This is a genomic window from Pseudomonas sp. FYR_2 (assembly GCF_043106425.1).
Classification (GTDB): Bacteria; Pseudomonadota; Gammaproteobacteria; order Pseudomonadales; family Pseudomonadaceae; genus Aquipseudomonas; species Aquipseudomonas monteilii.
Genome location: NZ_JBICMM010000026.1, coordinates 1 through 53,988 on the forward strand (window position 1 = coordinate 1; position 53,988 = coordinate 53,988).

The 53,988-nt window shown below is 62.8% G+C and carries 59 protein-coding genes, 1 tRNA gene and 2 pseudogenes (1 of these 62 only partly in view); 40 read left to right on the top strand and 22 right to left on the bottom strand.

What is annotated here, in order from left to right; genetic code table 11:
- The 5 genes from ACF8R4_RS12880 to ACF8R4_RS12900 form a co-directional block, all read left to right on the top strand.
- Positions 1–199 (top strand): hypothetical protein (locus ACF8R4_RS12880; protein ID WP_392492597.1); only part of this gene is annotated, 199 nt, incomplete at its 5' end.
- A 587-nt stretch (positions 200–786) separates the two neighbouring features.
- Positions 787–1,230, top strand: a complete 444-nt coding sequence (locus tag ACF8R4_RS12885) for a hypothetical protein (protein ID WP_392492598.1) — start codon at positions 787–789, stop codon at positions 1,228–1,230.
- A 21-nt stretch (positions 1,231–1,251) separates the two neighbouring features.
- Complete coding sequence (locus ACF8R4_RS12890) at positions 1,252–1,668, top strand: hypothetical protein (RefSeq protein WP_392492600.1); 417 nt, start codon at positions 1,252–1,254, stop codon at positions 1,666–1,668.
- Positions 1,665–1,856 (top strand): hypothetical protein, encoded by a 192-nt coding sequence (locus ACF8R4_RS12895; protein WP_282489500.1) that lies wholly within the window; start codon positions 1,665–1,667, stop codon positions 1,854–1,856. The genes ACF8R4_RS12890 and ACF8R4_RS12895 overlap by 4 nt, the downstream gene beginning before the upstream one ends.
- Complete coding sequence (locus ACF8R4_RS12900; RefSeq protein ID WP_392492602.1) at positions 1,853–2,068, top strand: hypothetical protein; 216 nt, start codon at positions 1,853–1,855, stop codon at positions 2,066–2,068. Before ACF8R4_RS12895 ends, ACF8R4_RS12900 begins: the two co-directional genes overlap by 4 nt.
- Before the next feature lie 177 nt (positions 2,069–2,245).
- Here the strand turns inward: ACF8R4_RS12900 and ACF8R4_RS12905 are convergent, their stop codons facing one another.
- Positions 2,246–2,584 (bottom strand): hypothetical protein, encoded by a 339-nt coding sequence (locus ACF8R4_RS12905; protein ID WP_392492604.1) that lies wholly within the window; start codon positions 2,582–2,584, stop codon positions 2,246–2,248.
- A 95-nt stretch (positions 2,585–2,679) separates the two neighbouring features.
- Here ACF8R4_RS12905 and ACF8R4_RS12910 point away from each other — a divergent pair, with 95 nt between their 5' ends.
- From ACF8R4_RS12910 to ACF8R4_RS12930, 5 genes are all read left to right on the top strand, one after another.
- Positions 2,680–3,798, top strand: coding sequence for a hypothetical protein (locus tag ACF8R4_RS12910; protein ID WP_392492606.1), 1,119 nt, complete (start codon positions 2,680–2,682; stop codon positions 3,796–3,798).
- Positions 3,799–3,808: 10 nt separating this feature from the next.
- Complete coding sequence (locus ACF8R4_RS12915; protein ID WP_392492608.1) at positions 3,809–4,570, top strand: ERF family protein; 762 nt, start codon at positions 3,809–3,811, stop codon at positions 4,568–4,570.
- Positions 4,567–5,334, top strand: a complete 768-nt coding sequence (locus tag ACF8R4_RS12920; RefSeq protein ID WP_392492609.1) for a lambda exonuclease family protein — start codon at positions 4,567–4,569, stop codon at positions 5,332–5,334. The genes ACF8R4_RS12915 and ACF8R4_RS12920 overlap by 4 nt, the downstream gene beginning before the upstream one ends.
- Positions 5,331–5,747 carry a hypothetical protein gene (locus ACF8R4_RS12925; RefSeq protein ID WP_392492611.1) on the top strand — a complete coding sequence of 139 codons (417 nt, stop codon included), beginning with the start codon at positions 5,331–5,333 and terminating at the stop codon, positions 5,745–5,747. The genes ACF8R4_RS12920 and ACF8R4_RS12925 overlap by 4 nt, the downstream gene beginning before the upstream one ends.
- A gap of 345 nt (positions 5,748–6,092) precedes the next feature.
- Complete coding sequence (locus ACF8R4_RS12930) at positions 6,093–6,611, top strand: hypothetical protein (RefSeq protein ID WP_392492613.1); 519 nt, start codon at positions 6,093–6,095, stop codon at positions 6,609–6,611.
- Here ACF8R4_RS12930 and ACF8R4_RS12935 read toward each other — a convergent pair.
- Complete coding sequence (locus ACF8R4_RS12935; RefSeq protein WP_392492615.1) at positions 6,593–6,970, bottom strand: hypothetical protein; 378 nt, start codon at positions 6,968–6,970, stop codon at positions 6,593–6,595. The two genes, ACF8R4_RS12930 and ACF8R4_RS12935, sit on opposite strands and share 19 nt — an antisense overlap.
- Before the next feature lie 105 nt (positions 6,971–7,075).
- On the opposite strand from ACF8R4_RS12935, the gene ACF8R4_RS12940 reads away from it, so the two are divergent.
- Both ACF8R4_RS12940 and ACF8R4_RS12945 read left to right on the top strand, forming a co-directional pair.
- Complete coding sequence (locus ACF8R4_RS12940) at positions 7,076–7,795, top strand: hypothetical protein (protein WP_392492616.1); 720 nt, start codon at positions 7,076–7,078, stop codon at positions 7,793–7,795.
- Positions 7,792–7,920 (top strand): hypothetical protein, encoded by a 129-nt coding sequence (locus ACF8R4_RS12945; protein WP_392492618.1) that lies wholly within the window; start codon positions 7,792–7,794, stop codon positions 7,918–7,920. Before ACF8R4_RS12940 ends, ACF8R4_RS12945 begins: the two co-directional genes overlap by 4 nt.
- 3 nt (positions 7,921–7,923) lie before the next feature.
- Here ACF8R4_RS12945 and ACF8R4_RS12950 read toward each other — a convergent pair whose 3' ends face one another.
- Positions 7,924–8,823: an FRG domain-containing protein gene (locus ACF8R4_RS12950; protein ID WP_392492620.1), complete on the bottom strand. Its 900-nt coding sequence runs from the start codon at positions 8,821–8,823 to the stop codon at positions 7,924–7,926.
- Positions 8,824–8,926: 103 nt separating this feature from the next.
- Positions 8,927–9,142: a hypothetical protein gene (locus ACF8R4_RS12955; protein WP_392492621.1), complete on the bottom strand. Its 216-nt coding sequence runs from the start codon at positions 9,140–9,142 to the stop codon at positions 8,927–8,929.
- Positions 9,143–9,224: 82 nt separating this feature from the next.
- Between ACF8R4_RS12955 and ACF8R4_RS12960 the strand changes: the two genes are divergently transcribed.
- Positions 9,225–11,285, top strand: a complete 2,061-nt coding sequence (locus tag ACF8R4_RS12960) for a DNA cytosine methyltransferase (RefSeq protein WP_392492623.1) — start codon at positions 9,225–9,227, stop codon at positions 11,283–11,285.
- A 51-nt stretch (positions 11,286–11,336) separates the two neighbouring features.
- Here the strand turns inward: ACF8R4_RS12960 and ACF8R4_RS12965 are convergent.
- A tRNA-Ile gene (locus tag ACF8R4_RS12965) sits at positions 11,337–11,421 on the bottom strand.
- Positions 11,422–12,024: 603 nt separating this feature from the next.
- On the opposite strand from ACF8R4_RS12965, the gene ACF8R4_RS12970 reads away from it, so the two are divergent.
- Positions 12,025–12,528, top strand: coding sequence for a hypothetical protein (locus ACF8R4_RS12970; protein ID WP_392492624.1), 504 nt, complete (start codon positions 12,025–12,027; stop codon positions 12,526–12,528).
- Between the two features lie 45 nt (positions 12,529–12,573).
- Here ACF8R4_RS12970 and ACF8R4_RS12975 read toward each other — a convergent pair whose 3' ends face one another.
- On the bottom strand, positions 12,574–12,873 hold the full coding sequence (locus ACF8R4_RS12975; protein WP_182363113.1) for a hypothetical protein: 300 nt from the start codon (positions 12,871–12,873) through the stop codon (positions 12,574–12,576).
- Positions 12,874–13,037: 164 nt separating this feature from the next.
- Between ACF8R4_RS12975 and ACF8R4_RS12980 the strand changes: the two genes are divergently transcribed.
- The 9 genes and pseudogenes from ACF8R4_RS12980 (at position 13,038) to pbpG (ending at position 17,981) form a co-directional block, all read left to right on the top strand.
- A complete protein-coding gene (locus ACF8R4_RS12980; protein ID WP_392492626.1) occupies positions 13,038–13,448 on the top strand; it encodes a hypothetical protein in 411 nt (136 codons plus the stop codon).
- Positions 13,445–13,696, top strand: coding sequence for a hypothetical protein (locus ACF8R4_RS12985; protein ID WP_392492628.1), 252 nt, complete (start codon positions 13,445–13,447; stop codon positions 13,694–13,696). Before ACF8R4_RS12980 ends, ACF8R4_RS12985 begins: the two co-directional genes overlap by 4 nt.
- On the top strand, positions 13,693–14,001 hold the full coding sequence (locus ACF8R4_RS12990) for a hypothetical protein (RefSeq protein ID WP_392492630.1): 309 nt from the start codon (positions 13,693–13,695) through the stop codon (positions 13,999–14,001). The genes ACF8R4_RS12985 and ACF8R4_RS12990 overlap by 4 nt, the downstream gene beginning before the upstream one ends.
- Positions 13,998–14,396, top strand: coding sequence for a phage protein NinX family protein (locus ACF8R4_RS12995; RefSeq protein ID WP_392492632.1), 399 nt, complete (start codon positions 13,998–14,000; stop codon positions 14,394–14,396). Before ACF8R4_RS12990 ends, ACF8R4_RS12995 begins: the two co-directional genes overlap by 4 nt.
- A gap of 43 nt (positions 14,397–14,439) precedes the next feature.
- Positions 14,440–14,901: a hypothetical protein gene (locus ACF8R4_RS13000; RefSeq protein ID WP_392492634.1), complete on the top strand. Its 462-nt coding sequence runs from the start codon at positions 14,440–14,442 to the stop codon at positions 14,899–14,901.
- Positions 14,902–14,957: 56 nt separating this feature from the next.
- On the top strand, positions 14,958–15,509 hold the full coding sequence (locus tag ACF8R4_RS13005) for a hypothetical protein (protein ID WP_392492636.1): 552 nt from the start codon (positions 14,958–14,960) through the stop codon (positions 15,507–15,509).
- Positions 15,510–15,731: 222 nt separating this feature from the next.
- Positions 15,732–15,896 (top strand): annotated as a pseudogene (locus ACF8R4_RS13010) (Arm DNA-binding domain-containing protein); the annotation flags it as partial.
- A gap of 84 nt (positions 15,897–15,980) precedes the next feature.
- Complete coding sequence (locus ACF8R4_RS13015) at positions 15,981–16,925, top strand: tyrosine-type recombinase/integrase (protein WP_392492675.1); 945 nt, start codon at positions 15,981–15,983, stop codon at positions 16,923–16,925.
- A 129-nt stretch (positions 16,926–17,054) separates the two neighbouring features.
- A complete protein-coding gene (gene pbpG / locus ACF8R4_RS13020) occupies positions 17,055–17,981 on the top strand; it encodes a D-alanyl-D-alanine endopeptidase (RefSeq protein WP_223624865.1) in 927 nt (308 codons plus the stop codon).
- A gap of 42 nt (positions 17,982–18,023) precedes the next feature.
- Here the strand turns inward: pbpG and ACF8R4_RS13025 are convergent, their stop codons facing one another.
- Complete coding sequence (locus tag ACF8R4_RS13025) at positions 18,024–18,458, bottom strand: hypothetical protein (protein ID WP_060501633.1); 435 nt, start codon at positions 18,456–18,458, stop codon at positions 18,024–18,026.
- Positions 18,459–18,659: 201 nt separating this feature from the next.
- Between ACF8R4_RS13025 and ACF8R4_RS13030 the strand changes: the two genes are divergently transcribed.
- The 9 genes from ACF8R4_RS13030 (at position 18,660) to ACF8R4_RS13070 (ending at position 26,207) form a co-directional block, all read left to right on the top strand.
- Complete coding sequence (locus ACF8R4_RS13030; RefSeq protein WP_392492637.1) at positions 18,660–19,994, top strand: lysine N(6)-hydroxylase/L-ornithine N(5)-oxygenase family protein; 1,335 nt, start codon at positions 18,660–18,662, stop codon at positions 19,992–19,994.
- A 177-nt stretch (positions 19,995–20,171) separates the two neighbouring features.
- On the top strand, positions 20,172–21,365 hold the full coding sequence (locus tag ACF8R4_RS13035; RefSeq protein ID WP_060501637.1) for a PepSY domain-containing protein: 1,194 nt from the start codon (positions 20,172–20,174) through the stop codon (positions 21,363–21,365).
- On the top strand, positions 21,362–21,901 hold the full coding sequence (locus tag ACF8R4_RS13040) for a hypothetical protein (protein WP_060501639.1): 540 nt from the start codon (positions 21,362–21,364) through the stop codon (positions 21,899–21,901). The genes ACF8R4_RS13035 and ACF8R4_RS13040 overlap by 4 nt, the downstream gene beginning before the upstream one ends.
- Positions 21,898–22,218, top strand: a complete 321-nt coding sequence (locus ACF8R4_RS13045; protein ID WP_060501641.1) for a hypothetical protein — start codon at positions 21,898–21,900, stop codon at positions 22,216–22,218. The genes ACF8R4_RS13040 and ACF8R4_RS13045 overlap by 4 nt, the downstream gene beginning before the upstream one ends.
- On the top strand, positions 22,215–22,784 hold the full coding sequence (locus ACF8R4_RS13050; protein WP_392492640.1) for a DUF6162 family protein: 570 nt from the start codon (positions 22,215–22,217) through the stop codon (positions 22,782–22,784). The genes ACF8R4_RS13045 and ACF8R4_RS13050 overlap by 4 nt, the downstream gene beginning before the upstream one ends.
- Positions 22,785–22,802: 18 nt before the next feature.
- Positions 22,803–23,705 carry a metal ABC transporter substrate-binding protein gene (locus ACF8R4_RS13055; protein WP_060501645.1) on the top strand — a complete coding sequence of 301 codons (903 nt, stop codon included), beginning with the start codon at positions 22,803–22,805 and terminating at the stop codon, positions 23,703–23,705.
- Entirely contained in the window at positions 23,702–24,451 is a 750-nt protein-coding gene (locus ACF8R4_RS13060) for a metal ABC transporter ATP-binding protein (RefSeq protein WP_104835085.1), read from the top strand. Before ACF8R4_RS13055 ends, ACF8R4_RS13060 begins: the two co-directional genes overlap by 4 nt.
- Positions 24,448–25,347: a metal ABC transporter permease gene (locus ACF8R4_RS13065; protein ID WP_060501650.1), complete on the top strand. Its 900-nt coding sequence runs from the start codon at positions 24,448–24,450 to the stop codon at positions 25,345–25,347. The genes ACF8R4_RS13060 and ACF8R4_RS13065 overlap by 4 nt, the downstream gene beginning before the upstream one ends.
- The gene (locus ACF8R4_RS13070; protein ID WP_392492643.1) at positions 25,344–26,207 is read left to right on the top strand and encodes a metal ABC transporter substrate-binding protein; all 864 of its coding nucleotides are present in this window, start codon (positions 25,344–25,346) and stop codon (positions 26,205–26,207) included. The genes ACF8R4_RS13065 and ACF8R4_RS13070 overlap by 4 nt, the downstream gene beginning before the upstream one ends.
- A gap of 63 nt (positions 26,208–26,270) precedes the next feature.
- Here the strand turns inward: ACF8R4_RS13070 and ACF8R4_RS13075 are convergent, their stop codons facing one another.
- The 3 genes from ACF8R4_RS13075 to ACF8R4_RS13085 all read right to left on the bottom strand — a co-directional run bounded on the left by ACF8R4_RS13075 (position 26,271) and on the right by ACF8R4_RS13085 (position 28,395).
- Complete coding sequence (locus ACF8R4_RS13075; RefSeq protein ID WP_392492645.1) at positions 26,271–27,323, bottom strand: DUF1615 domain-containing protein; 1,053 nt, start codon at positions 27,321–27,323, stop codon at positions 26,271–26,273.
- A gap of 134 nt (positions 27,324–27,457) precedes the next feature.
- Complete coding sequence (locus ACF8R4_RS13080) at positions 27,458–28,177, bottom strand: thioesterase II family protein (protein WP_060501570.1); 720 nt, start codon at positions 28,175–28,177, stop codon at positions 27,458–27,460.
- Entirely contained in the window at positions 28,174–28,395 is a 222-nt protein-coding gene (locus tag ACF8R4_RS13085) for an MbtH family protein (protein ID WP_060501572.1), read from the bottom strand. Before ACF8R4_RS13085 ends, ACF8R4_RS13080 begins: the two co-directional genes overlap by 4 nt.
- Positions 28,396–28,632: 237 nt before the next feature.
- On the opposite strand from ACF8R4_RS13085, the gene ACF8R4_RS13090 reads away from it, so the two are divergent.
- Positions 28,633–31,404 carry an amino acid adenylation domain-containing protein gene (locus ACF8R4_RS13090; RefSeq protein WP_164524390.1) on the top strand — a complete coding sequence of 924 codons (2,772 nt, stop codon included), beginning with the start codon at positions 28,633–28,635 and terminating at the stop codon, positions 31,402–31,404.
- A gap of 47 nt (positions 31,405–31,451) precedes the next feature.
- Here ACF8R4_RS13090 and ACF8R4_RS13095 read toward each other — a convergent pair whose 3' ends face one another.
- The 4 genes from ACF8R4_RS13095 to ACF8R4_RS13110 form a co-directional block, all read right to left on the bottom strand.
- Entirely contained in the window at positions 31,452–33,302 is a 1,851-nt protein-coding gene (locus tag ACF8R4_RS13095) for a DUF3857 domain-containing transglutaminase family protein (RefSeq protein WP_392492647.1), read from the bottom strand.
- A gap of 79 nt (positions 33,303–33,381) precedes the next feature.
- Positions 33,382–33,867: an isochorismatase family protein gene (locus ACF8R4_RS13100; RefSeq protein ID WP_060501577.1), complete on the bottom strand. Its 486-nt coding sequence runs from the start codon at positions 33,865–33,867 to the stop codon at positions 33,382–33,384.
- Positions 33,868–33,927: 60 nt separating this feature from the next.
- Positions 33,928–35,160 carry a type II toxin-antitoxin system HipA family toxin gene (locus tag ACF8R4_RS13105; RefSeq protein WP_164524388.1) on the bottom strand — a complete coding sequence of 411 codons (1,233 nt, stop codon included), beginning with the start codon at positions 35,158–35,160 and terminating at the stop codon, positions 33,928–33,930.
- Entirely contained in the window at positions 35,144–35,398 is a 255-nt protein-coding gene (locus ACF8R4_RS13110; RefSeq protein WP_104835098.1) for a helix-turn-helix transcriptional regulator, read from the bottom strand. Before ACF8R4_RS13110 ends, ACF8R4_RS13105 begins: the two co-directional genes overlap by 17 nt.
- A gap of 83 nt (positions 35,399–35,481) precedes the next feature.
- On the opposite strand from ACF8R4_RS13110, the pseudogene ACF8R4_RS13115 reads away from it, so the two are divergent.
- A pseudogene (locus ACF8R4_RS13115) lies at positions 35,482–35,715 on the top strand (fumarate hydratase); the annotation flags it as partial.
- 141 nt (positions 35,716–35,856) lie between these two features.
- On the opposite strand, the gene ACF8R4_RS13120 reads toward ACF8R4_RS13115, so the two are convergent.
- Positions 35,857–36,915, bottom strand: coding sequence for a sigma-54-dependent Fis family transcriptional regulator (locus tag ACF8R4_RS13120; protein WP_060501580.1), 1,059 nt, complete (start codon positions 36,913–36,915; stop codon positions 35,857–35,859).
- A gap of 294 nt (positions 36,916–37,209) precedes the next feature.
- Between ACF8R4_RS13120 and ACF8R4_RS13125 the strand changes: the two genes are divergently transcribed.
- The 5 genes from ACF8R4_RS13125 (at position 37,210) to ACF8R4_RS13145 (ending at position 44,971) form a co-directional block, all read left to right on the top strand.
- Positions 37,210–38,283, top strand: a complete 1,074-nt coding sequence (locus ACF8R4_RS13125; RefSeq protein WP_392492650.1) for an ABC transporter substrate-binding protein — start codon at positions 37,210–37,212, stop codon at positions 38,281–38,283.
- An 11-nt stretch (positions 38,284–38,294) separates the two neighbouring features.
- The gene (locus ACF8R4_RS13130; RefSeq protein WP_060501584.1) at positions 38,295–39,518 is read left to right on the top strand and encodes a lipase family protein; all 1,224 of its coding nucleotides are present in this window, start codon (positions 38,295–38,297) and stop codon (positions 39,516–39,518) included.
- 12 nt (positions 39,519–39,530) lie between these two features.
- A complete protein-coding gene (locus ACF8R4_RS13135; RefSeq protein ID WP_060501586.1) occupies positions 39,531–40,730 on the top strand; it encodes an LLM class flavin-dependent oxidoreductase in 1,200 nt (399 codons plus the stop codon).
- Positions 40,731–40,734: 4 nt separating this feature from the next.
- Positions 40,735–42,288, top strand: a complete 1,554-nt coding sequence (locus ACF8R4_RS13140; protein ID WP_060501588.1) for an ABC transporter substrate-binding protein — start codon at positions 40,735–40,737, stop codon at positions 42,286–42,288.
- 106 nt (positions 42,289–42,394) lie between these two features.
- Positions 42,395–44,971, top strand: coding sequence for a TonB-dependent receptor (locus ACF8R4_RS13145; protein WP_392492652.1), 2,577 nt, complete (start codon positions 42,395–42,397; stop codon positions 44,969–44,971).
- An 82-nt stretch (positions 44,972–45,053) separates the two neighbouring features.
- On the opposite strand, the gene ACF8R4_RS13150 is transcribed toward ACF8R4_RS13145, so the two are convergent.
- The 7 genes from ACF8R4_RS13150 to ACF8R4_RS13180 are packed head-to-tail and all read right to left on the bottom strand — an operon-like array spanning position 45,054 to position 53,356.
- Positions 45,054–46,832 carry an ABC transporter ATP-binding protein gene (locus ACF8R4_RS13150; RefSeq protein ID WP_200929322.1) on the bottom strand — a complete coding sequence of 593 codons (1,779 nt, stop codon included), beginning with the start codon at positions 46,830–46,832 and terminating at the stop codon, positions 45,054–45,056.
- Positions 46,829–47,656: an ABC transporter permease gene (locus ACF8R4_RS13155; RefSeq protein WP_060498208.1), complete on the bottom strand. Its 828-nt coding sequence runs from the start codon at positions 47,654–47,656 to the stop codon at positions 46,829–46,831. Before ACF8R4_RS13155 ends, ACF8R4_RS13150 begins: the two co-directional genes overlap by 4 nt.
- The gene (locus tag ACF8R4_RS13160; protein ID WP_060498209.1) at positions 47,649–48,725 is read right to left on the bottom strand and encodes an ABC transporter permease; all 1,077 of its coding nucleotides are present in this window, start codon (positions 48,723–48,725) and stop codon (positions 47,649–47,651) included. Before ACF8R4_RS13160 ends, ACF8R4_RS13155 begins: the two co-directional genes overlap by 8 nt.
- Positions 48,718–50,292 carry an ABC transporter substrate-binding protein gene (locus ACF8R4_RS13165; protein ID WP_164524386.1) on the bottom strand — a complete coding sequence of 525 codons (1,575 nt, stop codon included), beginning with the start codon at positions 50,290–50,292 and terminating at the stop codon, positions 48,718–48,720. The genes ACF8R4_RS13160 and ACF8R4_RS13165 overlap by 8 nt, the downstream gene beginning before the upstream one ends.
- A gap of 10 nt (positions 50,293–50,302) precedes the next feature.
- Positions 50,303–51,490: an LLM class flavin-dependent oxidoreductase gene (locus ACF8R4_RS13170; protein ID WP_060498211.1), complete on the bottom strand. Its 1,188-nt coding sequence runs from the start codon at positions 51,488–51,490 to the stop codon at positions 50,303–50,305.
- Between the two features lie 54 nt (positions 51,491–51,544).
- Positions 51,545–52,276, bottom strand: a complete 732-nt coding sequence (locus ACF8R4_RS13175) for a class II aldolase/adducin family protein (protein ID WP_060498212.1) — start codon at positions 52,274–52,276, stop codon at positions 51,545–51,547.
- An 18-nt stretch (positions 52,277–52,294) separates the two neighbouring features.
- A complete protein-coding gene (locus tag ACF8R4_RS13180) occupies positions 52,295–53,356 on the bottom strand; it encodes an ABC transporter substrate-binding protein (protein WP_392492655.1) in 1,062 nt (353 codons plus the stop codon).
- Between the two features lie 379 nt (positions 53,357–53,735).
- Between ACF8R4_RS13180 and ACF8R4_RS13185 the strand changes: the two genes are divergently transcribed.
- Positions 53,736–53,988 carry the 5' portion of an acyl-CoA dehydrogenase family protein gene (locus ACF8R4_RS13185; protein WP_060498214.1) on the top strand. The gene runs 980 nt beyond the window's last position, so the window shows 253 of its 1,233 coding nt (coding positions 1–253); it begins with the start codon at positions 53,736–53,738; the stop codon falls past the right edge of the window.

The following is a 53,988-nucleotide window of genomic DNA, read 5'->3' on the forward strand; positions in this document are numbered from 1 at the left end:
CTTCGCCGCCGGCCTGCAAGACGCCCAGGGCGATGAGGTCGGCAGCTACGAGGGATATGTGCCGGACTTCTTCCCGGGTAACCACTACGGCGACTACCTGATCCTGAACATCGACCTCGATACAGGTCAGATCAAGAACTGGAACAAGCCCACGGTGGCAGACGTCGAGAAGATGCTGAACCAGGGCGACGACGACTGAACAACCAACACCACGTCCGCCTGACGTTAACTGCCCAATGCCCTGCTCCCCATCGCAGGCTGCATCGGAGTGTGATCTGTGAGACGTGGCCGCTGAAACCCAAGCGCCGAGATGGATGCGCCGAAACGTGGATACGGGGCGCTCAACACCAGATCACACCCCGATGCATTCTCAAAGCAGCAAAAAAAATTGAATCAGCTAATTGCCTGCTCGGTCAGGAATTATGAACGCAGTAAATCTGACGAGGTAACAGCAATGACTATCCAGGCAGAGACACTCGCTCAACTGACCAAAGCTCTCCAAGAGCGCGGCATGAAACTCGTAACAGACGTTGCATTTACCAGAGCGCCATACCGGCAAAACCATCGCTGGATCTGCATCGTCGAGTAGCAATTCTATTTGCCGGCGGCTCGGGCTAAGACCCCACCGCCGGTACCACTCACTCAGCGTCAACTCCCGCAACACCTAGTTCAACACCTCTTCCCTTCACATCGACCGCATTGGCAGGCGCCAGGCCACCTTTCACGGTGGGTTTGGTCACCCGCGCCTGGCGCCTGCCAATGCGGTTGCCAATCGAGCAAACGAACATGAGCGAACTCGGATATTGCGAGGGCGATACCTGCGGCCGTGACGGCTGCGAGGGCGTCATCGAATCGCACAAGGTGGTGAATTGCAGCTGCCACATTTCACCACCTTGCGGCGCTTGCACGGCACCGCGCGGCTACTGCGAGGCCTGTGGCTGGGAAGAGTCGGAAGACCCTGCGCCAGAGCCAGAGCCGATCAGCCAGAGGGAAAAGGACTTCTGGAAAGCTCAGGCCGAAGAGTGGGAGCGACTCAGGAATGCCCCGCTGGATAACACAAAGGTCAGCTGGCGCTTCGTGCCCCACACCAACGCCTCAATGATCAAGGAAGGCGTCTATCCGGAGCACATGACCCGCGCAAAGGTTGAGCGCGAGGTTCGCGGAACCTTCGGCGGCCGCTTCGAGCAATTCGGCAACGGCCGCTTCAAGTACATCGCATACACCGACTGAACCCACCACCTGGAGGCGACCATGGGCGCACTTCGAGCAGCACAGTTTGAGTACGACAACCGCATGCCGCCGGCGGTGAGCGAAGCAGCCGACGCGGAATCCACCTGGATCGACGACGGAATCGCTGAGCTGATGGCGCGCCGCGATGTGGTGTTTCAGCGCCGAATGCGCCCGAAGCAGGGTGTCACCTACGAACGCTTCGCCCAGGCGGTGGATGAGTTCGTGATGGGCCAGCTTGGCTTGTCGGGGATCAGCAACTCGGTACTGGGCCGCCTGGTCCTAGCGGCGCGCTGCAAGGTCACCAGCGACGCAAAGGCAGCGGCTGACGAGATCATGAGCGTGGCCAACCCCGAGGCAGCGCTGGAAGAGATCGCCCGCCAGCTGCTCACGCCATTTGCGAAGGAAGGAGTTCTGGCCCTGACCGAGGAGGCGAAATGAGCCCACACGTCTTGCTCGACAACGAACTGGATGCCCTCGCCGATCCATCTACGCCGGTGAGCTGGTCCGCGATGATCCAGAAGCAGCTCACCGAAATGATGGGCGACCAGCGCATCACCATCGAAGAGTTCAACCACTACTGCGGGCGCCTCAACAAGATCGTTGATGGGCGCAAGGAGGTTGCATGACTACTCCGATTTTCCCGCCGATCATCGACGACCAGGTTGCCGAGGCTGCCCAGGCACTTCCAGATGACCGCATCCTACTGGTGTTCAAGGGCCTGACCATGGCAGACGCCATGAATCAAGCGCGCCTCGCTCACATCGAGAACCCGGCAGCCTGGTCGGGCCGGGCCTACCTCTGCGGAATGTGCACCCTCGCCTATGAGGTCCGCACGTGAGCCGCCAGCAGGCCAGACGCTGGGCTTTCTGGCGCGGCTCATTCTCCATGCTCTTCGCCTGCACCTTCTTCATGCTCGCCAGCGCACTGGCCGGCAACATCACTTCCTGATTCACGTAGCCGAGCACGGCGCCCCTTCGGGATAACCGTACCCTGAGTGGAGCGCAGGCCGGGAGAACTAATCCTGGCTCGGCTGCTGTACAGGCTTCTCCGTTTTTTTCAAGACTGCAGCTTGCTTCTTTGCATCTGCTGCTCTCTTTGCAACATCTCGAGATAGGTCAAGGATGGTATTCGAGGCGCTTTGATAGGAGTAGAAAAAACCCTTTCCTTGCGGCTCGTAAATGGTGCTTCCGCGAGCAGTATCTGCTTTGTAAATTTCTTTAATGCCTAAGACTGTCGCCAAATTCACCATTATTTCTTCGAGAGTTGCGCGCTGATCCAGACCGGTATTTTTTATTGTCCCATCATAAAAACCGCAGTCTGGCTTTGGCGCTCGAACAATCTTTGTCTTTGCCATTCCTTGACCTCACAAATTTATTTACTCAGTGAGTATCTCACACCCCCATGTTGATCTACACAGCGCCCACCACACGGATGGCACGGGAGATTCGTATGTCCGCAGAACAGAAACTGATCGCGATCGAAGAGATCAGCGAGGAGAACGCCCCGGCCATCTACGTGGCCGGCGGCCTGAAGCAATTCATCGACCTGGTGAAGGCCGAGGTCGAAGGCGAAGTGCCCGACCTGACCACCCGCAAGGGCCGCGAACGCATCGCCAGCCTGGCCGCTAAGGTCAGCAAGTCGAAGACCGCCGTCGAGAAGCCGGGCCGCGACTACCTGCGCCGGCTCAAGGAAATGCCGAAGGTGGTCGAGGCAGAGCTTCGTGAGTTCGTGACCAAGATGGACACGCTGCGGGATGAAACGCGCAGACCGCTCACCGAGTGGGAAACCGTCGAAGATGCCCGCATCGATCGCCACAACGACCGCCTGAACTGGCTAAAGACACTTGCCGACGACCTGGGCGAACTGAACTCCCTGCAACTCAAGGGCTTGATTGCTGAAGCTGAAGGCATGCAACTCGGCGCCCACTGGGAGGAATTCGAGGCCGAGGCAGCGAACACCAAGGACAAGGTCCTGATCACCTTGCGGGCTGCCCTGCTGAAGCGCGAGCAGTTCGAGGCTGAGCAGGCCGAGCTCGCCCGCCTGCGCCGCGAGGTAGAAGAGCGCGCCGAGCAAGACCGCATTCGGGCAGCACAGGAGGCCGCCGTCGGGGCGGAGCGCCAGCGCGTGGCACAGCAGCAACAAGTCGAGCGCGAAGCTGCAGCCCACCGCGAGCAGGAGCTGCTCGATCAGGCCGCTGCGCAAGAACGCGAAGCCGAGAACCAGCGCCTGCAGCTCAAGTTGCAGGCTGAACAAGCCGAGCGCGCCCGTATTCAGGCCGAGGCCGACCGCGTTGCCGCCGAGCAGCGGATGGAACAGGAGCGTCAGGCTGCAGCGTTAGAGCGCGATATTGAGCTTGCCCGCGAGGACGAGCGCCGCCGGGCTGATGCAGCCGCTGCCGAGATCGTTCGCCAGCAGCAGGCCCGTGAGCGCGATCAGGCGCACAAGATCAAGATCATGGGCGAGGCCAAAGAGGCCCTGATGTCGATGAACATCACCGAGGAGCTGGCCAAGGCCATCGTGCTCAAGATCGCCCGCCGCGAAGTCCCGAACATCACCATCAACTTCTGAGGTAGCCGCCATGAGCAGCACCATCATTGTGCCGGAGCAGCGCCGCCAGGCAGTGGCGGCAGCCGGCCCGGTCGATAACAGCATCATGGCAGTGATCAGCCGAGCCGCTGCCGACCCGACTTGCGACATCGAGAAGATGGAGCGCCTTCTGGCCATGCACGAACGAATGCAGGCCAAGACCGCCGAAGCGGCATTCAACGCCGGCATGGCTCAAATGCAGTGCGAGATCCCGACAGTGTTCGAAGCCGCGGTGAACCTGCACACGGGCAACGCCTACGCCACGCTGGACGACATCACCCGGGTGGTGAAGCCGATCATGCAGCGGCACGGGTTCGCGATCACCTTCAAGGTGGAGAACCAGGACAAGTCGATCAGCGTCACCGGCATCCTGATGCACCGCGACGGACACCGCGAGCAGACAACCATGACCCTGCCGGCCGACATCGGAAAAGGCCGGAACGATGTTCAAGCGGTTGGCTCCTCCACCACTTACGGCAAGCGCTACGTGATGTGCGCCTTGCTTAACATCACCACCGGCGACGTCAGGGACGATGATGCGCAATCGTCGGATGGCTCCGATACGGCAGAAATGCGAGCCCAGGCGCTGAACGACATCCTTGCCCAGGTCGAAGCTGCCGCCACGCCAGACGAGCTCAAGGATGTGTGGCAGGCATCCGTAAAGGTCATGCAGGCCAGCGGCGACAAAGCCGGATACGACGCGGTGAAGATCGCCGTGACCAAGCGGAAGACAGTACTGGAGGCCAACCCATGATCATCGTCAATTGCACCCAGGGCTCACCCGAGTGGCTGCAGGCCCGCGCCGGCGTTATCACCGCCAGCATGTTCAGCACTGCCCGCTCCAAAGTGAACGGGCTCACCGCCCAGCAGAAGACCTACGTCGAGGCAATTCTTGCGGGCCACAGCGGATCCAAAGCACGCGACGTGGCCGGCTACAAGGCTGCACCTAAAGCAGAGGTGGTCCAGAAGGCGCTGGACGGGGAAAAGGTCGGCGAACCGTCGAATGCCGCCCTCACCTACGCCTTTGAGCTGGCCGTCGAGCGAATAGGAGGCGCCCCGCTCGATGGTGGATTCGAAACCTGGCAAATGCGGCGCGGCCATGAATTGGAGCCTGAGGCTCGCATGGAGCACGAGATCCAGACAGGACTGATCGTTACTCAGGTCGGCCTGGTCAAGACAGACGACGGCGCGTTCGGAGCCAGCGCAGACGGCTTCATCGGCGATGACGGCGGCAGCGAGTACAAGTGCTTCCTGGCCCCGGACAAGCTCCGTGCGTTCCACATCGACAACGATGCCAGCGACGTCATTGATCAGGTGCAAGGCTGCATGTGGATCACTGGCAGGAAGTGGTGGCACATCGGGATGTACTGCCCCCTCCTGAAGCCTGTGGGCCGCCAGCTCTGGTGGCGCGAGTTCAAGCGCGATGACGACTACATCGAACAGCTTGAGCAGGACTTGTGGGAGTTCAAGCTGTTGGTTGACGGCTACGAGAAGCAGCTGAGGAGCCACGCAGCATGAACCCATCAATCGACTTGGAGGCCGCCAAAGCGGCCTTCTTCTCGTCTGGCGGCCGGATCATTGTGCTGGAGGGGTTCCAGTACGTGCGCTTCCGCCCGCGCCATCACCCTGAGCCGAAGCCGAAGCGGGCCAAGCCAGTCAAGCAGGGTCGCGGCGGCGAGCGTAAAAGCCGCGCCAAGGCACGCACAGCTCAGGTAGAAGAGCTCGCCAAGACCATGACCTGTGGCGAGGTCGCAAAGCTCTTGGGCGAAACCAAGACCGCTCTCTGGGGTGTAGCGGCGCGGGGAGGATTCAGGTTCTTCAGCCCGCCGAAGCCGGCCAGACCGGAGAAGGTAAAGGCCGAACCGAGCCAGGAGGATCGCGACCTCGGCGACAAGATCATTGCCCTGCGTGATGCCGGCAAGTCCAGGTGAGGCGCGACTTTGGAGTTGGGCATCGGTAACTGCAAGTTCGCGCGCATCCTTGCCGAGTTCGACATTGACTTCCCGCTCCAGCGGAATCGGGGTTAGGCCATGATAGCCACGATCTCCCAGCCCGTGCCCGCCGTGAAGTACGCGGCGGCCATGGCCAGGTCCACTGGTCAGCCTTGGGGCGTATACCGAGGAAACAAGCGTCTACTGGTGGTTATGCCGTCTGGCTCGACGAAGAAAACGCCCATTGAGGTGTGCCACCCATGAGACGCATCCAGAAACTCACGCAGCAGCGTCGCCGCCAGCTGCACATACACATCCCGCCCAGCGGAATCATGGAGGTGCCGTATGGCGATGTCACCCAAGGAACGCGACGAGAAACGCCGCGCCAAAGCCTCACGGTTGCAGGAAGAAGACCTGCGCTTGAAGGTTCGACCAGGGACTAAAGAGGCCCTGCTGGAGCTGATGGAGTGGGCCGGGATCGAGGAACAGGGCGAGGCGATGACGCTGATGATTCATCACGTCGAGGCGCTCGGCCATCACGCGCTGTTCAGGATCGCGCACCACGAAATCGAATCTCACCGATCTGTGGTGCGGTCCGAGCCGCTTAGGCTTTCAGCCAGGAAGCGAACCGGCCAGCACCTACGCGCGATCTGCGGCTGGGCTGAAGCCACCTACAGCCAGATGATCGAGGCGCTGATCCACGGCATCCGCGCACTCGGCAGGCTGCACGCGGCGAAGTTCCTCACCCCGCCGCGGCACGAGATCAGCATATCGCCCCGCCTGGCACTGGCCTTCGACCGGAAGAGCATGCTGATGATTCAGCAGGATCCAGGTGATGAGCTGATTCAGCCTTCTTTCGGGTAAGGAACCCACAAGGTGCAGGCTGAAGCGGATTGCGCAATGAGCCAATCATGCTTGCGGGAATCGAATGGTCTTTGCATCCCCTCGGCCACTTTCAGTGCAACCGTGTAGGCCCCAACTACTTCACCCTCGTAGGGCATTGTGCCTCCGAGAGCAGGGTTCGCCTTAAACGCTTTGAAGGCTTCCAGCAAGAGGTCAGGGTGCTTGCTGGCATCAGCATTCATTTCAACCACAGAAACTGCGAGAAAGGCCGCGTTTGAGCACCGATCAATCTTTTCCCGCTGCGCCTTGTTGCTTTCAGCCGCGCTCACTGAAGTGATAAATGACAGTGCGATCCATAAAGCGGCTATTGCGTAGCGCATTTAACAGTCCTCGAATGAAATCGAGGCGAATGAAACACCATCCCAACCCAAATTGCCACCATGCCGCATCCGGCCACGGAGGGCGGCGCATGCATGGAGAAAGCCATGAAAGACCAAGAACGCTCCGAACTCGCCGCCCGCGTCGCTGAAGACTTGGCCCAGCACCAATACACTCAGCTGGTGAATGAGAACGGCGTCGAGGTTTGGCGCTGCCAGCAGCCTGGCACCAGGGTCTACCACTTCGATATCTGCGTCACCGCCTACGGCATGTCGATGTTCGGCGATATCGACGGGCTGCTATGGCATGTCGGCGCCGACTACGGCATCAACTTCCTGCGCCACCAAAGCGACGGGTATCTGCACGAAAAACTGGAGAGCACCTGCAAGCGCGAGGTCATCGACTTCGACAGCATTCGCGATACGGTTTGCAGCTGCATCGTTGGCCGCATTGACGAGGAGTTTGACGCCGATCAGATCCCTGAGGGGATCAGCGGTATCCCGGACCAAGGGGCAACGCTCGATCAGGCAGAGCTGCTGGTCGGATGGTTGCGCGACCAGGAAGAAGCCGGTGATCTCCGACTACCGTTCAGCGACCTGGCCGAGGTCATCGAGGAGGTTGAGACCTTCGCCGAAGGCCGGGATACCGAACTGGTGCTTGCCTACGATTTCCTCCAGAGCAATGAGTCGCTGATCGGCGGCAGCGACCTCTGGGAGACGAAGATCAGCAAGCCATGCCCGAACCTGATGGCGCGTCTGTTCTACGTCCGCCACGCCGCTAACGCGATCATGGCCATCAAGGAGAAGCAGCAGGCGGAGGCAGCATGACCCAGTTCTACCTTCAGGACAGTCGCAGCCATGTCGGCGACGGCCTCATGTTCTGGGCCTTGGGCGGCGGCTACACCACCAACCTGGACAAGGCCGAACTGTTCACCCAGGGCATGCAAACATGATGATTACTGATAGCGACTGTTAAATCCGGAAAAATTCGTGAATACAAGATCGCGACACAGCCCTTCCAGATCTCCGTATACCGACTTAGCACCTATATTGAGCGAGATCAACTGAGTATGAATTTCTGCTATCGCACTCCTTTTAATATTAATCTTATACGCTCGCTCAGCCGGAAAAACATCCAAAGGACTAACGCCAACAGTGAATACCCCACTCTGATGTTTTATCCGATCATTGGTGACATCTGGGATAATGAAGCAGTAGCCACCTCTCTCTGCCGCTTCGACCTTGTCAAATACAGAAGCTGGAAGATCCTCTGTTTTTAGCCAGTCAGCGGAAAAGGCGCCATGTGAGCTAGGTATCATGTACACCGCGGCATCGTTTTCTGGCAGCCCAACATACCCATCTCGAATTGGCAACTCACGATTTAGCTCTTGTCGTTCGGGTATTGTTAGGTCCGCAATTTTCGTCTTCTTGTATCTTACTCCATCAAGAGCAAAAAACAGGGCAACCATGGGAGAAAGACTCCAATCTAAGAGTCTTGTGGGGAGCCCGAAATGTTGTGCCAAAATCAACACATCCCATGGATTTTTCGATGCGGCACTATGGTATGCGTGTCTCTCAGAATCAAATATTCGGTAGGCCTTCTCGGCCCTACTCAATGTCTCTCTATTTCCGGCCGCACTACTTCTGGCTAAGCCGGAGGAGATACCCCAACCACTATCTGACTGCCCTCGATAAACAGCCCCAGTTACTGAGTTTGTTTTATTATTAATTCTTAGAATCTCATCAAGATACTGAGACAAAGTTTCCACACTTACTTCTTCGATATACACCTGAGCTTTTCCTTGTTCTGCCTGCGTATAAAGCACCTTTATTGGTGGCAAGGCAATATTACTCACTCACACGAATCACGCCACCCCGGCGAGGGCGGCGCCTGCACGCAGGGCGTCGCGCAGATAGATGTGTTTCACGACACCAAGCCAGCAGCGTGAGAACTGGGGCTCACCCTTTTTTGGTTTTCTTCCAGGTCAAACTTCCACCACCCTCATGATCATAGGTTTCAACGATCAGGTAATGAGCGATCGTCTTTCCATTCTCATCGATCTCGTAGTAGTTCCAGGTTTCGACGCCGGCGGTGATTTCCATGACACCGTCGCCGGACCTGAATTCATGCTGGTCTGGTATTCGTAAAAACTTCTTCAGTTCCTTCGTGTTCACGTTTGCTCCGATGCGGCCCCATGCCGCTTGTCGACTAAATACCCCACATAAACGAATCACGCCACCCCTGCGAGGACCGCCCATGTCTGCGTTTCAGAAAAAGAACCCCCTCGACTTCAAAACCCAGTACGGCCTTGGCTTCGATCCGCAAGACGATGAGATCGTTGTCGACTTCTTCTGCGGTGGCGGCGGCGCCGGTACCGGGCTGGAAATGGGCCTGGGCCGGCCGGTGACCGTGGCCAAGAACCACAGCCCGGCGGCCATCAGCATGCACACCGCCAACCACCCAGCGGCGCGTCACTTCACCACAGACGTTTTCGAGGGCGACCCGGACGAGGAATGCCAGGGCCGTGCCGTGGGCTGGTTCCACATGAGCCCAGACTGCACCCACCACAGCCAGGCCGCCGGCGGCCAGCCGCGCAAGCGCGAGATCCGGAACCTGTCGTGGATCGGCTTGAAGTGGGCGGGCAAGAAGAAGCCTCGGGTCATTAGCCTGGAGAACGTGAAGCAGATTTTGCAGTGGGGCCCGCTGATCGCCAAGCGCGACAAGGCCACCGGCCGGGTAATGAAGCTCGACGGCACCGTGGCCACCGCTGGCGAGCGCGTGCCAGTGCAGCAGCAGTTCCTGGTGCCCGACCAGAAACGCCGCGGCATAACCTGGCGCCGGTTCGTGCAGCTGCTCGAAGGCATTGGCTACCAGGTGGAATGGCGGATCATCAAGGCCTGCGACTTTGGCGCACCAACCAGCCGTGAGCGCCTGTTCATGATCGCCCGCTGCGATGGCCAGCCAATCGTGTGGCCTCAGCCAACCCACGCCAAGAACCCCGCCAAGGGCCAGCAGAAGTGGCGCACCGCCGCGGACTGCATCGACTGGAGCGTGTCGAGCAAGAGCATCTTCGGGCGCAAGAAGGCGCTGGCCGACGCCACCCTGCGTCGAGTGGCCAAGGGCATGAAGAAGTTCGTGCTGGACAGCCCCCAGCCCTTCATCGTGCCGATCGCGAACTGGTCGGGCGAGTTGGCCCAGTCTGCCGACGAGCCGCTGCGCACCGTTACCTCCTGGCCGCGGGGCGGTTCGTTCGCAATGGCCAGCCCGACCCTGGTGCAGACCGGATACGGAGAGCGCCAGGGGCAGCAGCCCCGCGTGCCCGGCCTCGATCAGCCGCTGGGCACTGTAGTCGCCGGCGGAGTGAAGCATGCGCTTTCAAGTGCGGTCATCCTCCCAGCCACCCACCAGGGTGCCGACCGCGTGAACGACCCAGGCGAACCGATGCCGACGGTCACCGCAGCCAACCGCGGCGAGTTGATGATGGCCAGCCCGGTAATGGTCGGGGCCGGCGGCCCGGTGTATGCCGGCAAGCCTGTACCAGCTGACCAGCCCATGGGCACCCTGATGACCCAAAGCCACCGTGCCCTGGCATCGGCGCACCTGGTCAAGTTCAGATTCAACAGCGAGGGTGCGGCCATTACCGACCCGGTGCCGACCATCACTAGCGGCGGAAACTACAAGCGCCCGGCCGGCGCAGCTCATGCAATGGGGGTGTGCACTGCTTTCATCGAACAGGCCAATGGCGGTTTCAACACCACGCCAGCAAAAGGCGCAGACGAGCCGATGACCACTATCACCAACACTGGCAGCCAACAGCGCCTGGTTACGGCCAGCCTGGCCACACTGCGCCGCAACTGCGTGGGTCGAGCCGTTGATGAGCCGGTACCGACCATGACCGCCGGCGCCGAGCATCACGCCCTGGTTGAGTACAAACTGTCGCCAGCGCAAGAGGAAGGCGCCCTGCGCGTCGCCGCGTTCCTGATCAGCTACTACGGCACGGAGAACATCAGCGCAGCAGACGCGCCAGCGCCAACTGTGACCACCAAGGACCGCCTGGGCCTGGTCACCGTCTTCGTGAAGGGCACCCCCTACGTCATCGTCGACATCTGCCTGCGCATGCTGCAGCCGCACGAGCTGTATCGCGCCCAGGGCTTCCCGGCCAGCTACATCATCGACAAGGGCGCCGACGGCAAGCCGTTCACAAAAACCGAGCAGGTACACATGTGCGGAAACAGCGTCAGTCCACCTCCAATGGCTGCATTGGCTAGAGCGAATGATCCGTGGAAGATCACCGCGAAGCAGCCCATCGCCGCATAAATCTGTGGCCCTTAAACCAGAAAACCCCCTCCATTGCTGGAGGGGGCTTTGCGGAGAGGACGGGATTCGAACCCTTGGGCCAGTTGCCTGACCACCGACTTATCAGGTCGGCGCAATAGACCGCTCTGCCACCTCTGGAAAGCTGTTGCTTTCCACAGAAGGCTGAACGGGGGCCAATCTAACAGCCCCTTAGAAAAGTATCAATAGGCCATCAGTGCCGAGGTATCCCCATGCCCACAGAAAACCGATCTACCGACGCCGACGGCTGGATAGCCTGCGACGACGGCCTGCACCTGATCCAGATGGACAAGAACCTCAGTCATTACGGCTGGGTTTTCAGGAAAGTTGATGGAGGCCTGCCCTACTCCGTTCGTGAAGCCACACCCCACGAAATGGCACATGCCCAAGCTCGCCAACACCTACGGATTGGGGTCGCGCAGATCGCTGGACAGGCGCCAGCCCCGCAGGCCCACGCCGAGCCAGCCAGCTACCCGCCGTGCGATTACTGCGGGACAGTGCCCAGCTACCACCCTTGGCATGGCAGCGGGATGCTGATTGGCGTTGAGAACCGGCATATCCATGCTTGCGACGGATGCCGTGGGCAGTTGCCTTCGCACCCAGCCCCGCAGCCCCACCCCGAGCCAATAGCCTGGAGGTTGGTACTGCCTTCTGGTGGACCAAAGAAGAGGCAGAGAGGGATGCGGCAGAGACTGGGCTGCCAATTGTTGGCCTCGGGCCGATGATCGGCGTCGCACATCCCGAGCAGCGCAAGAGCGAGCCGGCGTCGCCCGCGTTCGTTATGCCATCGAGCGAAAACAGCTACGGCTTCGGCTATGTCGACGGAACCTGCATCCAGAGTCTTCGCGGCTACCGGGACCATCTAGAAAATATCGTTGACTCGATCCCCGAGGGCCCGCTCTACACCCACGCCGACCCTAACGTGCGCTGGAAGGCCGTAGCCGATGAGCAGGTGAAGGTTATTGACAGCCTGCGCTCGCAGCTTCGCGAGCAGGATGCGCTGCTGGATGAGGTTTATCAACTCGACATAGGAACGCCACTCAAGCGCAAGATGCGTGTTCAGCGGGCCGCCCTATCCGCCAGCGCAGAGCCGAGCCCTATGCCCGACCCGCTCGGTTGCAACGAGTGCGCACACACCGATTGCGGCAAGTTCGACGGCCCGCGCCAAGTGGAATGTCGTGCAATGGCTGACAACGCCTGCGCACGCCCCGGCGCCAGTTCATAGTACCGGGTACAAATGTACTCCACCCAGATGTAACCCCTCTCCCCTCTACTTCGAGCAGGCGAACTGGTCGAACTGAGGGATGGTATCGGTGGCGACTCGACGGGCCCGGCCCACACCCCAGGCCAAAGCCCTGGTCATCGACTCACCGGGACGCGAATCGAAAGCCTCTTCGTGAAGCGCCATGCCGGACGAAGCGTACACCCCGATGAACATCTGCGTAGTGCCTGTCCGCGACAGTCGCACCTGGACATCGATGTACGTTCCATCGCTCAGTGTCTCGTCATGAGTGCGGTGGTGAAGCGTCGGGTCAGCCCAGGCCCAGAAAACATCACCGCGTATTCTCATGAAGCTCTCCTACGACTTTAGTTGTAGTTAGGTGTTGTATTGCCACCATAGCGAACACTCAGTTTTACGCAAATCCGCCGAGCCGATCTGAAAGCTGAATCGGACAATCGGCAATCACCTCTCCCCTCTATTCACTGCCGCGATATGGCGGCCAAGGAATCCCCGTGTCCGAAAAAATTGACTTGGACCTCGACGCCATCGAGGCAGCAGCCAAGGCTGCAACGCCGCAAGACTTCGTCAGCGCCCAAGTCGGCGGGGCCGAAGAAGGCTGGATGGAATGCCCTGGGTGCGGCGGTGAAGGCTCCGTCGAGCTGACGGCCGACTACCTGAACTACGACGGGGTGGCCTTGGGCGTGCAGTTCTACGGGATCGGTGAGCCACACGTGCATGCTGAGGCTCACTACCGGGAAGCCCGGCCCGCCGTCGTGGTCGCGATGGTCGAAGAGATCCGCAACTTGCGCCGAGCCCTGGGCGGCATGCTGTTCGCCTTCGACGACGGCGTAGGCGAGGACTGGTCGCAGAGCGTGCTCGACTTCGCCCGTCAGGTCACCCCAGCAGTCGAGTTCAAGCCATGACCCGCCTCGCCCTATGCCTCCTGCTGCTGGCCACCGGCGCCAGCGCAGCCGAGAACGTCATCGACGTGCAGCACGACAGCCAGCGCGGCGTCACCTGCTACCTGCTGAATGGGGTCGGCATCAGCTGCATCCCCGACAGCCAACTGCAGGCCGACAACGAGCGCCAGCTCTCCCCGCACGAAACCCAACCCGAACCTACACCCGCTCTGGCGCCTGGGCGCTGGATTGATGAGAGGTATCAGCTGTGAGCAAGTATCGTAAAGGTCAGCTTTACACCCGTCGCATGCGCCCGTCCGACGACAGCGACAGTTGGCGCCTGGCAATGCGCCTGGCGTTCTACACAACGATGCTGCGCAGTGGCGATTACAAGAGTGCATACGTGCTCTGCCGCCACGGTGTGAAAGGGATAATGGAAGTAGGTCGGAGCCGTAAAGACCTGACCTCAACCCTGTTCATGTCCGGTTGCCGCACCTTCAAGGATATCCAGCGCAAGAGCAAGTTCGGCAACATCGAGCGCGCCAAATCGGCCAAGGCCAAGCAGGTGGCGCCATGACCGACCTGATTGAAGTGAGGGTATCGAACCTAATCGGTGCGCCGCTGGACTGGGCGGTGGCCATGGCCGAAGGCTACAAGCAAGACCCCGAAAACCACCTGACGATTATCAGTCCCCGGGGCGTATTCACCAGCGTGAGCATTCGCGGAGCATCCGAAGGCTTCGGGTTTCGACCATCCACTAACTGGGACCAAGGCGGCCCGCTGATCGACAAGCACAACGGCGGGCTGCACTACGAGGCCCACCTGGCCGATGCGAACTTCCGCTACAGCTCTGGGCCAGGCAGGACCGGTTTCTGGTGCTATGGCCCAACTGCGCTCATTGCCTTCTGCCGAGGCCTGGTCAAAGCCAAGCTCGGCGATACCGTCCAGGTGCCGAAGGAGCTGATGCCATGATCGCCCTCGCTTACATGGCCTACCTGATCTACAGGGGGCCGCGATGAGTGACGCGCCTATCGAGCCGCAAGAGTGGTCGTTCGGCGTCAAGGTTGTCCAGATCGAAGACATCAGGGTCGCACGAGGCCTCACGCGCCGACCGAGATCCTCGTGCCGACACAGGAAGATGGTGTACGACGAGAAGGAGCGGCGCGTCTGGTGCAGCGATTGCGAGACCGAGGTAGAGGCATTCGATGCGTTCATCTACCTGGTCGAGCATTACGGCGCAGCGGTAAGCAAGCTCAACCGTCGAGCCGAAGAACTGGCCCAGGCTGAGAAATTCCAGCTCCGCAGTCGCGCTGCAAAGGCGATGGACGACGCATGGCGAAGCACGACCATGGCGCCTCTCTGCCCTCACTGCAACAACGCTCTCATGCCAGAGGACGTGGTTGGCGGACTTGCCAGCATGTCCAAAAAGTTCGTCCGGGCCGAGCGCAAGCGCAAAGCCGACCTAAAGAAGAAGTAACCCCTCCCCCTACTACTCAAGCCCGCCGGCATGCGCGGGCATGGAGAGCTATTGCCATGATCATCGACGATGTGATGACCGACAAAATCACGCTCCACGGCCTGGGCTTCGTCCAGGTGCAACTGCGGGGCGAGCAGCGCCTGCACGTGTGGCATCCAGAGCTACCCCGGCGCAGCTGCTTCGAGCATTCGTCCATCCACGATCACCGTTTCAGCTTCGTCTCGCGAGTGCTCACCGGCGAACAGATCAACCACCGCTATGAGCCTCTGCGCCATGCCGAAGGCGAGTTTGTGATGTACCTGCATGAAGGCAAGCGCCAGCAGGGCGGCGGCCGACCTTGGACGCCAGATGGCCGTGCCGACATGGTTCACCAAGGAACCGACCTGATTTACGCGGGCGGCGAGTACCGGACAGGCGCGTATGACTATCACCGCACCGAGCCAGGCGGCGACGGCCGAGTCGCCACCATCATGCAGAAACGTGACGAATACCCCCGCGGCGCCAACTCCACCTGCCGATACGGCGTTCAGCCTGACACCGACTTCGACCGCTACCAATGGCCCGCCGCTCGACTATGGGAAGTCGTGCGCGACGTGCTGCTGGCCTGACCACCAACCTGCCGCCACCGGCGGCGTGGAGACAATCATGCAAGACGAAGAGCGCCAGCCGGTGACCTATGTGTCCGACAAGGTCCCTGAGGAAAAAATGGCCGAGCTGGTCGGTACGACCAAGCGGGCCCTGGAAGGCAAGCGAAGCCGCGGCGTGATCCCCGAGGGGGTCTGGAAGAAGATCGACGGCCGTATTTTTTACAGCATCAGGAGATACGAAGCGTGGCTGGAAGGAAGCTGGGGCTACCCACTGGAGTCGAATTCATCGGCAAATCAATCCGGATCCGTTTTACTTGCAACGGTGAACGTAGGACCGAAACTCTCGCATACCCCCAGACCGCCAAGGGGATCAAAGCGGCAGCCGATCTACGCGCTCAAGTAATCAGCCTGGCCAAGCACGGAGTTCTGGACGAAAAGCGGTACGCCGAACTGTTCCCGACTTCGAGCTACAACGCTCCAACCAATGAGCTCATGTTTGGCGAGTATGCGCAAAGCTGGTTGAACAGCCTAGAGGTGGTGCACGACACCCGGGTCAACTACAAGGGCTTGATGAACAACTACTGGATGCCACATCTGGCGACACTGCCGATCAAGGCGGTCACGCCGATGGTTCTGAGGGAGGTGGTCGCAAAGACCAAGTGGAAAAGTTCGACAGTCAAGCGCGCCGCGATTGCCCGGGTTAAGGCAATGTTTCGTGCGGCGGTCTACGACGAAGTAGTGGACAGGAACCCAGCGGCATCAATCCAGTTGCCGCAGAAAAACAGAAAGCAGATTGACCCCTTCACTGTTGAAGAGGCTGACGCGCTGATCCAGTGGATGTACGCGAACTTCTCCCGAAGCAACCAGGTGTTCGCGGCTTTCTACGAGTTCGCGCTGTTTACCGGCATGCGTACCGGGGAAATCATGGCGCTGCGCTGGGATGAGATCGACTTTGAGAAAAAGACGGCCCACGTCTGTCGGATCGTGGTCGAGAATCAGGTAGTTGATCGCACCAAGACCAAGTACACCCGAACCGTGATGCTTAACAGCCGAGCCCTTGGCGCCCTGGCCAGAGCGCAAGAGGTGGCGCATTACCGGTCCAAGCAAACGCGTCGGGTATCTACCGAATCGCCATTCATCGTTCAGCCTGCGGGGAAGTCACTCCACATGATGAGGCCTGAAACGCCTGCGCACCACTTCAACGAGGCGATCAAGGCCCTGAAAATTCCTGCCCGACCGCAGTACAACTGCAGGCATACCTATGCCACGATGTGCCTTATGTCGGGCATGAACCCTGCCTTCATCGCTGGCCAGCTGGGGCACTCCGTCCAGGTGCTGCTCACGACCTACGCGAAGTGGTTGAATTCAGCCAACGACTGGGCAGAACTGGCGAAGCTGGAAACGAATGTAATTGGTACAGAATTGGTACAGCATTAAATATCGTTCACCTTGCGCCCTTTAGTCATAAGGCATTCGACAGCGTTTGGGCCATACTCCACAATGCAGCGGTTTAGGGGGAAAACCCTTGCACAGCCAACGACATACCAACTTTTAGTGAGCCTCAACGTGAAAACATCCCTGTCTATCCTCAGCCTGCTGCTGTTGCTCACAGGAACCGCGACCCTTCCGTCGACCGCTGCTGCACAACCCCCGGCCCAGGTTCAACGCGACCCGTCCAAGCTGCACCTGGCTTCAGGCAGCGCCTTGTTGATCGACCTGAACACCAACCAGGAGCTGTACGCCAGCCATGCCGACCGCGTGGTGCCGATTGCCTCGGTGACCAAACTGATGACAGCGATGGTGGTGCTGGATGCCAAACTGCCCATGGATGAGATGCTCACCATGACCATTGCCAACAACCCGGAAATGAAAGGCGTGTATTCGCGCGTGCGCCTGGGCAGCCAGCTTGACCGCCGCGAAACGCTGCTGATTACCCTGATGTCGTCGGAAAACCGTGCTGCCAACTCCCTGGCCAACGCCTACCCAGGTGGCTACCCGGCGTTCATCAAGGCGATGAATGCCAAGGCTCGCAGCCTGGGCATGGCACATACCCGGTATGTCGAGCCGACCGGCCTGTCGACACAGAACGTATCCACCGCCCGTGACCTGGCCAAGCTGCTGATGGCCTCGCGCAAGTACCCGATGCTGAGCGAGCTGTCGACCACACGCGAAAAAACCGTGGCCTTCCGCAAGCCCAACTACACACTGGGCTTCCGTAACACCGACCACCTGGTGAACAAGAACAACTGGGACATCAAACTGACCAAGACCGGCTTCACCAACGAAGCCGGGCACTGCCTGGTGCTGCTGACCCGCATGGACAACCGCCCGGTGGCCATGGTCATCCTGGATGCGTTCGGCAAGTACACCCACTTCGCCGATGCCAGCCGCATGCGTCAGTGGCTGGAAACCGGTGCCGCCAAACCAGCGCCGGCAGTGGCCATGCAGTACAAGGCAGACCGGCAGAACAAGGGACGCCTGGTTTCCGAGTAAACCCAAACGGTCTCGCTGGGGCCTTTGCAGGCCCCAGTCGTATCATGCCTGCGTATTGACCATCCCCCCTGCACTGCTGCCACCTGACGTCTGCAGCGCTTCGAGCAACTGCGCAGTTGCCTGCAGGATTTCCCCATTGATGGTCGCGATGCTCGCCTGCTTGGCACTCACAGCTGCCATCTTGGCGGTTTCTTCCATCTTCTGCGCCATCAACTGGGCCAGTTGTTTCTGTTCGTCGGCCAATTGCTTCTGCAGCTTCTTGATCATCTCGCGCAATTGCTTGATGTGCGCAGGCTCCGAGCTTTCACTGCTGCCCTGGGCCCCTTGGGCCTGGCCGCCACCGTTCGCCCTGGAGGCGTCGGTCTGAGCGACTGTTCCACCCTCTTCAGCCTTTTGCGCGTCCTGGCTCTCGGCGCTCTGGGTCGTGCTCAACGCCTGTGCCGTGGTGCTGATGCTGACTGCTGCAATTCCTGTCATGTCTGTCTCCCTGCGTTGCAAAATGGGTCCTTGCAGTGTTTTGCCTATCGGCCGCAGCACGCAGGTCTTTAGCCCGTGTAGCAGTGGGGCGGCCGCCCGCCAGTAAATTCCCCATCGTTTGGCTCGTTCCACCCAATGTACACACGCAAGCGCCGGCCCCTCCCGGCGGCGTCCACATTCGACCATTATGGAACCGCAGCCATGAGCCAGTCTGCAAACCCGGAAACTATCAAGGACCTGATCGGCGTGGGCTTCGGCCCTTCCAACCTGGCCCTGGCCATCGCCCTGGAAGAACTCGCCGAGTCCCAGGGCCATGCCCTCGATGCGCAGTTCATAGACAAGCAACAAGACTACCGCTGGCACGGCGAAACCCTGGCCACCCAGAGTGAGTTGCAGATCTCGTTCCTGAAAGACCTGGTGTCGCTGCGCAACCCCACCAGCCCCTACAGTTTCGTCAACTACCTGCACCAGAAGCAGCGCCTGGCCGACTTCATCAACCTCGGCACCTTCTACCCCTGCCGCCTGGAGTACAACGACTACCTGCGCTGGGCCGCCGAACACTTCGCCACCCAAGCCGTGTATGGCCAGGAAGTGCTGCGTATCGAACCGGAACTGCAGGATGGCCGGGTAGAACACCTGCGTGTGATCGCACGCGATGCACAGGGCCGCGAATACAGCCGCCGCACCCGCTCGGTGGTAGTCGGCAGCGGCGGAACGCCGAAAATCCCGGAAAAGTTCGGCGCCTTCAAGGACGACCCACGGGTGTTCCACCACTCCCAATACCTGAGCAGCCTGAACAAGCTGCCGTGCACCGACGGCAAACCGATGCGCATCGCTGTGATCGGTTCGGGCCAGAGCGCCGCCGAGGCGTTTATCGACCTGAACGACAGCTACCCGAGCGTCAAGGTCGACATGGTACTGCGCGGTTCGGCCCTCAAACCGGCCGACGACAGCCCGTTCGTCAACGAGATTTTCTCGCCGGACTACACCGACCTGGTCTACAACGAACCCGCCGACCAGCGCAGCAAGCTGCTGGGCGAGTACCACAACACCAACTATTCAGTGGTCGACCTCAACCTGATCGAACGCATCTACGGCATCCTCTACCGGCAGAAAGTCGCCCACCAGCACCGCCACAACGTGCTGTGCCGGCGCCAGGTGGAAGCCGTGGTGGCCACGCGCGAAGGCCTGGAGCTGACCCTGCGCGACCTCGCTACCGGCCAGCAGCAAACCCACCGCTACGATGCCGTTATCCTTGCCACCGGCTACGAGCGCCGCTCGCACCGTGACCTGCTGGCACCGTTGGCCGGTTACCTGGACGACTTCAGCGTCGACCGCAACTACCGCGTGCTGGCCAGCCCCGACCTGCAGGCCTCGGTGTACTTGCAGGGCTTCTGCGAAAACAGCCACGGCCTGAGTGACACCCTGCTCTCCGTACTGCCGGCCCGTGCCGCAGAAATCGGCCGCGCCCTGTATCAGGACCTGGCGCAATTGCACGGCAAAGCGCAACCCGCTGCGGCCCTGACCCACGCCTGACCCCTGTGCTACGCACCCTCAAGGCCGGCCTGTCGCCTCGCGCGCAGGCCGGCTTTGTGCCCTCTGAAACATTTACTTGCATTTAAAACGGCAGGTTTTCAATTCTCATTCGTCCTTATCAGTACAGCCCTCTTTGGTTGGGCACACGCTCGACCACCCATTGCAGAAGACCGTCTGATGGCCAAATCACCGAAAAAATCCAAATCCAGGCTGTGGTTCCTGGTCCACAGCTGGCTCGCCTTGCCGATCTGGTTCTTTGTGCTGATCGTGTGCTTCACCGGCATGCTCGCCGTGGTCAGCCAGGAAATCGTCTGGCTGGCTAACCCGGATGTACGCGCGAGCAAGCCCGACGGTGATGCCGAGCGCCTGAGCTTCCAGCAGGTACTGGACGCCATGCGCAAAGCCGAGCCAGACATGTTCGTGGAGTCGCTCAGACAGCCCGACGGCTCGCACTTTGCCCTGCTGGCCGATGTCACGTACCCCGACGGCACCAGCCCGACGCTGTACGTCAACCCCTACACCGGCGTCATCCAGGGCAAGTCCCCTGACTTCAACTTCGAAGCCTTTACCCGTGCCCTGCACGGCTGGTGGCTGGTGCCTTTCACCAATGGCTTCAGCTGGGGCTGGTACCTGGTTTCGCTTCTCGGCCTGCCCATGCTGGCCTCTCTGGTCACCGGGCTGGTGGTGTACAAGAAGTTCTGGAAAGGCTTCTTCAAACCGGTGCGCACCGGGCACGGCTCACGTATTTTCTGGGGCGACCTGCATCGCCTGGCGGGGGTGTGGTCAATCTGGTTCATCGCGGTCATTTCCATCACCGGCACCTGGTTCCTGATCCAGGCGCTGCTTTCGGACAACCACATCACCATTTCCAGCCGGCCTATCGTGCCGGTGATCGCCCGTGAAGATGTGCCGCAAACGCCGGATGGCACCCCTGCCCCGCGCATTGACCTCGATGAGGCGGCACGTATTGCCGGCCTGGCGATTCCAGGCCTGGACATCACCTTCATTTCGTTGCCGGCGACCGCCTACAGCCACGTTTCCATGGGCGGGCGCGGCTGGTATCCGCTGATGTTCCAAAGCGCTGCGGTCAACCCTTACACACGCAACGTCGACAGCCAATTCCTGCTCAGCGACCGCTCCACGCTGGAGTTCGTCACCGAGTCCATGCGCCCCTTGCACACCGGTGACTTTGGCGGATTGCCCATCAAGCTGATCTGGTTCTTCTTCGGCCTGATACTCACCTTGATGGTGCTCAGCGGCTTGCTGATCTGGACCAAGCGTACCGCCCAGGCCACCGCAGCCGCCCTCAAGCGCAGTGACCGTGCGCCCCGTGCCGCACGCAGCCAGACCACACTGGAGACCCAACCATGAGCCACGCCCAGGCCGTTCCCGCCAGCCCGCTGAAGCAGTGGTGGCTGAAGTGGCGCTTTCATCTGAACATCCTGCTGATCCTCGTCCCGCTGGGCTTCATGCCCAAGTATTTCAGCGACGCCAAGCTGTTTCGTGGCGACGCAGGCTTGGGGGCGAACGTGATCAGTGGCATCCAGGCCGGCCCTTACACGCTGGACTTGGCTGAACTGCGTGACGAAGCACCACGCGAAGACGGGCCCGCCGGCCACTTCAAGTCCTTCAGCGCGTCCTTGTGCAAAGCCTGCATGAAAGACGTCAAGGCTGTTTACCTGCGCATCGGCAAACCGCGCAGCCTGCGCGCTGCCGGCACCCTCTTCTTTGGCGCCCCCTACCGCATGGGCACCAACCTGCCTATCCCGCCGCGTACCAAACCCGACGCACAGATCTGGATCACCCTGGAAGGTTGGGACGGCAGCATGCACCAGGCATCCGTCCCCCTGGCCCAGGCATCGCCTGCCACCGTGGCCTGGCTCGAGAAACAAGGAGGCAAGAAATGAAACACCTGATGCGCACCCTCGCCCTGCCCTTGCTGGTACTGGCCGCTGGCCCTGCTCTGGCACACAACCCGATGTGCGAATGCGAAGAACTGGCCAGCGGCCAGGTCACATGCACCGGTGGCTTCTCGGACGGCAGCGGTGCCGCCGGGGTGACCCTGGACGTGATCGGCTATGACGAGCAAGTACTGGTCGGCGGCAAGCTGGGCGACGACTCCACGCTCACCTTCAAGCGCCCGGACGGCGAATTCTACGTGCTGTTCGACGCCGGCCCCGGGCACGTGGTGGAAGTCGACTACGCCGATATCGCCCAGCCATGAGCCGCGCTCAAGTGATTCGCCCGGCCGGCGCCGGGCACGAAACCCTGTACGTGCTGCTGGCCAACCTGCTGATCGTGGTGCTCGCCGCCAGTGTGGTGCTGTTGCGTGGCGAACGCGTGGATGAGCAGGCCATCGCCAGCCACCAGATTGACGCCCGCCGCGACCTCACCGCTGCCGAGCAAGGCCTGTACACCGACCTGCGGGTGGCCTTCGACGAGATCCAGCTGCTGCGTGAGGAAAACGCCGCCGTGCCGAGCGTGCAGGCACTGGCCGAAGAAGGCCTGCCGCCATTCGTGGTGGATGCCGGCAGCCAGGGCCGTGGCAGTCATCAGTGGTCGTGGCTGGAATCCGGCGCTTACCTGGGCCGCAGTCAGGCCCCTGAAGTTGCCGGCAGCCTGCTGCTGATCCTGCCGGCGAACAGCACCGGCCAGGCCGATGTCTGGTTGCGCCGCGACAGCGCTGCCGTCATCCCGGACGATCTCGGCCAGGCGGCCTTGATCGCTGCAGGTTGGCAGCAAGTGGTCAGCCACTACGACGCCGGGGTTACCCGCGAACACCGTCACTGAACCCAAGGACTCCCACCCATGTTCCGCTCCGCCCTCGCCCTGCTCCTGGCCTTTGCCCTGCCGGCACTGGCCCTGGCCGATAACGGCAAGCCCCTGCGTATTGGCATCACCCTGCACCCCTACTACAGCTATGTGACCAACATCGTCGGCGACAAGGCCGAAGTGGTGCCGCTGATTCCGGCGGGCTTCAACCCGCACGCCTACGAGCCACGGGCCGAGGACATCAAGCGCATCGGCACGCTGGACGTGGTGGTGCTCAACGGTGTCGGCCATGACGACTTTGCCGACCGCATGATTGCCGCCAGCGAAAAACCCGGCATCGCAACTATCGAGGCCAACCAGAACGTACCGTTGCTGGCAGCCACGGGCATTGCAGCGCGCGGCGCCGGCAAGGTGGTCAACCCGCACACCTTCCTGTCCATCAGCACCACCATCGCCCAGGTCAACAACATCGCCCGCGAACTGGGCAAGCTCGACCCGGACAACGCCAAGTTGTATACGCAAAACGCCCGCGCCTATGCCAAACGCCTGCGCGCCCTGCGTGCCGAGGCGCTGGCCAAGGTAACCGAAGCGCCCAGCGCCACCTTCCGGGTTGCCACCATCCATGCCGCCTACGACTACCTGGTGCGCGACTTCGGCCTGGAGGTGACCGCCGTGGTCGAACCGGCCCACGGCATCGAGCCCAGCCCGGCCCAGCTGAAAAAGACCATCGACCAGCTCAAAGCCCTGGATGTGAAGGTGATCTTCTCGGAAATGGACTTCCCGTCCGCCTATGTCGAAACCATCCAACGTGAATCCGGCGTACGCCTGTACCCGCTGACGCACATTTCCTACGGTGAATACACCAAAGATAAGTACGAAGTGGAGATGAAGCGCAACCTCGACACCGTGGTGCGCGCCATCCAGGAGAATCGCGCATGACCGTCGCCGCCAACCTGGTGAAGGCCTGTGGGCCACGCATCGAGTTCGCCGACGTCGACCTCACCCTGGGCCGTACACGCATCCTTGAACACGTCAGCTTCGGCGTTGCTGCCGGGAGCGTGCATGCCATCGTCGGCCCCAACGGCGGCGGCAAGAGTTCACTGATCAAGACCCTGCTCGGGCAAATGCCACACCAGGGCCAACTGACCCTGCATTGGCCGGGTGAGCGCGAGGTGATCGGTTATGTGCCACAAGCGCTGGAGTTCGACCGCGGCCTGCCAATGACCGTAGATGACTTCATGGCTGCCATGTGCCAGCGGCGCCCGGCGTTTCTCGGCTTGTCGCGCCGCGTGCAGCCGGCCATCGATGCGGCCTTGGCGCGGGTCGGCATGCTCGACAAGCGCAAACGGCGCATGGGCGCCTTGTCTGGCGGCGAACGCCAGCGTGTGCTGTTGGCCCAAGGCCTGATCCCCGAGCCGCAATTGCTGGTACTGGACGAGCCCATGTCTGCCCTCGATGAAGCCGGTATCCAGGTGTTCGAGCAGTTACTGCAGGGCTGGCGCCAGGCCGGCACCACAGTGCTGTGGATAGAACACGACCTGGAGGCCGTGCTGCGCCTGGCCGACCGGGTCACTGGCCTGAGCCGCCAGGTGTTGTTCGATGCCCCGCCGGCCCAGGCCCTCACACCAGAGCGCCTGCTTGGCCTGTTCTCTGTTCACCCGCGTAGCGAGAGCCTTGCCTCATGAGTTTTGAAGCCTTTCGCCAACTGGTCCAGGACTGGGCCACGGCTGGTTACTTGCCTGAGGCTCTGGCCTACGGCTTCGTGGTCAATGCCTTGCTGGCTGGCCTGATGATTGGCCCGGTACTGGGCGGCCTGGGCACCCTGGTGGTGGTCAAGCGCTTTGCGTTCTTTTCCGAAGCCGTGGGCCATGCTGCACTGACCGGGGTAGCCATCGGCATCCTGCTTGGTGAGCCCTACACCGGTCCTTATGGCAGCCTGTTCGGCTACTGCCTGCTGTTCGGCATCCTGCTCAACTTCCTGCGCAACCGCACCGGTCTATCACCCGACACGCTGATCGGCGTGTTCCTGTCGGTGTCGCTGGCGCTGGGCGCCAGCCTGCTGCTGATGCTGGCCGGCAAGATCAACGTGCACATCCTCGAAAACGTGCTGTTCGGCTCGGTGCTGACCGTCAGCGGCCAGGACCTGGTGGTGCTGGGTATCGTCGCAGTACTGGTGCTGGCTCTGGCCGTGCCGCTGTACAACCGCATCATGCTGGCCAGTTTCAACCCGCAACTGGCGGCCGTGCGCGGGGTGCCGGTGAAAACCCTGGATTACCTGTTCGTGGTGCTGGTGACCCTGGTGACCGTGGCCGCAGTGAAGGTGATCGGGGCCATTCTGGTCGGTGCATTGCTGGTCATCCCCGCTGCGGCTGCACGCCTGGTCAGCCAGTCGCTCAAGGGGTTTTTCTTCGTCTCGGTACTGATCGCCACCTTGAGCACGCTGCTCGGCATCCTGCTGCCGATCGTCTTCGACCTGCCCGTACCGTCGGGCGCCGCGATCATCCTGGTCGCCGGCATCTGCTTTGCCCTGGCCGCCCTGGCCCGCGCCCTCGTCCCACGCCTGCAAGGAAACCCGGCATGAACCTGAAACGCCTGACCCTGGCGCTGGCCTTGTCCGGCCTGCCGTCGCTGTCTTTTGCCACGCAAGTGCTGACCACCCTGCCCATCACCCACAGCCTGGCCAGCGCCCTGCTTGACGGCACGGCGGTGCAACTCAAACGGGCGGCACCGGCCAACCTGCCGGCCAGCCGCCAGCCGTCGTATTTCAGCTCGCGCGGTGGCCCCAGCCTGGAGAAAGCCGCAAAGCAGGCCGACGCGGTGATCGGTGTACGCTCGATCTGGCGTGACGACCCGCTGTACCCGATGGCCCGACGCAGCAACATCCGCATCGTCGAAATCGATGCCGCACGCCCGGTGGATGGCGCGCTGCCCGGCATTGCGGTCACAGGTGATGATGCCTACGGCACCTACCCCTGGCTCAACCCGACCAACCTCGGGCGCATGGCCGATGTGGTAGCCAATGACCTGGAACGGCTGGCACCGGACGACAAGGCGAAGATCCAGGGCAACCTAGCAGGGCTCAAGCGCCAGTTGCTTGAGCTATCGGCCAGCAGCCAGACGCGCCTGGCCAAGGTCGACAACCTGACGGTGGTGAGCTTGTCCGAGCGGTTGGGTTACCTGGCCAGCGGCTTGAACCTGGATGTGGTGGAGCAAGCGCTGCCGACCGAATGGGGCGCTGCCGCGCTCCAGGCGCTGGGAGAGAACCTGAAAGCGCAGGATGTGGCACTGGTGCTGGACCATCGGCAACCGGACGCGGCGGTGGCCGAGGTGATCAAGGCTGCCGGGGCGAAGCTGGTGGTGGTGCAGAGTGACCCTGAGGATGCGTTTGCCGGTTTGAAGGCCAGTGTCGACCAGGTGGTTGGGGCACTGGGCGAGAGCTGATCTCGCCTGTACCGGCCTCTTCGCGGGCAAGCCCGCGAAGAGGCCGGTACAGGCAACACAATGCTACCGTTTCATGCACCGCTGGTAGCGCTCATCCACTCGCCCGGCAAACCACGCCGTGGTAAGCTTGCGGGTGATCTTCGGGCTCTTCAGCTCGATCCCAGGCAACACCGCCCGTGGCACCGGCTTGCCAGCCTTGGCATCTGCCAAGGCAAATGCCCCGCTGTACAGCTTGCTGTCCTCGAACGCCAAACGGTCGCCCTCTTCCAGCTGGCTGCGAATCTGCGGATTACGCAGCCCCAGCTTCACCCCCAGCTTGCGCGCAGCCAGTTCAGTGCTCCCCGGCATGATCGCCCCCGGCGCAATAAGGTCGCCATCCAAAGCCAGCGTCACGCCAGTCGCCTTGCTCAGTGCCGCCTGGAAGGCCGCGTTACGGCTGGCGTACCAACCGGCGTTGAAGTCGGCAAAACGGTAAAGCTGGCGCTCGTAGTTGACCGGGTAGCCCAACAGGTGGGCAATACCGAAGTACATGCCGCCACGCCGGCTGAATACCTCCTGGCGAATACTGCCATCGTGGCTGTAGGGGTAGCCCTGCGCGTGCTTTTCGGCAAAATCGATGCTGACCTGCATCGGACCACCGGTATGCACCGGGTTGAGCCCGCCCAGTAACGTCTTGCCCAACGGCACACGGGCTATCACCTCGTCGTACAGCTCGCTCAACTGCTTCTCGCTGCGCACCGCCTGCAAGCGCTGCTGGTAGCTTTGGCCGTTGCCCGAGGGTGTCTTCAGCGCACCGTCGACCAACAATTTGGGGATATGCAGGCGCGCGGCACGGCGGTCGATTTCCTCGCGCGCGATCCGCCCCAGGTTGGGTACCTGCGGGTCGGCGCTGAAAGTGGATTCCTGTTCAGTCACGGCCAGCACCGCGCACAGGTTGCTTTTGCTTGGGGTAATGCGCTGGGTTTCGAACGCCACCTGAATGTCCCTGGCCCAGCCCTCGCGGTCCTTGGTCTGGGCCGGCAGTAGCCGCAACAGTTGCGCACGGACCTTGGCCGGGTCCGCCTCGGGCGCTTCCTCACGGTGCCCGACGCAGCCTTGCAGCAGAGCCAGGGCCATCAACCCGGCACCCAGTAACCGGCCGTTCAGGGCTGTTCACCGACCAGCAGTGCGGCCTTGTGTGGATCGATCAGCATTGTCTGCCCCTTGCCTGGAAAAAGGCCTAGCCTCCCCCAGGCAAGCGGCAACGTCAATCAGGCAGACAGCCGAAGCGGCTGCAGTGCTGCGGTCAACGCGTCGAGCACGGGGTCTTCGTGCTCATGGATGAAGAAGTGGCCACCCGGGAACATCTGCAGCGAGAAGTCACCCTGGGTTTCCTTGCGCCAGGCCTGCAACTGCTCTTCGCTGGCCCGGTCGTCCGCGCCGCCCAGCACGTGCAGCGGGCACTGCAGGGCCGGCCGCTGACGGTAGGCGTAAGTACCACAAAGCAGAAAATCCGCGCGCAAGATCGGCAAGGTCAGGCTCATCAGCTCGGCGTTGGCCAGCACTTCCTCGGGCGTACCCTGAAGCTCGCGTAACTCGCTCATCAGCTCGGCGTCGCTCTTGGGCTCGCGCCAGTCCTTGCCATCGTAATCCTCGCGCCGGGTCGGCGCTGCGGTACCGCAGGCAAACAATGCCAGTGGCGACGGACAGCCCAGCGCTTGCAGTTCATGAGCCAGCTCGAAGGCCAGCAACGCCCCCAGGCTATGGCCAAGCAACGCATAGGGCCCATTGGCCGCCAGGCGCTGCTCGGCGGCCAGTTGCCGGGCCAGCGCCTGCATGTCGGTGTGCAACGGCTCGGCCAGGCGTGCGCCACGCCCGGGCAGCTCCACCGGGCGCACCTGCAGCCACGCCGGCAGCTTGCGCCGCCAGCGGCTGTAAACCATGGCGCTGGCCCCGGAATACGGCAGGCACAGCAGGTTCAGTGCGGTCACTGGGCGGCGGCTTCGGCCATTTTCTTGCGCAGGCTCAGTGGCCGCATGTCGGTCCAGACCTCATCGATGTAGGCCAGGCATTCCTTCTTCAGGCCGCTCTTGCCCACGGCACGCCAGCCGTTGGGGATGGCCTTGTAGTCGGGCCAGATCGAGTATTGCTCTTCGTGGTTGACCACTACCTGAAACTGGATATCGTCGCGGTCGAAAACGGAAGTCATTGTCTGTCTCCTTGAATGATGGATGCCGCTGTGCACGTGGTGCAGGGGGGCTTTCAAGTAGACGTAGGGCGCTGCGGGAAAATTAGTGCGTTCAATGCAGAGAAATGATCGCGCAACCTTTCAGGTTTTGTGCAGGACACGCGCCCGGCTATCGCGCGACATTGGCGCCATCAGCCACCCTGCACTAGCGTTGTGCTACCAGCCAGCCCCAACGTTCATGTGGAGCCCTTACCCATCATGCCGGACCTGCGCCCGAACCCGACGCTGTGCCTGGAGTACCGTGCCGAGCAGCCTATTCACCACGCGTTCCTCGAGCAGGCCGGTCGCTGCCCGGATGCCACCGCCATCATCGCCCAGTACACCACCTGCAGCTATGCACAACTCGCGCAGATCAGCCAGGGCGTTGCCGCCTATCTGGTAGAAAACGCTGCCAGCGGCACCGATCGTGTGGTCATCGTCGCCAGCCGCAGCGCCGCCCTGGTATACGCCATGCTCGGCTGCCTGCGGGCTGGCCTGGCCTTTACCGTGGCCGACGCCGCCTACCCGCCTGCGCGTGTTGCACAGATCGTCCGCACATTGGGGCCGGCCGTGGTCCTGCGCTGTGGCGAGGCAACCGTCGATAGCGACGGCTCTCTTGTCGTTACGGTGCCGCAAGCCCCCGCAGACGCACTGCAAGCCTTCCCCAACCTGCCTGTGGCGCTGCCCGTCGTAAACCCCGAACACCCCGCCTACATCACCTTCACCTCGGGCAGCACCGGCGAGCCCAAGGGCATCGTCACCCATCACGCGCCGCTGGTGCACTTCATCGACTGGCATGTACGCCAGCATGGCTTCACCCAGGCCGACACCTTCTCCCTGCTTTCCGGCCTGGGCCACGACCCGGTGTACCGCGACGTGTTCACGCCTCTGTCGATTGGCGCGACCATCGCCTGCCCTGCCCAGTCAACCCTGACCGACCCGTCCCGGCTGGCCAACTGGATTCACCAGCACAACGTGAGCGTGATCCACCTCACCCCGCCACTGGGCAAGCTGATCGAAACCGGCGCACACCTGAATGGCCAGGTACTCGACCGGCTACGCTTCCTGTTCTGGGGCGGCGATGCGCTCAGCCCGGCGCTGTACCAACAGATCCGCGCCATTGCGCCCAACGCCGTCAACGTGAACTTCTACGGCACCACCGAAACCCCCCAAGCAATGGCCTTCCATACGCTTGATCCGCACGCCGACAATGCGCGTGTCCCGTTGGGCAAGGGCATCGCCAATGCACAGTTGCTGGTGGTCAACCCGGCCAACCAGTTGGTCAGCGAAGGGGAAACGGGCGAAATCCTGATCCGCAGCCCGTACCTGTCCCAGGGCTACTGGGGCGACCCGGCACTGACCGAGGCCAAGTTCGTCACCAACCCGTTCACCGGCGACCCAAGCGACCGCTGCTACCGCACGGGTGACCTGGGCACCTACCTGGCCGATGGCAGCGCCCGTTTTCTGGGACGCGGCGACAGCCAGGTGAAAATCCGCGGCCATCGCATCGAGCTGGCGGAAATCGAAAACGCCATCACCCGCCACCCACACATCGGGCAATGCGTGGTCGTGGCCAATCACGACAGCGCCTCGATCCGTCTGGTTGCCTATTGCGTCAGCCGCAAGCCCACCACCGCCGATGAACTGCGCCAGGCGCTCAGCGGCCAACTGCCGGACTACATGGTGCCGGCGCTTTTCGTGTTCCTCGATGCCCTGCCGCTCACCCCAAACGGCAAGCTCGACAAACGCGCCCTGCCTGCGCCCTTTGACGACACGGCCAACGTGCTCCTGTCCCCACTGGCGGAAAAGCTGAGCACCGCCTGGGCGCGCATCCTCCAGGTGCCACGCCTGGACGCCAGGTTGAGTTTCGTCGAGCTGGGCGGCGACTCGCTGTCGTTCGTGCAGGCCTCACGTGTGCTGGAGGAGCTGATCGGTCACCTCCCGGAACGTTGGGAAACCCTGCCGGTGTGCCAGCTGGCCGAGCTGAGTGCACCGCCCAAGGGCCCTTGGCGGGTGATGGAAATGCCGGTGTTCGTGCGCATGCTCGCCATCATCCTGATCGTGGTCGGCCACCTGAGCGTGCTCGACCACTGGCTGATCGTGGGCGAAACGTCGGTGCTGTTCCTGGTTTCCGGCATCAGCCTGGCGCGGTTCCAGCTCAAGGCCATTGAGGAACGTGGCGATGCGCGCACACTGCTCAGGTCGCTGGCAGCCATCGTGGTGCCAACGGTGCTGTACACCGCGCTGATCCAGCTGGTGTTCGACCATCTGCATTGGCAATCGCTGCTGCTGGTTTCCAACTGGTTCCCGGCCAGCGAGGTCAGTGTGTTCAATTACTGGTACATCGAAGTGCTGGTACAGATGATCCTGATCATCGGCCTGGTGTTGTCGATCCGGCGTGTACGCCAGGTGGTCCTTGCCGACCCGTTCCGCTACCTGATCATTGCGACCTGTGCGCTGGTGGCAGTGGATGTGCTGGTCAGCCGCTTCGTGTTCGACGCCGGTGCGCTGTTCAACCGGGTACCCCAGCACTTCCTGGCCGTCATGGTGTTGGGCATGGCGGTGCACCATGCCGACACTACCGCGCGTAAATGGGTGGCCAGCGCGGTGGCGGTGCTGGTGGTCGGCGAGCTGGACCTGATGGCAATTGCTGGCGTGGGCTGGCAGGCGTTCTCGCGCTATATCGACATTGCCCTACCGGCGATGCTGACCCTGATCTGGGTGCGCTCGGTGCCAGTGCCTGCCCTAGTGGCGCGGGCAGGGGCGTTGATTGCCTCGTCAACCTTGTATATCTACCTGACGCATTTCCAGTTCCAGTCGCTGGCAGACCGTATTTTCAATCATCCTCTGTTCGAGGTAACCCTGGCACTGGCCGGCGGAGTGCTTGTGGCGTACTGCTGGAATACCCTGTTGCGCCTTCTACTCACCCGCAGGAACAAGCAGGACCCGGCCCGCAGAGCAGATGCGGCCGAGCGCGCCACCTCCGCTTGAGCTGACGCACCCGGGGGCTGCTGCGCAGCCCCAGTTGCTCAAACGGTTTACCCCGCCTGCACGATGATCTGGCTCTGCAGGTCGCGGACCATCGCCTCCAGCGCCGGTTTCATGGCCATGAAATCCTCAGGCGTACATACCAGGTCCGGCCGGCTGAACCTGAAACGCCGCTCCACCACCACCGCATTGCCCTCCTGGGTGTAGCGAGCGCTGTAGTCGACGTTGCCCTCCTGCAACTTCACAGGTTTGGGAATCGCCAGTACATTGACCTGGGCCGGGAACTCGAAGCGCGAAGTTTCCACCACGTCGTTGGAAATGCACACGAAGCGCTGGCTGCGTTCCTTCTCCAGCGTGAAGCTGTACACGCTCTGCGAAATACCGCCCGCCAGGCTGGTCAGGGTCGCCACGCCCACTGGCCCTGGCAGGTTGACCAGGTTTTCCGTGTGCCCGTCCACGGTGCTGACAAAGTCGCCGTTGGCAGCAGGCGGTGCAACCTTGAACGAACCACTGCCACGCTGGCCATAAGCAGCCAGTACTCTTTGCACCAGCATGTCGCGGTCTGCCGGCTTCATCAGTTTCACGCCAAAGCGGCTCATCTCGCTGGCCCATCCCTTTACCGTCGACACGTGGGTGAAGTCGGCGGCGCCATCAGCCTTTACCTTGAACAACAAGTCACTGGAAACCTGGTTCAGCTGCATGGCCGGGGTTTTGCCAAACTCGCCGGTGGCCGTCAGCAGCACACGCTTGTTCAGCACGGTCAGCGGCAGGTAACCCGCTGCTATCGACGGGTCGGTCGAGTCGAGGTACAGGTCCAGGCTCGGCACATAGGTGATCACATGGTTCAGTACACCCAAGGTCGGCACTTTGGGAAACACGTAGGCATTTCCCTGGTTCACCAGCGCAGGTGTGCTCTTGAGACCCGCCGCGCTCAACAGCGCTTCCAGTAACGCGACATGGTCCTTGCAGTCACCGTAGCGGTTGTCCAGCACGGTTTGCGCGGCATGCGGCACTACCCCGCCAGCACCGACATACACCGCCACATAGCGGATGTTCTCGCGCACCCAGTCACTGAGGACAAGCGCCTTTTCCCGCGCAGTGGGCAACCCCGCTGTCAGGCGCTTCGCCAGATCGTTGATCGGTGGGGTGACCTCGACCGTAGCCCTGGCCTGATACGCCTGGGCGAAATCCTTGAAGCCGGAGAAGGTCGACACCGCCAGGTAGTAGCCGTAGTCCAGGTACGACACCGCCCCGGTCTCGATCCGCGCCCGCGCAGCCGGCACATAGTCCCAGCGATGAACCGTGCGCCCTTGCCCGGTGGCAGGTGACGATGCCTCGAAACCGCGGGCATCGGTCTGCAGCGGCATATCCTGCGGCAAGTCATAGGTCAGCGAAAACTGCCCGACCGGGTGAAACGGCGGCGCAGTAATGTCTTCGAAGTGCCCTGGGAACAGCGGTGTCGTGCGGTTACGTTGATAACGCAGCACCAGCCGGTCGCCCACCGCCACCTCGGGGAAGATGACCACCTTGTTGACCGAGTCCTGGAACATCGGCGCCTGCGCAGAGGCGCGCTCCTGCTGCTCCTTGATGTGCGCGGCATCCACCTGCACCTTGCGGCCGTCGGGCTTTTGCGTGTACGCCTCCAGCACCTCCAGCGTTTCTAACGAACGGTTGTAGCTTAACGGCTGTTCGGCATTGGCCTTGATGGCGCGCTCTTCGTTGATCAGCATGACGCTGTCTACGTCCACACGGTAGCTACCGTCCTTCTGCACCACGAATGTCTGCGCGGTCTTTTCCAGGGTGACAGAACGGTCAATGCCATCGGTAAAGGCATGGGCAAGGCTGCCCCAGAGCATTGCAACAGGCAGCAGGACAGCTGCCAGGTAAGGCTTTTTCAGCATGGAGATCCTTCTCGATCAACGGGCAACAATCGACAATGATACTCATTGGCGCCCATTGGTGGCAAAGTGATTCCATTCGTCAGGCCTGTCCGGCCAGTTCGGCCAGTACTTCTACCGAGGTGGTGACTTGGCGGAAGTGATGCTGCCACAACGCGATGCCCAGCTTGCCCGAACGGTCCAGCGAAGAGCCTACGGTCATGTCCGTCACCAGGGTAGGCGTCAGCCCCGCATCGAACAGGGCAAAGCCAGCGGCCAGCACGCAGGTTTCGGTCTGCAGCCCGCACACCAGCACCCGCTCTACACCCAGCTGCCGAATGTACGCGATAGCTTCGGCGCTCTGCCCGTAGCCATGCTTGATAAAGACCTGGTCGGCCTCGACCAGGCTCTCGTCCTCAGCCGCCGGGTGCCAGCCGAGTTGCCGCTCGAACGGTGTGACCTGTTCGTCATGCAGCTCGACCGAGGCAATGGTAGGGATATTCGCTGACAACCGCCGCAAACCATCGACCAGCCACTCGGGCGGGCTGAAGGTGGACTGGACATCGACGATGAGCAAAACCTGGCGCATAGCGTACTCCGGCCATTGGCAAAATGGCGCGGAGTATAACGCGTGGCCAAATCGGAAACCCTAGGCCCCAATACTTCTGTTCATGCCCTGGGCCCACGCTGCGGCCATCTTCTCCCCTATGCACTCAAATGCCGGATGGCTGTTGCGATAATCTGATAGCTCCGCCATCGCACGGTTGATGCCGACTTCGACTCTGTTGAGCAACTCATCGCAGCGCAATTGCGTAAGGTTGCAGGCGGTGCGCCCGAACTGCACCAGCATCTTGCGTTCGGGCCAGGCCTTGGAGCCGCCCAGCAACAGCCCCATGATGTCATGGCTGTTGTACACCGTCGTGGTCACCAGATCGTAAGCGGGTGCAAGCCGGATGTCGGCATCTTGCGCACAGTTCTCGTACAGCAGGCCGAAGTTCTTCAAGTGAGCATCGCCGTTCTGGATGCCCGCACAAAGCGCTACCAGCGTGAAGAAGCTTTCCAGCGCGTCCGGTACCCGGCCGGGGGTGACATAAAGCTTGATCAGTTGCGCGCAGCCTTGGTAACTGCCGTCGTACTTCTTGCGCGTCCCCCACCCGGACAGCACACACATGTCTTCAAACCCGAGGTAGCCGTCGCAGCCGATATCGAAGCGCTTCACAACCAGAAATTGCCCATGCTGGCTCAGTTGAAATTCTGGTACTTCAAGGCCACAGTGCAAGGCCGCCCGCATGCAGAAAAACTCGTTGGCGGCCAACTGGGGAAACTCCGCTTCATTGAACGCTTTTACTAAGTGCGTAGCACCGCGATGCGTGAACCGGCCACCTTCGGCGCCAGGTTCGTCGATATCGCGCACCAGCACCTTGGGCTGAACACCCGATACCCCAGAGTAGATCGCGTAGGTACTCATGAGGTCATTGAACAGCTCTTTGGCACCGTCGTGTATAAGCAGATTGGCGAGGTTGATGCCAGGTAACGGCTGGTCGCTGGCTTGTTGGGCAGTACTGATGCGGCCAAGCTGGTGCGGACCGACAATCCCCAGCAGGGCAAAATCGTCAAAACCCCGCACCGACTTGCTGAAACGGCGCATCAATTCCTCTTTGAGGTGCCCTTCCGGGATATGCATTTCGAACAGTGGGTGTATGCCGTACTCCCACGTGTAGCTTTCAAGGCGCACCGGCATCGTCAGGGAAACAGCCTGTTCCTCAGTGACCGCCGCGTTGTAAACAAAGACCGAATCACGCAGGTTATCCTCGCTGCGGCCAAATGTTCCGACAGCCTCACCGCTGGCGCCAATGTACAAACGATCACGCTGGCTGGTCATGGATACCCCCGGCCTTCAACTCGTCAAGGGTCTTGCGCCGACGCCTGGGCGTTGCCGTCAACTCGTACCCCAGGCCCTCAAGGATTGCGGCGACCTTGCGGATCCCGACTTCGGGAATCGTGTTGTTCTCGATGCCCGAGATGGTCGCCCGGCTCATACCATGCCGCTGCGCAAGTTGTGCCTGTGACAGGCCAGCCTCCTTACGCAGTTTTTTTATCAGATTGCCTAGTTCATTCATTCTTTAGTGCATCGAATACAGTGCAAAAATAGAAAAACCTTAAAAATGCATCGTATTCAATTCATTGTGCGTTGTTTACGGCACTACATGCCGGCGCACGCTTCCCGCTGCTGGGTGAGATGGAAGGCATCCTCGAAAACGCCACCAAGGAAGCCACCATTCAGGGGCCGTTGCGCCACAACGCAGTGGGAACCTTCATCGAGAAGAACACCGGCACCAACACCGGTTCGAAAATCCCGTGGCTGGACTGGGAGATCATCCCTGATGCCGATCACTGCATTGTCGATGTGTACATGGCCGGTGGTGGCAGGACCTTGGCATGCCGGAGCCCCTCTGAGTGAACCGTGTGCGTGAGTTCGGGGCGGTGATCGACAAGATCAACAGCCAGGTGCGGTTCATCACGTAACCGAGATCTGTGCGGCCATTCGCTCCCACAACATTTCCATGAGGTCAGCACTCTATGCTTTTGTCAGTTCGCCTATCTTCTCCAGCCGCGCCCGCACGATATTGCGGCTGATGTTCAGCAACCGCCCCGTCTGCAACTGATTACCGTGGCAATAGCGGTACGCCGCCCTGAACACTGTCTCCTCGATATGCTCATACAGGTTTGGCACATTCTGCTCGAACAGCGCCAGCAATGCGCTTTCCAGGTCGGGCGGGGCCGCACTCGCTGCCGGCAAGTAGGCCTGTGGCACGGGCGCCGCTACCTGTGGCCGCATATCGACCAGGTGCAAGTCCGCTGGCGCCACCACCTGATACCGGCACACCAGCAACGCATGGTGAATGGCGTTCTCCAGCTCGCGAATGTTGCCCGGCCAGCTATGCGCCAGCAGTTTGCGTTCGGCATCCGGGCTGAGCGAAGCGCGCTCGTACCCCAAACGCCGGCAATGCTCTTCGATGAAAAATTCCGCCAACGGCAGGATGTCCCCCGGCCGCTCGCGCAGCGGCGGCAGCCGGATGGTCGCGACGTGCAGGCGGTAGAACAGGTCCTCGCGGAAATGCCCCGCCACCACCGCATCGGCCAGGTTGACGTTGGTTGCCGCCACCAGCCGCACGTTGATCGGGATCGGCGTGCGTGAGCCCAGGCGCACCACTTCACGCTCCTGCAGCACCCGCAGCAACTTCACCTGCATGTTCAGCGGCAGGTCACCGATTTCGTCGAGAAACAGCGTGCCGCCATTGGCCGCCTCGAACCAGCCGGCCTTGTTGCTGGTGGCACCGGTAAACGCGCCTTTCTCGTGGCCGAACAGCTCGCTCTCCACCAGGGTTTCGGCAAAAGCACCGCAGTTCACCGCCACGAATGGCTCACGCCCACGGCGGCTGAGGTGATGGATGTGGCGGGCGACCAGCTCCTTGCCGGTGCCGGTTTCGCCGATGATCAGGGTATTGGCCTCGCTGGGCGCCAGGCGCTCGATACGGCTGAGCAGTTCCTGGGAGCGCGGATCCTTGAACACAAGCACGGTGGCACGTACCGACTTCGTCAGCTCGCGGGCATTGGGGTGGGTGATCAGCGACATGGGGGCATTCCTGGCAGTTGACGCGCCAGCCAATAGTGCATGAAACAAATTAGATCAAAAAATTATTAATTAGTATTTATATATTCGAATTGGAAATATTCAATATTTCAACAGTCAACTGCTGCTACAGCAGCAACCCGCCAGCACTCCCCTGCACGCCGTTCAGCAAGCCAACCCCTGCCCGTTTCAGCAACGCCTGATCCAAAGCCCCGTCAACCTTGGCCTGCAGGCCATTTTCAAATGGCTGGCATGCATTTCGCTCCAGGCCTGTCAAACCTTTGCCTGGAGCCGCACATGAACAACCCCTGGCGTCATGCCCTTACCCTGCTGCTTGGCCTGTTCACCAGCCTGGCTGCACTGGCGGCGGAGAAACCGGCGGCAGTGCGCATTGCCATTGTCGCCTTCACCCAAGGTGGTGCGCCGGTGTTCGGCGGTATCCCCGGGCGGGTGATCGAGGAAGGCTGGCTGGAACAGCAACTGGCCGCTCGCGGCGTGAAACTGCAATGGACCGCCCTGCCCCATGCCGGCGCCGGGCCGCAGATCAACGAAGGCTTCAGCAACGACAGCCTGGACTTCGCCGTGCGCGGCGACCTGCCCTCGGTGATCGCCGGGGCCGGCCAGGTGCCGGGCAAACTGGTAGTGCCCGGTGGCAGCGGCAACAACATCTACCTGGTGGTGCCAAGCACTTCCACGGTCCGCAGCATCCAGGACCTCAAGGGCAAACGCCTGGCCCTGCACCGTGGCCGGCCTTGGGAGTTCGCCTTCAGCAACTTCCTGCAAAGCCAAGGCCTGCAACTGAGCGACTTCAAGATCGCCAACCTCAACCCGCAGGTCGGTGCCGCTGCGGTGTCCGCCGGCAAAGTGGACGCCGCCGTGCTGCTCAACGAAGCCTATGCCCTGGAAGACAAAGGCGTGGCACGCATCCTCTGGTCGACCAAGCAAGGCGCCAACGACTGGCGGCTGGTGTCGGACCTGTGGGGCACCGACCGCTTCGTTCAAGAGCACGCCGACCTGACGCAACTGGTGGCCACCGCCTGGGTGCGTGCGGCCTGGTGGATCTCCCAGGAGCAGAACCGCGACGCGTACTACGCGCTGTCATCGCGTGCGGGCGTCAGCGAAAGCGTATTGCGCCGTGACGACCAGGACGACCCGGTGGCGTGGAAAGCGCGCTGGGCACCGAAAAGCGACGCCCAGCTCAAGGCCCACTACGACGCGCTGGGCCAGTATGCCCTGGCCAATCGCCTGATCCGCGCGCCCTACGACATCACCCACGACCTGGCCACGGGCTTCACCCGCCAGGCCCTGATCGACCTGCAACTGACCCACTACTGGCCGTCATCAGACGCTCAACTTAGCCAACAACCTTGAGACCCTGACTCATGAATCTGCCTGCATCGCTCATCTTCGGCCTCAGCGCCCTGGCCTTGTCCATCGGCGCCATGGCAGCCGAAACCTACGCACCCAAGCCCGACCCGCAACAGGGCGATGGCCGCGTGTCAGCCTTCTACACCTGGACCAAGGCCATCCCCGCCACGCCCGGCAAACTGTTGCGCAGCGAGCCGCTGGAACAGGCCTTGAGCCTGCCCAACGCGGCCAGCGCCCAACGCATCCTCTACACCTCGCTGGACGGCATCGACGGCAAGACCCCAGTGGTGGTGTCCGGCGCGCTGTTCATCCCCAAAGGCAAGGCGCCAGCAGGTGGCTGGCCGGTCGCCAGCTGGGGCCATGGCACAGTCGGCGTGGCCGATATCTGCGCGCCGTCCTGGGCCGGGCGCAGCTACCGCGACGTGCAATACCTCAACCGCTGGCTCGAAGAAGGCTACGCCATCGTGGCCACCGACTACCAGGGCCTGGGCGTACCCGGTGGCCATCCGCTGCTGAACAACCGCATGGCCGCCTACGGCATTCTCGATGCAGCCAAGGCCGTTGTGGCCGGCGTACCGGGGCTGGCCGACAAAGTGCTGATCATCGGCCAGTCCCAGGGCGGTGCCGGGGCGTTTGCCGCTGGCGCTTACGCGGCCACCTATGCGCCCAAACTGGGGGTCAAGGGCAGCATCGGCACTGGCGTGATTTATACCATCGGCGCGAAAAATGTCGGTGAGCAAGACCAGGACAAAGTCGACCCGGCCTTGGCCTATGGTTTCTACACCCTGCTCGCGGCCCAGCAGTACGACCCGAGCATCGACCCACGCGACTTCTACACCGACAAAGCCCTGCCGTTGTTCGAACAGGCACGTACCAGCTGCCTGTCATCGCTGGTCAGCGACGTGGTCGGCACCGGCCTGACCCCGGCCAATGCCAAGAAAGACTACAAGGGCGACAAGCTCAAACCATGGCTGGCGCAGGTGTCGTACCCGACCCTGAAGCTGGCCCAGCCAATCTTCATCGGCACCGGCGCCGAAGACAAGACCCCCGCCGCCGCCACCCAGGTGGCGCTGATGCAGGACGCCTGCAAGGCCGGCTCCGTGGTGCAAGGCCACTTGTACAAGGGCTTGGGCCACAGCGAAACGGTGAATGCCTCGCTGAAGGACTCGATCCCCTTCGCCCGCCAGGTCATCAGCGGCCAGCCGGTCACCCCCAATTGCAGCCCAAGCGTCCAGTAAGGAGGCCACCCCATGAGTATCGAATTCTTCACCCGCCTGCCGTTGCACGGCGAAACCCAGTTCCTGCCCGGCGACCCGCGCAACCGTGGCGACTGGCATGCGGGCGGGGCTAGCACCGGGGCGGTGTCGGGGTTTGCCGTAGGTGATCACTTCACCTATATCGACTACCTCGGCCAGATCGCCCGCGCGGCGGAAATCAACGGTTTCGGCGGCGCGCTGATGGTCAATGCGCCGACCGGCGAAGAACCGTGGACGGTGTGCTCGCTACTGGCCCGGGAAACCCGCACGCTGAAGTTCGTCACCGCGTTCCAGCCCTACCATTACACCCCGTGGGTGGCCGTGCAGCAGGCCGCGACCTACCAGCGCGCCACCGGCAACCGCCTGGTGTGGAACATCATCAACGGCGGCTCGGATGCCATCCAGCGTCAGGTCGGCGACTTCGAGGGCCATGACGAACGCTACGCTCGCGCCACCGAATTCATGGACGTGGTGCGCGGCTATTGGCACAACGAGCAGTTCCACTACGAAGGCACCTATTACCGTGCCGAAGGCGGCGGCCTTCGCGGCCCACTGAAAAAGGCCGAACTGCCGCTGATCTGCACGGCCGGCTCGTCGGTGGCTGCGCGGGAATTTGCTGCCAAGCACGCCGACTTCTACCTGATGCGCGCCGAACACCCGGACGAGATCGCTGCGCTGATCGCCGACATCCGCGCCCGCGCGCTGAAGTGGGGACGCACCGATATCCGTTTTGGCCTGTCCATCGACGTCATTGCCCGCGACACTGAAGAGGCGGCGTTGGCCGAGGCCAAGCGCTTCTTCGACGAAGGCGTGGCCAACGGCACGGTCAAAGCCCGCGCGGCTCACGCTGGCCTGCGCACGGCACGCAAGCTGAGCTACGAACATGGCTACAACGACAAGGACGAGCAACAGGCCTTCGACGACTTCTTCATCCACCCCAATGTGTGGACCGGCTTCGGCTACATCGGTATACCGCCGGGCTGCGCGCTGGTAGGCAGCTACACCAACGTGGTGGCGCGCATCCACGAGTACCACGGCATCGGCATCGACCTGTTCTTCCTGGCCGGCTACCCGCACCTGGAAGAGGCCTACCGCATCGGCGAGCACATCCTGCCGCACTTCCATGCGCAGCGCGCAGCCCTTGCCCGCCCGGCAACCGAACCCGTGCAACTGCACGCCAGCACCGGAGCCTGACGCCATGGCCAGGGACGGTTACCCACTGAGCCGGCGCAGCTTCCTTGGCCACGCCGGCGTACTGGCCGGCGGTTTGCTGGCCGGCTGCGGCCCCGCCGACAGCCCGAGCCATGCCGTGGCCGACCAGCCGCGCCATGGCGGGCGGCTGCGTTTAGGCATCATCGACGGCAACCAAAGCGGCAACCTCGACGCCCACAAGCCCATCGGCAGCGGCATCGTGCGGGGCTTTGCGCTGTATAGCAAGCTGTGGGAATGGGACGAGCAGATGCAGCCGCGCCTGGCCCTGGCCGAGTTCGCCGAGCCCAACGCCGATGCCAGCAGCTGGACCCTGCGCCTCAAGCCCGGGCTGGAGTTCCACCATGGCAAGACCATCGACGCCGATGACCTGATCTTTTCCATCCGCCGCCTCACCGACCCTCAGCTGGCCTCGCCCTACGCGGCGCTGCTGCACTGGGTGGACCGCGACAACCTGGTCAAGCTTGACGAGCGCACCGTACGCCTGAGCTTTCGCGAGGGCCGCAGCTACCTGCCGCTGCCGGAGACCTGGGTCAACTTCGGCGGCATCGTGCCGGTGGACTACCACCCGGTCACCAACCCGGTCGGCGCCGGGCCTTACAAACTGAAAAGCTTCACCCCGGGCCAGCGCTCGCTGTTCACCCGCTTCGACAACTACTACAAACCCGGCAAGCCCTACGCCGATGAACTGGAGATCATCGACTTCAAGGACCAGACTGGCCGCCTGGCGGCACTGCGCGCCGGGCAGATCGACATGGCCAACGTGATGTCCACCGAGCACCTGCAGGTGCTGCAGGCCGACCCACGGTTGCGCCTGCTGAAGTCGGTGAGCGGCAACTGGCTGTCGTTCGACATGAACACCGCCAAGGCCCCGTTCGATGACCCGCGCGTGCGCGAGGCGTTCCGCCTGCTGGCCGACCGTGACGAGCTGGTGCGCCGTGCGCTGAATGGCCAGGGCCGGGTGGCCAATGACCTGTATGCACCGTTCGACCCCACCTTCGACCACAGCATTGGCCCACGCCCCTATGATCCGCAGCGTGCAGCGCAGCTGCTGCGTGAAGCCGGCCACGAGCAGTTGCAGGTGGAGCTGGTGACCACGGCCGGGCCGGGGCTGGCTTCGGCACTGGTGCTGGCCGAGCAGGCCCGGCGCATCGGCGTGACGATCAACGTGCGCCAGGTTGACCTGGCTACCTTCCAGGGCCCGCAGCGGGATGACTGGACCCTGAGCACCGGTGGCAGCATCGGCGCGCCGTTCCTGGCCAGCGCGATTCATACCGACGCGCCGTTCGCCGTGGCCAACAAGACCCACTTCAACGACCCCGAATTCAGCCAGGCTTTTCTCGCCGCCATGGCCCAACCGGACCTGGAAAAGCGCAAGGCGCTGGTGCACCGGGCGCAACGCATCCAGTACGCGCGTGGCGGCATGCTGATCTGGGGTTTTGCCGACCTGCTCGACAGCGTCAGCACCCGCGTGGGTGGCGCGCAGGCAGAGCAGTCGCTGTTCAGTACCTGGCGGTTCGAGAGTTTGTGGCTCAAAACCTGACTTTGTAGCGCCATACACCTCCCACTGAGACCGCATCAACCCATAACCGCAGGCGCGGCTGCGCCCTCGCTTTTCCCAATTCCTACTGTCGAACGAGGCCCAGCCAATGCCCCGCGTTACCTTGCTGCACCCAAAATTCCAGCCCAGTGCCCTTGCGCTGGCGATCCTGGCCACCAGCACGTCATTGGCCCACGCCGAGGACACCCAGCTGCAAACCGTCACCGTGCAGGCCGAGCAGAGCGACGACGACGCCCTGCCCACCCGCCCGCCCGCTTCGATCTATGGCGGCCTGGAAGCCAAGGTGCTCGACACCCCGCGCTCGGTCACCCAGATCAACGCCGAACAGCTGGCCAACGACCCCATCCGCAGTTCCGACGACCTGGTCAAATACGCCCCCGGCATCACCCGAGGCGGTGGCCAGAACGCCGGGATCGCACCGCAGATGCGCGGGCAGAACACCGAGGTGTTCCAGGACGGCCAGCGCGCCTACGGGGTTCGCCACCCCGCCAACTTCAACGCCTACGAAGGCGCCGACATCGTCTCCGGGCCGTCGTCGGTGACCTATGGATCGGTCAGCGGCAGTGGCGGCTACGTCAACTACCTCAGCAAGAAACCCGACTTCAACCGATTCCGCACCAAGCTCAGCGGTGAGATCGGCAGCTGGATCCCCGATGGCGAATCACGCGATGCCACCAAATTCAGCATCGACAACACCGGCCCGCTCACGGACAACCTGGCCTACCGGGTCAGCATCACCCGCCAGCGCCAGGAAGACTTCTACGACAACGTCGAGAACAACTTCGACGCCTTCTACGGCGCGTTGGCCTGGCGCAACGACAACGTGCGGGTGGACTGGAATGCCGCCTACGACGACTACTACGACTACAACATCACCCACGGCTGGAACCGCGCCACCCAGGACCTGGTCGACCACGGCAAGTACTACGCCGGCCACGCCACGCCGATCATCCAGAACGGCAACACCCTGTGGTCGCCGGTGCTGTCCTCGGGCGCAGCCGACGCCCAGGTGCTCGGCTGGGTGCAACGCCAGCGCAATGCCCAGGGCCAGTACGCAGTGGTGGACGGCAGCTTTCAGGGCGCTTCGCCCAATACCCAGGACAACCCCGGCAGCCTGCGCGGCTGGGTCTACGACCCGTCGTTGGCAGGCAATGGCCTGACCTCGTTGTCGTCACAAACTGGCCAGCGTGCACAGGATGAAAACCGCTCACGGCGCTTTACCACGCAACTGCGCGTCGAAGGTGACCTGACCCCGTCGATCACCCTGGCCAACAGCACCTTTTACCAGCACTCCACCGACACAACCGATGCCGTGGGTGCGTTTCAGGTGCAAGGCAAGGACGATATCTTCGACAACCGCTTCGAGTTCCGCGCCCGTGGCCAGTGGCAGCTGGGCGACCTGACCCTGGTCGACGACAGCAATACCGGGCTGATCTACCGCCGCGAGCGCAACGAGTCGATCGCCGCCAATAACAGCTTCGGCAGCACCATCAACGCCTATGACCTGACCCTCGACCCCACCTTGAAAAACCCAGGTGACCTGCTCGGGCTCACCGGCCGCAACCCCGCAGGCGGCAACGCTGCGTGGATCGGCCAACCCGGCGTGCCGCAGTTCTCCAGCTACTACGGCTGGCTCAACCTGCCGGCCATGTACCCGGCCGGGCATGGCCTGTATGCCGAGTCGGTGGCGCCGTACACCGCCGACAGCACCTGGACCACCAAGACCCTGTTCAGCCAGCACAACCTGCGCCTGGGCGAGCGCGTGGGCCTGAACGTGGGCGCCAGCCGCAGCTGGATCGATGCCCGTATCGAAAACCCCTTCGTGCTGCCCGGCGGCAACCCACGCAAGGACTCGGACAACTACCGGCTGTTCTCGGTGCAGGTCAGCCCCTATGTCAAACCCACGGAAAACAGCACGCTGTACTACACCTTCGACCGCTCGCTGGCGGTTAACACCGGCTTCTTCACCAACGGCCTGGGCTGGGGCAGCGGCACGGGGGCCAACCAGCTCAACCCGCTGGCCTTCGAGAGCCTGAGCGTGTTGCATGAGGTGGGTTTGAAAGTGGAGGCCGTGCCCGACCAGCTGTTCCTCACCCTCGCTGCCTACAAGCAGGCCCGCGACCAGTCGCCGGACAGCAACAACAACATCGCCCGGTTGATCGTCAAAGGCTGGGAGGCAACGCTGCGCTACCAGGACCAGCACCTGCGGGGTGGCCTTAATCTCAGCCGCATCAGCGCCTACAACGAGTTCACCAGTCAGGCCGGGTTCGCCTCGGCCGGGTTCATCCCCGACAACGGCACGGTATTCGGCGACAACAACAGCCTCAACCAGCGGCCATCCGGCAAGTTCGATGCGGTGCAGATCCCCGAATACAACGCAGGCGGCTATGTCGACTACCGCTTCGATTCAGGGTTTGGTGTGGAATTGTCGGGGTGGTGGACCAGCAGCTGGTACCTGAACCTGAGCAAGACGGTGAAAGTGCCGGACGAATACAACCTTGACCTCGCCGTTTACTACCGCCAGCCGCAATGGGGCGTGACGGTGCGCATGCTCAACGTCACCGACGAGCTGAATTTCGTCAGTGGCCTGGCCGGCTCTACCAACACCTTCCTGCAACCGATGCCGGGGCGGACCTTGTTGGCGCAGGTGGATTATCAGTTTTAGAGGTTTGTTGTCTGGGAGATCGAGCGCCGCGCGGGTGGCGCTCGATCTCACCAGGCGCCAAACTTCTTCAGACAAACCACCATCAAAACCGGGCAAGGCTCGGCGAGTGCGCCACCAGGTTGCGGGTATAGGCGTCCGCCGGCCGCTCCAGCACCTGCCCGGCACTGCCCTGCTCCACCACCCGCCCCTGGCGCAACACCAGCACGCGGTCGGCTATCGCCCGTACCACGCCCAGGTCGTGGGTCACGAACAGCAACGTCAGCCCCTCGCCCTGCAAGCGCCGCAGCAAGGCCAGAATCGAGGCCTGCACCGACACATCCAGCGCCGAGGTAATCTCGTCACACACCAGCAACTTCGGTTCACAAATCAACGCCCGGGCAATCGCCACGCGCTGACGTTCGCCGCCGGAAAGCCCCTGCGGGTAAAGGTCGGCTACTCGCGCCGGCAATGACACCCGCGACAACACGGCTTCGACCCGCTGCCGGGCCTCGGCACCCCGCACGCCAAAAAAGTGCGCCAAGGGCGCACTCAAGGTTTGTCCCACCGTCTGCCGTGGGTTGAGTGCACGGTAAGGGTTTTGGAACACATACTGAACCTGGTGCCGCAACCGTGCATCACGCTGCCGGGCAGCGAAAGCCAAGGGTTTCCCGGCATAGCGCATTTGCCCCTGCACGTTCTCGCCCAGCCCGGCAATGGCTCGGGCCAGGCTGGTCTTGCCCGAGCCGGACTCACCGACCAATGCCAGGCATTCACCCTGGCGCACCTGCAGCGACACATCGAACAGCACCTGGCGGTCATAGGCGACATCCAGACCCTGCACCTCCAGCAGCACGTCGCCGGGGGCGGCCAGCGCTTCGGCCTGCACCTCACCCACGGCCGCATGTGCGTGCGCTGGCACCAGGCACGCCACCTGATGGCTGTCTGCATGCGCCAGTAGCGACGGCGCAATCACTGAACACTCGGCACGGCGCCGGCCGCAGCGCGGCGCAAATGCACAGCCATCCGGGCGCTGCCCGGGTGCCGGTGCATGCCCGGCAATCGCTTGCAACGGCTGGCGCCGGGCTATGTCGGGAATCGCGGCGAGCAAGGCGCGGGTGTAGGGGTGCGCAGCCGTGCGGAACAGCACCTCGCGCCCGGCCACTTCCACCAACCGCCCGGCGTACATCACCATCACCCGGTCGACCAGGTCACGCACCACTGCCAGGTCATGGGTCACGTACAGTGCCGCCACGCCCTGGCCACGGCACAGACGCTTGAGGGTTTGCAGCACATGGGCCTGGGTGGTCACGTCCAGCGCGGTGGTGGGCTCATCAAGCACGATTAGCTTCGGTTTCAAGACGAACGCAAGGGCCAGCATGACCCGCTGTTGCTGCCCGCCAGACAGTTGATGCGGGAAACGCCGCAGGAAGGCGTCCTCATCGGGCAAGCCCACATCCCGCAATGTTTCGCCGACACGCAAGCGCACGGCGTCACGCGACAGTGCAGGCTGATGCGCCAGCAGGGTCTCACCCAGCAAGGCACCGATGCGCAGCGCGGGGTTAAGCGCCGTGGCCGGGTCCTGGGCCACGTAACCGACCAACCCGCCACGGGCCAGGCGCAACGCCTCACCTTCCAGTTCGAGCAGCGATTGCCCGGCCACCACTACTTGCCCACCCACAATGCGTGCCCCCTGCCGGGCATGGCGCAGCAAGGCGGTGGCCAACGTGGTCTTGCCCGAGCCGGACTCGCCCACCAGGCCAACGATTTCCCCAGCCGCCAGGCTGAAAGAAACTTCGGCCAGCACATCGACCTGCCCGGCCAGTTCTACCCGCAGGTCACTGACCCGCAACACTTCACTCGCAACATTCAACGGCACGTTCATGGCTGCTTCTCCCCTATCCGTGCGCTGGCCCGGCCAATGCCTTCGGCCAGGATGTTGGTGCCATAGGCAAACACCCCGATGAGCAAGGCAGGTGCCAGTACGGCCCAGGGCTGTACCAGCAGGCCTGCCTGGTTTTCGTTGATCATCAGGCCCCAGTCCGCAGCAGGCGGCGCCACCCCGTAGCCCAGGAAACTCAGGCCCGACAGCATGCCCACCGCCCAGGTGAGCATGTTGCCGAAGTGCACCAACAGCGGCGTGAGGATGTTCGGCAGGATTTCCTGAAAGAGGATGCGCCAACGTGGGTAACCCATCATCTGCGCCGCCTCGACGAACTCCTGCCCCGCCACCGCCACCGCGCTGCCACGGGCCAGGCGGATGACGCCGGGGGTGAAGGCGATGGCCACGGTCAACACGATCAGCCACGGCGCCCGGCCGAGCATGGACACGATCAGCAGCACCAGGATCAGGTCCGGGAACGCCAGCGACACGTCGGCCGCCCAGCTGATGGCCTGGTCCAGGCGCCTGCGCGAGAACCCGGCCAACAGGCCCAGGCTACCGCCGACCAGTAACGCGAGGGTGGCCGCCGCCACCGACATCCACAACACCGACAGGCCGCCACTGAGCAACCGCGACAGCAGGTCATGGCCCAGAAAATCATGCCCCAGCGGTGCCCCGGCAGCTGGCGGGCCATACACCGGCCCAACCATTGCCGTGGGCGCATGCGGCACCAGCCAAGGGCCGAGTGCTGCCAGCAGTGCCACCAGCAACGTGATCACTGCGCCGCGCCGCACCTGCGGGTCGGCCAGCCAACGCGATTCAATCATGGGTCGCCTCCTGGGCCAGGGTGCTGCGTGCACGGCGCCACCACGGGCGGATACCACGCCGGACACGGCGGATCATCCGCACCCGGCGTGCAGTGCGCAGCTTGGGGGTGAGCAATACCGTCAGCAGGTCGGCCAACAGGTTGATCAGCACCACCGCCAGGGTGATGACCAGCACCACGCCCTGGATCATCGGCAGGTCGCGCATCTGGATCGCCGCGTTCAGCGCGGTGCCAATGCCCGGGAAACTGAAAATGACCTCGGCCAGCAGCGCACCACCGACCAGCGTGCGCAGGGTCAGCGCCACGCCTTGAATGGCCGGGGTCAGGGCATTGGGTAACGTATGCCGCCAGACAATGCGCCGCTCGGGGATACCGCGCAGGCGCGCGGCAATCACATACTCGGACTCCAGCGCCTCGATCATCGAAGCGCGCACCATGCGCGTGAGGTACGGCAGTGCCGTCAGGCTCAGGGCCAGCACCGGCAGCACCAGCGACGGCCACTGCCGCCACAACGGCAGCTGCGGGTCGAGGATCGATACCGCCGGCAACCAGCCCATGCCGGGCATGGAGAACAGCAGCACCAGGCCGATGGCCAACAGAAAGCCCGGTGTGGCCTTGAGCAGGATCAACGCCGACAGGCTCCAGCGGTCCAGCCGGCTGTCGCGGCGCAGGGCCAGGCTCACGCCCAGCAACAGGGCCACCGGCACCACCAGCGCCAGCACCCCGGCCAATAAGGCCAGGGTGTGGCCCAAGCGGCCGAACAACAGCTGCGCCACCGGGACCTGGGAATCCAGCGATACCCCCAGGTCCCCGCGTAGCGCAGCGCACAACCAGCGCAGGTACTGCACCAGGATCGGCTGGTCGAGGCCCAGCTGGCGCTGCAGGGTGAGGATGCTTTCCAGCGGCGCATCCGGGCCAAGGATCACCCGCGCCGGGTCGGAAGGCAGGGCCTGGGTGGCAATGAACACCACCAGGCTGATCACCCAGGCCGTCAGCAGCCCGTAACCGAGGCGGCCGATGAACCAGGCCAGCCAGGCCGGTGTGCGGGGCGTGTGTCGAGTATCAGGCATTGGGGTTCAACCAGAGTTCGTCGAAGCGCCAGGAGGCAAAAGTGGTCTGTTCCGGGGTGAGGCCACCCACCTTGGCCGACGCGGCATCGAGCACGTCGGAAAAGCCCCAGATCAGCAGCCCGCCACGTTCGTGCTGGATGGCCTGCGCTTCATGCACCAAGGCCTTGCGCTGCGCCAGGTCGGGCTGGGCCAGGGCCTGTTGGTAGAGTTCGGTAAAGCGCGGATCATGGAAGTTACTGCGGTTATAGATGGCCTGCGGCGCATCGTTGTGCAGCGCCGAGGCAAGAAAACCGCGCGCCGGGGTCGAGCCTGGCGACAGTTGCCATTGCTCACGTTGCGGGCCGTTGAAGACAGACCCGTCCACCTGATTGACCTTCACTTGCACCCCGGCCTTCAGCGCCTGCTGGGCAAACACCAGCGCAGCGTTTACGCCGGGGCCTGGCGTGGTGGTGAGTTCGACGCGCAAGTCCTGCTGCCCGGCCTGGCGCAGCAGGGAACGGGCCTGGTCGAGGTCGTACGGGCGCTGGGCAATACCGTGGTTGTAGGTGGGATCGTGGGGCGAATACAGGTCGTTGGCCACCCGGCCAAAGCCATTGAGCCCACGCGCCACCAGCTCCTGGCGGTCAGCCAGCAGACGGAACGCCTGGCGCACACGCACATCTTGGAACGGTGCCTTGGCCAGGTTCAGGTTGAAGCCGGTGAACGAGGTGGTCGGCGAGGCATACAGGCGCAGCCGTGGGTCGGCCTTGAGCAACGCACTGTGCTCGGCCTGCACGCCACTGGCCACGTCGATCTGCCCGGCGCGCAGGGCGGCGGCACGCGATACCTGGTCTTTGAATTCGATGATTTCCAGCTCGTCCGCATAGGGGCGGTTGGGCTTGTAGTAGTTCTCAAAGCGAGTGTAGAGCGAGCGCTGGCCGGGGATGAAACTTTTCAGCCGGTACGGCCCCGCGCCCACCGGGTTGTTGACCGGGTGGTAGTCGGTGGGCACGATGCCGCCGAAGCTGATCAGCGTTTCATCCAGTGGGTAGAAGCTTTGGCCCTGTTTAAAACGGATCTCTATAGTGCGCTCGTCCAGCTTGCGCAGGGCCTGGCGATCGATGGAGCCGACCAGCCCGGCAAATGGCGATGCCAATTGCGGGTTGGTCAGGCGCAGGATCGAGAACAGCATGTCGTCGGCAGTGATGCTTTTGCCGTGATGGAACTCCAGCCCCGGCTTGAGGCGGATGGTCCAGGCGCTGGCATCGGCATTCGGCTCGGCGAACTCGGCCAGTGCCAGGCGCGTGCTGACATCGGCATTCCATTCCCAGAACTTGGCGTACAGCGCCCAACCTCGAATGATGCCACCGCCCACCGGCTTGTGCGCATCGAGGTTGCCGGCCTGGTCGCCGTCGATAATACCCACGCGCAAGCGCCCACCGCGCACCGGCGTGCCCGGCAACGCCGCACTGGTGGCTGCCGGCACGCCACTGTCGCAACCGCTGAGCAGCCCGCCGCCGAGCAGCAGGCCGCCACCGACGGCCAGGCTGTTGCCGAGAAACACCCGGCGCGAAAACAGCTCGCTCATCACCCTCTCCTTATGCCGGTTGCGCCACGACCGGCTTGCTCGCCGCGCCCAGGCGCGGTACGTCGAAGCCGTGGTCCAGGTCCAGCAACGGGAACAGCAGGTCGGCCACCCGGTGCGCCTCGTCGATCAGCGGGAAGCCCGACAGGATGAACGCCGACGTGCCCTGGGCTTCGTACTCGCGGATGCGCTCGGCGACCTGCGCGGCGCTGCCGACCAGGTAAGTGCCGGCAGCCGGGCCGAGCAGGTTGAAGCCGAACAGGCTGGGGCCCAGCCAGACGTTGGGGTAGATCTCCAGCTCGCGGGCCGTGGGCAGGCGCCCGGCGCGGATGCTGTCGAGGTTGCGTTGGATGCGCGGGTCGTCGCTGACATAGCTGTCGAAGGTCTGGCCGGGAGGCAACTGGCGTTCGATGGCCGCGCGCGCGGTGGCCAGCGAGGTGCGTTGCAACAGGCGCTCCGCGTGGGCCCAGGCTTCTTCCTCGGTCTCGCGCACGATCACCTGCAGGCGGGTGCCGTAGGTCAGCTCGCGGCCGATCTTCGCCGCCTCGGCACCTACCCGGCGGAACTTGTCGCCCAGCTTTTGCGGGGTGTCGGCGAAGCTCAGGTACACATCCAGCAATTGCACCGAGTGGGCTACGCCCGGTGCCGAGGTACCTGCGCCCCACAACGGTACGCCGGGCTTTTGCTTCGGTGGGTGCCAACCGCCCAGCGGGTGACGGGCAGCGGCTGGCGAGCGTGGTGACAGCTTGACGTAGCGGCCATCGTAACCGGCAGTTTCACCTGCGTAGAAACCCTGGAAGGCGCGCCAGTACTCCAGGCTGAAATCGTAGCGTTCATCGTGCGGGTAATGCACGCCCAGGGTAGCTAACCCTGCGTCGTTGCCGTTGACCACGTTGAATAGCAGGCGGCCGTTGGAAAACTGGTCGAAGGTGAGCGCCCACTTGGCCAGCACTGCCGGCGACAGCTCGCCGGGGTGCTGGGCGACCAGGAAGCGCAGGCGCTTGGTGGCGTCGATCAACGCTGCCGACACGGCCAGGCTTTCGTTAGGGCTGGAACCGAGCAGCGAGCCGTAGAAGCCCAGGCGGTCGGCGGCGATGGCCAGTTGCTTGAGGTGTTCGAAATCGGTGTGCCAGCGGCCTTCGGGTTCCCAGGGATAGGGGCCGTCGGGGGTGGTGAGGTACCAGAGGATTTTTACTGCCATTGGGTGGGGTCCTTATCTTTGGGTGGAGTGCAGGGGCGCACAGCGCCCCAAAGATCAGCCGCGCCGGTCGATGCCTGGCACCAGGCCCAACTCGGTTGCGCGCTCATACAACCCGCTCATCTTCCACTGCTGGGTCAGCACGCCTGGCCCGTAAGGGCGCGACCCACCCAAGGCATCAGCCAGCAATTGAATTTGCGCCCCCTCTTCCAGCAACAGGATGAACTCCGCCGTGGCGCGCAACCCCTGCTTGCCCCACACGGTGGAGCCGCCGTTGGCTTCCAGGATCGCCAGGTTGAACGGGTTCTCGGCAATTTTGTCGAGGATGAAATCCACCTCGGCCTGACGCCGGTCGATGTACACCGGCAACTCGCGGGCCAGCTGGTAGCGCTGCACCGGCACGTAGTGAAACGGCAAGGTGCGGTGGGTTTGCGCCCAGGCACCCAGGTACGGGCTGTGCACGTGTGACACGGTGGTGACATCGGCATGGGTCTGGAAAAGCTTGGTGTAGCGGCCCAGGCCACCTTTGCCCTTGCCGACGATGACGTTGCCGGAAAAATCAGTGACGGTCGCCTGCAACGGCTTGCGGTGGTTCCATGGCCCGCCGTAGTTCACCGATACCAGCAGCTCTTCACCGGGCACGCGCTCGATGAAGCCGACGGTGCCATTGGCGGTGATGGTGTTGGTTTCGCGAAATACGCTGAAGGCCGCTTCGGCTTCGGCCACCACCTGGTCGATGAAGGCTTGCAGTTCGGCAGTGACGGGGCGTTCGTTGATCAGTACGGTCATGTTCAATCTCCAGTCAGGTCAGGCGCGGCGCTGGGCCAGCAGTTCATGGGCAGCTTGCAGAGGCCGCGGGTCGACCCAGTCGACGATGTCGAAATCGGCTTCGAGGAAGCCGTGCAGGTACAGAAAATCCTTTTGCGTGCCGAGGAAGGCCAGGCGTTGCGCGGACAGGTCCGGGGCCAGGGTGGTGTGGAAGTCGCCGCGATAGGCCTCGGCTACGCCTTGGCTGCCGGCGCGGGTTTCTTCTTCGAGGATGCTGTTGAGCGCGGCGCGGTTGCCGGCTGCCCACTCGGCGGCACGCAGCGTTTGTGCAAGGAAACGCACCACCAGGTCGAAATGGTTGTCGAGCAGGCGCTGGTGCACGGTGATTGGCCGCGGCGTGCCGTTGTTGATGCGGTGGCGCGGGTCGGGCAGCAGGTCGAGGTCGACGCCGACCACCAGCCCCAGCCGGCGCGCGGCATCGGCAGCGGCCGCGCCCTTCACGTACACCGCATCGACTTCACCGCGTGCCAGGTACTCAAGCCCCGACCACAGCCGTTGCAGGCCCAGTTGCGGGGTGGCGGCCCCGGCCTGGTCGAGCAGCGCTACCTCTACCAGTTGCACGTCATCCAGGTGCAAGCCTGCCGAAGCCAGCGCGCCTTTGTACCCATGCAGGCTCATGGCACGGGCAATGCTGCCAGGCCGGGTATCGCCCCAGGCCGGCAGCGCCAGGCGCTTGCCACGCAGGTCGGCGGCGCTGCGAATGCCGGAATCCGGGCGGACCAGAATGGTCTGCCATTCCTCGATCCAGGTCAGGCCGATCAACCAGCTGGGCGAGCCGGCCGCACGGGCGGCCAGCGCCGGCACGTTGCCGCCTTCACGAAACAGCCCGGGCAACTGATGATCGTAATGGTGGTGGCCAAGCTGGCGGGCCTCCTGCAGGGTCGAGACTGGCAGGCCGTCGGCAGCGAACTCCTGCTCCAGCCAGCCGAGCTTGTAAGCGATGCCTGAGGCAGTGGGCACGGGGCAGCGGGTGAACCAGATACGCTCCAGGGCGGACGGGTCGTCTGCCAGGCGTTTTGCGATGGGGGTTGCGAGGGTCATGGGGTGGCTCCTTGGGCGTCGTGAAGGCAGCATTGCAGTGTGCGTGCCAACCGCTGGAGACCCTGATTTACACGGAGTTTGCCTTTGGTTGCGGGCGCTGTTTGCTGGGCTGGGAGCAGGATTGCGGGCGGGGTGCTGCCAGATCAGCAGGGCGTGTGTTGCTGGGGCAGCAAACAGTCTTGGAAGCCACGCAGGATGGGGCCTACAGAGGGGTGGCAAAGATATTGCTCAAGGGGTTCGGACCGCGGTGTGGCCATTCGCGGGCATGCCCGCTCCCACAAGGGCCAGCACAACCCTCAAGGGCGGTGCAGGTCCTGTGGGAGCGGGCAAGCCCGCGAAGCAGGCGCACTGGCCCCATCAGACAAACCGAGACCCCTCAATGAGTGCACTAGAACCCTCCCCCGCCCGCCGCCTGACCAGCGAAGCCGAGGCCATCGAAACCGCCCGCCAGGTCGCCGCGCACATCGCCGAACTGGCCGCCGACCCAAGCAACAACGGCCAACTCCCCCGCCGCCAGGCAGAGCTGTTGTCCAGCAGCGGCCTGACCGCGATCGCCGTACCCGCCCAGTTCGGCGGCCTGGGTGCCTCGGTGCAGACTGTGGTCGAAACCGTACGCCTGGTCTCCACTGCCG

Excerpts from the sequence above, each read along its gene's own strand:
- ACF8R4_RS13055 (WP_060501645.1), top strand. The coding sequence starts at position 22,803 with ATGTTCCGCTCCGCCCTCGCCCTGCTCCTGGCCTTTGCCCTGCCGGCA.
- ACF8R4_RS12995 (WP_392492632.1), top strand. The coding sequence starts at position 13,998 with ATGACCGACCTGATTGAAGTGAGGGTATCGAACCTAATCGGTGCGCCG.
- ACF8R4_RS12935 (WP_392492615.1), bottom strand. The coding sequence starts at position 6,970 with ATGCGCTACGCAATAGCCGCTTTATGGATCGCACTGTCATTTATCACT.
- ACF8R4_RS13015 (WP_392492675.1), top strand. The coding sequence starts at position 15,981 with ATGTTTGGCGAGTATGCGCAAAGCTGGTTGAACAGCCTAGAGGTGGTG.
- ACF8R4_RS13065 (WP_060501650.1), top strand. The coding sequence starts at position 24,448 with ATGAGTTTTGAAGCCTTTCGCCAACTGGTCCAGGACTGGGCCACGGCT.
- ACF8R4_RS13155 (WP_060498208.1), bottom strand. The coding sequence starts at position 47,656 with ATGATTGAATCGCGTTGGCTGGCCGACCCGCAGGTGCGGCGCGGCGCA.
- ACF8R4_RS13025 (WP_060501633.1), bottom strand. The coding sequence starts at position 18,458 with ATGACAGGAATTGCAGCAGTCAGCATCAGCACCACGGCACAGGCGTTG.
- ACF8R4_RS13170 (WP_060498211.1), bottom strand. The coding sequence starts at position 51,490 with ATGGCAGTAAAAATCCTCTGGTACCTCACCACCCCCGACGGCCCCTAT.
- ACF8R4_RS13040 (WP_060501639.1), top strand. The coding sequence starts at position 21,362 with ATGAGCCACGCCCAGGCCGTTCCCGCCAGCCCGCTGAAGCAGTGGTGG.
- ACF8R4_RS12915 (WP_392492608.1), top strand. The coding sequence starts at position 3,809 with ATGAGCAGCACCATCATTGTGCCGGAGCAGCGCCGCCAGGCAGTGGCG.
- ACF8R4_RS12945 (WP_392492618.1), top strand. The coding sequence starts at position 7,792 with ATGACCCAGTTCTACCTTCAGGACAGTCGCAGCCATGTCGGCGACGGC.
- ACF8R4_RS12905 (WP_392492604.1), bottom strand. The coding sequence starts at position 2,584 with ATGGCAAAGACAAAGATTGTTCGAGCGCCAAAGCCAGACTGCGGTTTT.
- ACF8R4_RS13135 (WP_060501586.1), top strand. The coding sequence starts at position 39,531 with ATGAGTATCGAATTCTTCACCCGCCTGCCGTTGCACGGCGAAACCCAG.
- ACF8R4_RS13120 (WP_060501580.1), bottom strand. The coding sequence starts at position 36,915 with ATGTCGCTGATCACCCACCCCAATGCCCGCGAGCTGACGAAGTCGGTA.
- ACF8R4_RS13000 (WP_392492634.1), top strand. The coding sequence starts at position 14,440 with ATGAGTGACGCGCCTATCGAGCCGCAAGAGTGGTCGTTCGGCGTCAAG.
- ACF8R4_RS13050 (WP_392492640.1), top strand. The coding sequence starts at position 22,215 with ATGAGCCGCGCTCAAGTGATTCGCCCGGCCGGCGCCGGGCACGAAACC.
- ACF8R4_RS13090 (WP_164524390.1), top strand. The coding sequence starts at position 28,633 with ATGCCGGACCTGCGCCCGAACCCGACGCTGTGCCTGGAGTACCGTGCC.
- ACF8R4_RS13085 (WP_060501572.1), bottom strand. The coding sequence starts at position 28,395 with ATGACTTCCGTTTTCGACCGCGACGATATCCAGTTTCAGGTAGTGGTC.
- ACF8R4_RS13075 (WP_392492645.1), bottom strand. The coding sequence starts at position 27,323 with ATGGCCCTGGCTCTGCTGCAAGGCTGCGTCGGGCACCGTGAGGAAGCG.
- ACF8R4_RS13100 (WP_060501577.1), bottom strand. The coding sequence starts at position 33,867 with ATGCGCCAGGTTTTGCTCATCGTCGATGTCCAGTCCACCTTCAGCCCG.
- ACF8R4_RS13130 (WP_060501584.1), top strand. The coding sequence starts at position 38,295 with ATGAATCTGCCTGCATCGCTCATCTTCGGCCTCAGCGCCCTGGCCTTG.
- ACF8R4_RS12890 (WP_392492600.1), top strand. The coding sequence starts at position 1,252 with ATGGGCGCACTTCGAGCAGCACAGTTTGAGTACGACAACCGCATGCCG.
- ACF8R4_RS13030 (WP_392492637.1), top strand. The coding sequence starts at position 18,660 with ATGAGCCAGTCTGCAAACCCGGAAACTATCAAGGACCTGATCGGCGTG.
- ACF8R4_RS12960 (WP_392492623.1), top strand. The coding sequence starts at position 9,225 with ATGTCTGCGTTTCAGAAAAAGAACCCCCTCGACTTCAAAACCCAGTAC.
- ACF8R4_RS13175 (WP_060498212.1), bottom strand. The coding sequence starts at position 52,276 with ATGACCGTACTGATCAACGAACGCCCCGTCACTGCCGAACTGCAAGCC.
- ACF8R4_RS12900 (WP_392492602.1), top strand. The coding sequence starts at position 1,853 with ATGACTACTCCGATTTTCCCGCCGATCATCGACGACCAGGTTGCCGAG.
- ACF8R4_RS13105 (WP_164524388.1), bottom strand. The coding sequence starts at position 35,160 with ATGACCAGCCAGCGTGATCGTTTGTACATTGGCGCCAGCGGTGAGGCT.
- ACF8R4_RS13060 (WP_104835085.1), top strand. The coding sequence starts at position 23,702 with ATGACCGTCGCCGCCAACCTGGTGAAGGCCTGTGGGCCACGCATCGAG.
- ACF8R4_RS12970 (WP_392492624.1), top strand. The coding sequence starts at position 12,025 with ATGATCGGCGTCGCACATCCCGAGCAGCGCAAGAGCGAGCCGGCGTCG.
- ACF8R4_RS12885 (WP_392492598.1), top strand. The coding sequence starts at position 787 with ATGAGCGAACTCGGATATTGCGAGGGCGATACCTGCGGCCGTGACGGC.
- ACF8R4_RS12930 (WP_392492613.1), top strand. The coding sequence starts at position 6,093 with ATGGCGATGTCACCCAAGGAACGCGACGAGAAACGCCGCGCCAAAGCC.
- ACF8R4_RS13165 (WP_164524386.1), bottom strand. The coding sequence starts at position 50,292 with ATGAGCGAGCTGTTTTCGCGCCGGGTGTTTCTCGGCAACAGCCTGGCC.
- ACF8R4_RS12985 (WP_392492628.1), top strand. The coding sequence starts at position 13,445 with ATGACCCGCCTCGCCCTATGCCTCCTGCTGCTGGCCACCGGCGCCAGC.
- ACF8R4_RS12895 (WP_282489500.1), top strand. The coding sequence starts at position 1,665 with ATGAGCCCACACGTCTTGCTCGACAACGAACTGGATGCCCTCGCCGAT.
- ACF8R4_RS12920 (WP_392492609.1), top strand. The coding sequence starts at position 4,567 with ATGATCATCGTCAATTGCACCCAGGGCTCACCCGAGTGGCTGCAGGCC.
- ACF8R4_RS13125 (WP_392492650.1), top strand. The coding sequence starts at position 37,210 with ATGAACAACCCCTGGCGTCATGCCCTTACCCTGCTGCTTGGCCTGTTC.
- ACF8R4_RS13045 (WP_060501641.1), top strand. The coding sequence starts at position 21,898 with ATGAAACACCTGATGCGCACCCTCGCCCTGCCCTTGCTGGTACTGGCC.
- ACF8R4_RS12975 (WP_182363113.1), bottom strand. The coding sequence starts at position 12,873 with ATGAGAATACGCGGTGATGTTTTCTGGGCCTGGGCTGACCCGACGCTT.
- ACF8R4_RS13035 (WP_060501637.1), top strand. The coding sequence starts at position 20,172 with ATGGCCAAATCACCGAAAAAATCCAAATCCAGGCTGTGGTTCCTGGTC.
- ACF8R4_RS13140 (WP_060501588.1), top strand. The coding sequence starts at position 40,735 with ATGGCCAGGGACGGTTACCCACTGAGCCGGCGCAGCTTCCTTGGCCAC.
- ACF8R4_RS13110 (WP_104835098.1), bottom strand. The coding sequence starts at position 35,398 with ATGAATGAACTAGGCAATCTGATAAAAAAACTGCGTAAGGAGGCTGGC.
- ACF8R4_RS13095 (WP_392492647.1), bottom strand. The coding sequence starts at position 33,302 with ATGCTGAAAAAGCCTTACCTGGCAGCTGTCCTGCTGCCTGTTGCAATG.
- ACF8R4_RS13005 (WP_392492636.1), top strand. The coding sequence starts at position 14,958 with ATGATCATCGACGATGTGATGACCGACAAAATCACGCTCCACGGCCTG.
- ACF8R4_RS13160 (WP_060498209.1), bottom strand. The coding sequence starts at position 48,725 with ATGCCTGATACTCGACACACGCCCCGCACACCGGCCTGGCTGGCCTGG.
- ACF8R4_RS12910 (WP_392492606.1), top strand. The coding sequence starts at position 2,680 with ATGTCCGCAGAACAGAAACTGATCGCGATCGAAGAGATCAGCGAGGAG.
- ACF8R4_RS13180 (WP_392492655.1), bottom strand. The coding sequence starts at position 53,356 with ATGACCCTCGCAACCCCCATCGCAAAACGCCTGGCAGACGACCCGTCC.
- ACF8R4_RS12925 (WP_392492611.1), top strand. The coding sequence starts at position 5,331 with ATGAACCCATCAATCGACTTGGAGGCCGCCAAAGCGGCCTTCTTCTCG.
- ACF8R4_RS13070 (WP_392492643.1), top strand. The coding sequence starts at position 25,344 with ATGAACCTGAAACGCCTGACCCTGGCGCTGGCCTTGTCCGGCCTGCCG.
- ACF8R4_RS13145 (WP_392492652.1), top strand. The coding sequence starts at position 42,395 with ATGCCCCGCGTTACCTTGCTGCACCCAAAATTCCAGCCCAGTGCCCTT.
- ACF8R4_RS12940 (WP_392492616.1), top strand. The coding sequence starts at position 7,076 with ATGAAAGACCAAGAACGCTCCGAACTCGCCGCCCGCGTCGCTGAAGAC.
- ACF8R4_RS13150 (WP_200929322.1), bottom strand. The coding sequence starts at position 46,832 with ATGAACGTGCCGTTGAATGTTGCGAGTGAAGTGTTGCGGGTCAGTGAC.